Here is a 54,714-nt window from a genome sequence, read left to right on the forward strand (position 1 = left end):
GACGCCGTGATCGTCGGCGCGCTCGCCGTCGCCGCCGCGACCGTCGCCCGCGCGCTCCCGCTGCCGGGTCCCGCCTCGATCGTGGTCGCCCTCGCGGCCGGTGCGGGCGCCGGGATCCTGGCGGGCGGGCTCACCGACATCGGTGGCCAGGGCGCGCTGCTGGGCCTCGGGGCCGGGGTGTGCGCGCTGATCGGGCTGCGGGTGGCCAGCTACGACTACCCGTCGCGCTTCGTCCACATGACCGCCGGGGTCGCGCTGCCGCTCACGGTCGCCGTACCCGCGATCTACCTGCTGGGGCGGGCCCTGGCGTAACACGTCACACGTCACACCGACACCTGTCCGGGAACCGAACAGAGGGTCCCGGACGTCGACCAAATGCGGTACGTGCGGACACGCCGTACGGCCGCGATCCGAGATCGATCCGCGGGACCAGAGCGACAACGCTGCCATTAGGCTCACGGTCGTCATGGGGGCTGGTACCACCAGGGTGGGGGACACCGAGCAATGCGAGCACTGCGAATTCTGCTGATCGTCGTCGTGATCCTCGGCGGGCTGTTCGTGGCCGTCGACCGGGCCGCGGTGTACTTCGCCGAGAGCGAGGCGGCGAGCAAGATCAAGAGCAGCCAGGGTCTCACCGGCGAGCCCAGTGTCTCCATCAAGGGCTTCCCCTTCCTGACCCAGGTCGCCGGCTCCTCGCTGGACGAGATAGAGGTCAGTGTCGGCGGGATAACCGCCACCACCGAGGGCCGCGACGTCGAGGTCACCGAGGTGAAGGCCACGCTGCGGGACGTCGAGGTGAACAGCAGCTTCTCGTCGGCGGTCGCGCGCAGCGCGGACGGCTCGGCGCTGATCTCGTACGCGGATCTCACCAAGTCCGCGCCGAAGGGCGCGACGGTCGGCTACGCGGGTCCCGAGCGGGCGGCCAAGGGCCAGGTCAAGGTGTCGGGGCCGCTGAACGATCTGGTGGAGGGCGCGGGCATCGAGGTGCCGGACGCCTTCAAGGGGATGCTGACGGACGACTTCACGGCGTACAGCACCGTCTCGCTGGAGGCGGGCGACAAGGTCCGGCTGCGCGCCGAGGACCTGCCGGAGCTGCCGGTGCCGGGTGTCCAGGACAAGCTGAAAGAGGTCGTGGACTACGACCTGACGATCGACGGGATGCCGTCGACCATCAAGCTCGACAAGGTGACGGCGACGGAGGACGGTCTGCGGTTCTCGGGCACGGGCACGGACGTCGACCTGGCGAGCTGACGGGCCCAAGGGGACGGCGGGGGCGTGGGCGTCTCCGTATGGTGAGACGCGGATGTCCATCCCGTAGATGGAACGGGCGTCCGGGCGGCGCCGCGGCCGTCTCCTGACGGCGCCGAGCGCGGATCCGTCCCGCATTTCGGACGATCCCGTCTCGCCATTCGACACACCGGTGACATCGCACCGTATACGTCCCTACGATCGGACGCATGCAGTGCTTCATCAGCGGTCTCCAGCAGCGGGGACAGGCGAACCTCACGAAGCGGCGGGCAGTCGACCTGTGCCGCGTCGCCGCCATGCTCTGTCGCACCGCCTGAGCGGGATACGTCCTTCCCGCCACCTCTCCCCGGCCCTTCGAACGCATCAGGGCCACCCCGTGCCGTACGCAGCCCGCCGCGCCTCCGTGCCCGGAAGGCGCCGCCGCCCGCACCACCCGCCGCACACTGCCCCGGAGGAGAACACATGAGCCGCAGCGACGTCCTGGTAGACGCCGACTGGGTCGAGGCCCACATCGACGACCCGAAGGTCGTCATCGTCGAGGTCGACGAGGACACCTCGGCGTACGAGAAGAACCACATCCGTAACGCCGTACGCATCGACTGGAAGCAGGACCTCCAGGACCCGGTGCGCCGCGACTTCGTCGACCAGGAGGGCTTCGAGAAGCTCCTGTCCGCGAAGGGCATCGGCAACGACGACCTCGTGATCCTCTACGGCGGCAACAACAACTGGTTCGCCTCGTACGCGTACTGGTACTTCAAGCTCTACGGCCACGAGGGCGTCAAGCTCCTCGACGGTGGCCGCAAGAAGTGGGAGCTGGACTCGCGCGACCTGGTCGACGCGGTGCCGGAGCGCGCGGCCACGCAGTACAAGGCCAAGGCCCAGGACACGTCCATCCGCGCCTTCCGTGACGACGTCGTCGCCGCGATCGGCAGCCTGAACCTGGTCGACGTGCGCTCGCCCGACGAGTTCAGCGGCAAGCTGCTCGCCCCGGCGCACCTCCCGCAGGAGCAGTCGCAGCGCCCCGGCCACGTGCCGAGCGCGCGCAACATCCCGTGGTCGAAGAACGCCAACGACGACGGCACGTTCAAGTCGGACGACGAGCTCAAGGCCCTCTACGAGGAGGAGCAGGTCGACCTGGCGAAGGACACCATCGCCTACTGCCGCATCGGTGAGCGCTCGGCGCTCACCTGGTTCGTGCTGCACGAGCTGCTCGGCCAGGAGAACGTCAAGAACTACGACGGCTCGTGGACCGAGTACGGCTCCCTCGTCGGCGTGCCGATCGAGCTCGGCCCCGCCAAGTAACCCGACCGCCCGACCCGGAGGACAGATCCCATATGTGTGGAGCGAAGGCCGGCGGCCCGGACGCCTCGACGATCAAGCCCGGTGAGACCACCATCCAGGGTTCCGTGACCCGCGACGGCGAGCCCGTCACCGGTTACGTACGCCTGCTGGACTCGACCGGAGAATTCACCGCGGAGGTCCCGACCTCGGCGACCGGACAGTTCCGCTTCTACGCGGCCGAGGGCACGTGGACCGTACGCGCGCTGGTGCCGGGCGGCACGGCGGACCGTACGGTCGTCGCGCAGACCGGTGGTCTGGCCGAGGTGGCCATCGCGGTCTGAGCCGGGCGGCCGGCGGTGTCGGTGTAGGACATGATCGGCCGGAGGGCCGCACCCCAGGGGGTTGGACGCTTCCTGACACGGGGTGCGGCCCTTCGTGCCGTCGGTAAGCTCGATGTATGTATACGCGACGCCGTCGCCGCTACTTCGTGCTGATGGGCGGGTGCATCGCCCTGTTCGTCTCCGCGTGGGCGTTCGTGCGCCTGTGGTCGGTGCCGGTGGCGATCGGCATGTGCGTGGTCGCGATGGTCATCCCGCCGATCGCGGCGATGACGGCGAATACGCGGGGCCCGGACGACCGCTGGTGGGACGACCCGTCGGGCGACCCGAAGTCGGACGAGTGGTGGGACGAACTGGACGGCAAGAAGAAGCCCCCGAACCCGCCGCCACCGTCCCCGAGGCCGCGTAAGCCTCCGAAGCCGCCCAAGCCTCCGAAATGACGCCGGGGGCAGCATGCTCGAACCGTGAGCCGCTACGGTGAAGGCATGACCGCACTGCCGGACTGGATGCGCCCGCCGCGTGCGGAAGGCTGGTTCGCGGAGGACCTGGACCGCCTCCCCGAGGCGCCCCGCCACACCGAGCTGATCGACGGAGCGCTCGTATTCATGATGTCGCCACAGAGGTGGTGGCACGGCCACCTCGTCACCATGCTCACCGTCGCTCTCATGGAGCAGGCACCGGCCGACGTCAGAGTCGGTCGCGAGATGACCATCAAGCTTGACCAGCGCAATCGGCCCGAGCCGGATCTGCTCGTCACGACGGCCGACTACGACGGCGACCGCACCTGGTTCGCACCGGACGAGGTACGGCTCGCGGTCGAGGTGGTCTCTCCCGAGTCGGCCCACCGCGATCGCACGGTGAAGCTCCGCAAGTACGCGGAGGCCGGCATCCCGCACTTCTGGCGCATCGAGGAAGAGAACGGAGCGCCCGTCGTGCACGTCTACGAACTCGACGAGCCGACCGCCTCATACGTACCTGTCGGCATCTTCCGGGGCTCGCTCCACCGGCCGCTGCCCTTCGAGATCAACCTCGACCTGGACAAGCTCGCTCCGTCCGGCTAGGTCGTTCCGGCACGCCTCACCGGCAGACCGTCAGTACACGAGCGCCTGTGCGTCGTCCGACATCGCCTCGCTCACGAAGACCTGCGCGCCCGCGATGCGTACGCCCTCCAGAACGTCCTTCTCCTCGATGTTCCGGCGCGCCGCGCACTGCGTGCAGAGGGTGATACGGCCCGACGACTGGATCGACTCGATCAGGTCGGGCAGCGGGGCGGCGTGCGGGAGTTCGAAGGTGGCCGCCCGGCCCGGGAGGGCGAACCACGCCGACTCGCCGGTCAGCCAGAGGGAGACCTCCACCCCGCTCGCCACGGCGACCGCCGCCACGGTGAAGGCCTGCGAGCAGCGCTCTGGGGCGTCGGCGCCGGCGGTTACCTTGATCACGAGCTTCTTGGCCATGTTCCGAACTGTAATGCGCGCCTGTACAACCCCGTTGGCGCCCGACTGGTCTGTTGGATGCGCGGGATACGGAACCCGCGCCTCAGTCCTGTGGGGGGACCTCTTGGAATCGCCTGAAAGACCACGCCCGCCCCGGGGGCGGCGCACCACGGCTCTGATCGCGGGGGCGGCCGTCCTCGGCGTACTCGCCGGAGCCGTCACCGGGTACGCGGTGCAGTACCAGCGCGAGCCCACGCCGCTGCCGCCGCTGGCGCAGGCCGAGTTGCGGGCGCCGAAGCCCGTACCGGCCGACGGGAAGACCACCGCGCGCTCGCTGTCGGCGAACCGGTGGGACACGAGCGACGGTGATCTGCGCGACGTGCTGGTGAGGAAGCCCGCGGGCGCGCGGACCGAGAAGAAGACCGGCTGGCTCGATCTGCCGGACTACGCGGCCGAGTTCGAGCGGCCCGACGACATCTTCGAGGACCTGGCGGAGAGCCAGTTCCGGCGTGCCGCGAGCGTCCGCTGGTCCGAGGGAGGCGCGATCTACGTGACCGTCACCCTCATCCAGTTCCGTGACGAGGAGAGCCTGGAGGCCTTCGCGTTCGCGGGCAACCAGCAGCGGTACATGGGTGACGACGACTGGGCGGGCAACAAGGGCTCGGCCATCCCGGGCAGCAAGCGCGGCCGGACGTGGGTGTTCGACGAGCCGGACCGGGAGCCGGGCTACGAGCCGTACTACCAGGCGCGCGCCGTCGCGTACCACGGCGACATCGTCATGGACATCCGTTACGACAACAACCGGGGCCCGGTCCCGAAGAAGGCCTTCGAGGCCCTCGCCAAGCGGCAGTTGGAGCTCCTGTGACCGACGACCAGCGGCCGGAGACCCCCGGCGACGACGTCATCGGGTCGGACCCGCCGCCCCGCCGCGTCCCCCGGCGCGTCGTCGCCGGTGTCTCGGCCGTACTCGCGCTCGCCGTCGCCGTCGGCGGCGGGATCTGGGCCGTCGGCAAGGTCGGCGACGCCGACCGTACCGCCCCCACCCGTGCCTGGCCCGCGCCGGACGAGGCGAGCGCCGAGGAGGAGAAGCCCCTCGTGCCCGCCGGCGTCGGCGCCAAGCTGCTCGCCGTGCCGGACGGCTATCAGCCGGGCCCCGACATCGGGTCGCTCGGCAACGACAACGTGCTGGACGCCACGCGCACCGACAGGCACGCCGGGGACGCCGTACGCGGTCTCAAGGCGGGCGAGCGGGACCGGCTGGCCAAGGCCCTGAAGAAGCTGACGTTCACGGGCGGTGCCCAGCGCAGCTACACCGCGCCGGACAGCCTGTTCGTCGTGGAGCTGCACCTCGCGCAGGTCGAGGAGGCCGGGGCCGACCGCGCGCTCTCCCGGTTCCGGTCGGACACCGGGAACATCCTCGGCGCTCTCCGCGAGGGCCCGCCGGTCAAGGCGAACGGCGACGCCGACTGCTATCTGCTGCCGGACGCCGAGGGCCGGAAGCTGGACGCCATGCTGTGCGGCGCGTACGCGCACGACGTGCTGATCACGGCGTACGCGTACGGCGCCGAGAAGCTGGACACGGAAGAGGTCGCCCGCGTGCTCGCCAGTCAGATCAACCATGTCGCGTCCCCGGAGGCGTCCGCATGAGCGACCGGACCACAGCCTCCGGTGGCGCCGGCTCCACCGCCACCGCCATCTCGCCCGTCGAAGAGGTCACCACCCCAGCGGTCCCGGACGGCCCGGCGCCCGTGCCGGAGCCCGCACCCCGCCGCCGCCCCGCCGCGCTGTTCGCCGCCCTGCGCTGGACCGCCGCCGCGGTCGTCTTCGGCGCGCTCGGCACGACCGTCGCGTACGCCGTGACCGACCGTGACCGCACCGACATCCCCACCCTGGCCACCCAGGGCGACGGCCGCTGGACGTACCCGCCGCTCGCCAGACCGGCCCTGCCCGTGGGGGCGCAGGCCCCGTTCACCGCCGGCAACCGGGGCCAGATCCACTACGCCGACCTGGAGCAGCTCCTGCTGCCCGCGCCCGAGGGAAGCCGCCCGGACCCGGCACTCGCCGCCGGGAAGGGCGGGAAGAGCCGGGTGCCGGTCAGCCGCTTCCTCCAGGAGTACGCCGAGGACACCCGTGGCTCCATGGCCGCCGACCTCCGCGACAACGGCCTGCGCCATATCGCGGCACGCGGCTGGACCATGACCGACGACGGCACCTCCACCCGTGTCTACCTGCTGCGATTCAACTCCAGCGCCTCCCAGCTGTTCTTCTTCGGCACCTACCTCAGGGGCACCAAGGACGCTCCGCAGAGGCTGAAGGACGTCGAGAAGCTGTCCTCCGCCCAGGACCACGGGTACGAGGCGGCCGGTGTCACCGGCACCGACACGTACTTCTACGACGAGATCGCGCCGCGCGGCCCCGTTCATGTCCGGCACGCCTACATCACCGCCGGTGACACCGTCGCGCTGGTCGTCCAGTCCCGTAAGGGCTCCTTGCCCGCCGTCCCGTTCGACCAGACGGTGATCCTCCAGAACCAGCTGCTCGGCTGAGGGGCGCGGAGAGCGGCCGGTTCCCACCCATTAGGCTGGGGACCGGCCCTTCACCGCCCCGACGCACGACGCACACCGAGGAGCACCCCGTGCTTGAGAACTTCTTCTCCGCCCTGCTCGCCCTGATCGCGGTGGCGATCGCGGCTTTCGCGGTGCTGGCCGTGAAGAAGCTGTACCAGGGCCAGAACTGATCGCGTCCGGATCCGTTCGCCTTCTTTCTCCTCCTCCCGCATCTCACCGCCTCTCTACAGATCGCCTGAGCCGCTCATGATCGAGATCCCGTCCGACCTCAACCCGGACCTTGTCCCGCTCGCCTTCCTCCTCGGTGACTGGGAGGGCGTGGGTGTCTTCGACTTCCCCGGCGAGGAGAAGGCCAACTTCGGCCAGGAAGTCTCCTTCAGCCACGACGGCCGGGACTTCATCGAGTACGCCTCGCACACCTGGGCCCTCGACGCCGAAGGCAACAAGCTCCGCCCCATCGAGTCCGAGTCCGGCTATTGGCGCATCGACAAGAACCGCAAGGTCGAGGTCGTCATGGTGCGTGACCAGGGCATCGTGGAGATCTGGTACGGGGAGCTGGCCGACCAGAAGCCGCAGATCGACCTCGTCACGGACGCGGTCGCGCGGACGGCTTCCGCCGACCCGTACAGCGGTGGCAAGCGGCTCTACGGCTACGTCAACAGCGACCTGATGTGGGTCGGCGAGAAGTCCACCCCCGAGGTGCCGCTGCGCGCGTACATGTCGGCGCACCTGAAGAAGATCGTCACCCCGGAGCAGGTCGCGGCCTGGGCGAAGGACCTCGGTGACCTGCCGGACGACGGCATCGCCTTCTTCAAGTAGGCGACCAGTAGGCGGCAAGTAGCCGACCGGAAGCGCCGCGCTGCCTACACTGGGTGTGTGGTGAGCACCGACTGGAAGAGTGACCTGAGGCAGCGCGGCTACCGCCTGACCCCGCAGCGCCAGCTTGTCCTCGAAGCCGTCGACACCCTGGAACACGCGACGCCGGACGACATCCTCGTCGAAGTACGCAGGACGGCGTCCGGCGTGAACATCTCCACCGTCTACCGGACGCTGGAGCTGCTGGAGGAGCTGGGCCTGGTCTCGCACGCGCATCTGGGCCACGGCGCGCCGACATACCACCTCGCGGACCGGCACCACCACATCCACCTGGTCTGCCGCGACTGTACGAATGTCATCGAGGCGGATGTCTCGGTCGCCAAGGACTTCACGGACAAGCTGCGGGACACGTTCGGCTTCACCACGGACATGAAGCACTTCGCGATCTTCGGCAGGTGCGAGCAGTGCACCTCCCGCGCGGCGGGCGGCGAATCGTAGAGCAGTCGTACGCTTGTCGTCATGCAGCGACAGTCAACGACCAGCCCGCTCCTCTCCCTGCCCGGTGCCGTGGCCGCCGAAGGTCAGGACGAAGGTGTCGCCGCCCACTACGGCGATCTGTTCCCCGAGCAACGGGCGCTCGCCGACGGCAAGGGCCTGGTGGACCTCTCGCACCGCGGCGTCGTCACCGTCACCGGTGACGACCGGCTCAGCTGGCTCCATCTGCTGCTCACCCAGCACGTCAGCGCGCTCCCCGTCGGGCAGGCCACCGAGGCGCTGATCCTCTCCGCGAACGGCCACATCGAGCACGCGCTGTCCCTCGTGGACGACGGCGAGACGGTGTGGGCGCATGTCGAGCCGGGCACGCAGGAGGCGCTGATCGCCTACCTGGAGTCGATGAAGTTCTTCTACCGGGTGGACGTCGCCGACCGTACGGACGACTTCGCCGTCGTCCACGTCCCTGCCGGGTCCATCGCCGAGGCGCCGGAGGGTGCCGTCGTACGGGAGACGCCGTACGGCCGCGACATCTTCCTGCCGCGCGCCGACCTGGAGGCGTACGCCCGCGAGAACGGCCCGCCGGCCGGGATCCTCGCGTACGAGGCGCTGCGCGTGGAGGGCCACCGCCCCCGGCTGGGCTTCGAGACCGACCACCGGACCATTCCGCACGAGCTGGGCCTGATCGGCAGCGCCGTCCATCTGGAGAAGGGCTGCTACCGGGGCCAGGAGACGGTGGCGCGCGTGCAGAATCTCGGGAAGCCGCCGCGCCGGCTGGTCTTCCTGCACCTGGACGGCAGCGAGGTGGTGCTGCCGGGGCACGGTACGCCCGTACGTCTGGCGGCCGACGGCGACGAGGGCCGCCAGCTCGGCTTCATCACGACGTCGGCCCGCCATCACGAGCTGGGACCGATCGCGCTGGCCCTGGTCAAGCGCAACGTGCCGCTGGACGCGCCGCTGATGGTGGGGAACACGGCGGCGGCGCAGGAAGTGGTCGTGGAGGCCTGAGCCACGAGCCATCAGGCTCTGTGACGTCACATCTCCAACTGCACCGTGAACGGGCCGTGGTTCGTGAGCGAGACGCGCATGTCCGCTCCGAACCGGCCCGTCTCCACGGTCGCCCCCAGCTCCCGCAGCCGCGCCACGACCTCGTCGACCAGCGGTTCGGCCACCGCCCCCGGCGCCGCGGCGTTCCAGGTCGGGCGGCGGCCCTTGCGGGCGTCCCCGTAGAGAGTGAACTGCGAAATCACCAACAACGGGGCGTTCGTGTCGGAGCAGGACTTCTCGTCCGCCAGGATCCGCAGGGACCAGAGTTTGCGGGCCAGTTGGGCCGCCTTCTCCTCGGTGTCCTCGTGGGTGACTCCCACCAGCACACACAGCCCCTCGCCCACGATCTCGCCGACCGTCTCGGTCCCCGACTCCGTCACCACGGCGACGCTCGCGCCGTCGACTCTCTGCACCACAGCTCGCATACGGACCAACCTATCCAGGGCCCGTCCGGCAACCGACCTACGCCCATCCAGGGCCGAACGGGTGCAGATCGCCTGCAAGTGCACGTGCAGGAGTGGCACGATGCACGCAGGCGGAGCGAGGGGAAGTAAGCGCGCATGAGCACATCTGGTGCCGGGCAGTCGCCCGGTCCTGTACCGATCATCGGCAGTACGGCGTCCGGCAGGGGTGCCGGTGCCGGTGCGGCGACGGTCCGGCCCCCCGCGCAGCGGGCACCGGGCGGTGAGCACGCCCTGCGGCTGCCCGAGCTGCGCGCCCTGCGGCGGGACGCGACGCGCGACGAGGCCGACCTGAGCTATCTGCGCCGGCTGCTGCAGGGCCGTATCGACATCCTGCGGGCCGAGCTGGCACGCCGGGCGGCGCCCGAGACGCCCGTCGTGGACCGGCTGTCGGAGATCCTGGCGGACACCCCGTCCCTTCATCGGTCCTCGGCCCGGCATGTGACTCTTTCCACACCGCGGAGCGAGGAGTTCCGGCTGCTGGCCGCCGAGGCGCTCGCCGAGGTGGAGCTGTCGGACCTGGAAGCCCGTACGGATGCGGAGTTGCACGCCGCGATGGGCCGTCTGGTCAGCCATGAGCAGCAGGTTTCGCAGCGCAGGCACCTGCTCCAGCGGACGGCGGACGAGTGCAGCGCGGAGATCGCCCGCAGGTACCGTGAGGGCGAAGCCCAAGTAGACGACCTGCTTACCTGATGCCGTGACTGCCTTCCGGAGCGGTCCCCGCCCGGAAGGCCGATGATGACGACTCGCAGGACCACTGCCAGTGCCGGCGCCGGCGCCATGCCGCCGCCGCCCGCTCCCCTCCTCGCGGAGGTCGTGCGATCGGGCTTCGTGGAGGGCGGGCACCGTGGCTCGCTGGTACTGCTCGCGGCCGACGGCAGCGTGGAGTTCGCGCTCGGCGACGTGTCCGCCCCGGTCTTCCCGCGCTCCAGCAACAAGCCCCTCCAGGCGGCGGCCGTGCTGCGCGCCGGGGCCGAACTGTCCGGTGAGCGGCTCGCGTTGGCCGCGGCCAGCCATTCCGGCGAGGACTTCCACCTCGATCTCGTACAGAAGATGCTGTCCGAGTCGGGGCTGACCGCCGACGATCTGCTGAACCCCGCCGATCTGCCGCTGGACCCGGTCGAGGCCGAGGCGTATCTGGCGGCGGGGCGGGTCAGGGACCGGGTCACCATGAACTGCTCGGGCAAGCACGCGGCGATGCTGGCGGCCTGCGTACGCAACGACTGGCCGCTCGCCACGTATCTGGAGCCGTCCCATCCGCTCCAGCGGCTCGTCGCCGATGTGGTCGAGGAGGCGTCGGGGGAGCGGGTCGCGGCGGTCGGTACGGACGGCTGCGGTGCCCCGCTGATGGCGATCAGCCTGGGCGGCCTCGCCCGCGCCTTCCGCCACTTCGTACTCGCCGAACCGGGCTCGGCCGAGCGCCGGGTCGCGGACGCCATGCGCGCCCACCCGCGCTATGTCGCCGGTACGCGCAGGCACGACACCTGGCTGATGCGCGAGGTGCCGGGCGCGCTGTCGAAGATGGGCGCGGAGGCCGTGCAGGCGGTGGCGCTGGCGGACGGCCGGGCGCTGGCGTTCAAGGTGGCCGACGGCGGCCAGCGGGCGCTGGGGCCGGTGCTGGCGCGGGCGTTGGAGCTGCTGGGGGTCGAGGGACCGGTGGTGACCCGGATCGGTCGCGCGCCGCTGCTGGGCGGCGAGGCGGAGGTCGGCGAGGTACGCGCGGTGTTCTGACCGCGCGGCCCGGACGACCTGGCCCGGACGACTCGGCCCGGACGACTCGGCCCGGCCGGCGGAAATCGGGGGGACATCCCGGCCCGTCTGTGTTTAGCGTACGGAGCATGGCCATCGACGTCCGAGTGATCAGCGATTCCGAATTCCCCGACTGGCTCCGCGCCCTGAACACCGGCTTCCTCAGGTCGCCCTCGGTGAGCGAGGAGGATCTCGCGGACCGCCGGGCGTACATGGGCCCGACCCGGATGCGGGGCGCGTTCGACGAGGGCCGCTGCGTGGCGACGTACCGCACCTTCCCGCAGGAACTGACCGCCGTCGGCGGCGCCCGGCTGCCGGCCGGTGCGATCTCCAACGTCACGGTCTCGGCCACGCACCGCCGCCGGGGGCTGCTCAGCCGCATGATCGACGACGACCTGGCGGAGTCGAAGGAGCGCGGCGACGTCGTGTCCACGCTGATCGCCGCGGAGTATCCGATCTACGGGCGGTACGGCTTCGGCCCCGCCGCCTGGTTCACCGACTGGTCGATCGACGTGCCGCGCGCCGGCCTGGACCGGCGCAGGTCCGGACAGCCGGACGACGGCGGGCGGATCGATCTGGTCGACGGCGCGGAGGTGCGGAAGCTGGGCCCGGAACTCCACGACCGGCTGCGGGCGGTGGCCCACGGCGTCGTCAGCCGCAACGAGCGCTGGTGGCGGGTCCTCACGGGCACGGCACCCTCGCACGGCGCACCGTGGCGGGAACCGTTCCACGCGGTCTACCGCGCCGCGTCGGGCGAGGTCGAGGGGCTGCTGACGTACCAGGTGGACGAGGCGTGGGGCGATGCCAAGCAGCCGCTGAACACGGCGACGGTGCTCGACGCGATTGCCGTGACGACGGCGGCGGAGCGGGCGCTGTGGGGCTACGTCTGCTCGGTCGACTGGATCACCACGGTCCGCACGGGCCGCCGGGCCCCCGACGACCTGCTGCCGTTCTTCCTGCCGGACCCGCGCGCGGCGCGCATCGTCACGCAGGCGGACTTCCTGTGGGTGCGGATCCTGGACACCGTACGCGCGCTGGAGTCCCGTACGTACGCGGCCTCCGGCACCCTGGTCCTGGACGTCCACGACCGGGCGTCCCTGGCCTCGGGCCGCTACCGCCTGGACACCGCCCCGTCCGGCACGACGTGCGTGCCGACCTCCGCGTCGCCCGATCTGACGCTGGACGTAAGGGAGTTGGGGGCGCTGTACCTGGGTGACGAGTCGGCGGTGCGGCTGGCGGCGCTGGGCACGCTGACGGAGGCCACACCGGGCGCGGCGGCCCGCACGGACACGCTGTTCCGCACGTCCCGGCGGCCGTGGTGCCCGGACATGTTCTGACGAAGGCGAACCAACTCCCCAGCGCCTGACAGGAGATGGTCCCGGGCTGTAGCGTTTTTGTGTGAGCCCTGAGCGCGGTGAACTCGACGGCACGCGGCAGCCGACGCCGGAGGACGTGGCGAAGGCTCTGCGCGGCCGGATCGACTCCGGTGACCTCGCGGTGGGCGACGCCATGCCGAGACAGGCCGTCCTGGCCGAGGAGTTCGGGGTGATGCGCAGTGTGGTCCGGCAGGCCCTGAAGCTCCTCCAGCAGGAGGGCCTGCTCACCGAGGTCACCCGGGGCGCCCCGGCCCGCGTCGCCGACCGCTCCGCCCGTACGGAGGCGGCGGACGGCACCCCACGAGCGACGATGGCGGCGCTCGGCCCCCGGATCACCGCGGCCTTCGGCGCGACCGACGTCCGGATAGACGCCCTCTGCCTGACGGCGGAGTCGCTGAACGTGGCCCTCGGCGAGCAGGGCAGACTGGTCCACACCCGCGAGTCCATCCCGGCCACGGTCACGGTGCGGGTGCTGATGCCCAACCGGAGCATCGATCTCGCCTTCCCCCGGATGGTCGACAGCCCGGACGAGCCCGACCCCGTCCACCACCGCTGGCTCAAGATGCGCAACGCGCACGGCACGGTCCTCAGCCACCATCTGCGGGAACTGGGCGCGGCGCACGGCATCGACGTGGACGTGCAGTTCAAGGCCCTGCCCTTCACCCCGCCGGTGAAGCTGTACCTCCTCAACGGCGCGGAGGCACTGTTCGCGTACTACCGCGTCACGAAGCGCGAGGAGCAGATCAACCGGCAGCCGGTGACAATGTACGACGCGCTGGGCGGCCAGTCGCCGCTCTTCTCCTTCGGCGCCGACGCGTCCGGCGGCCCCGGCCAGGCGCACCGGGACCACGCGTTCGTGATGCAGTCGCAGGCGTGGTTCGACGCGCTGTGGACGACGATCGCGACGGACCTCAAACTGGACTGACGTCCTGTTGCCGGACCGATGCCCTTCTCGTCAGCCCATGCCCGGCTGCATGGCCAGCAGGGCCAGGACGATCGAGCCGGTCCCGGCGCAAGCGGCGTTCTTGATCTTCAATCCGACGACCAGCAGAAGCAACGCGAGTGCTCCGACCGTGCCGTACTTCCACTGGACGAACTGCTCGAACGCGAAGCCGATCAGAGGCAACATGGCCCCTCCTTCAGGGATGGGATGTGCGGGCCCAGGCCCGCGCGACAGGCCGCGGCCCTTGCGGAGCCGCCGGATAGGGTGCCGCTGTGACCGAGATTGGTGATCGGCTCTCCGGAGCGCGGTGTGTGCTCTTCGACTTCGACGGCCCGGTGTGCCGCCTCTTCGCCGGCCGTCCGGCAGGAGACATCGCCGCTCAGCTCGTGGAGCGCATCCTGCGGGACATTCCGGCCGAGGAGCTGGGAGAGGACCTGCTGTCCACAAGGGACCCCTTCCGGGTCCTGAGGCTGTTCGCGAGCGGGAGGCCCGGCCACCCGCTCACGCGGGTGCTGCACTCCGTGTTCACCGGGGAGGAGGTGCGGGCTGCCCGTTCCGCCAAACCGACCCTGGGCGCGGGGCCGTTGATCCGTACCCTGGAGCGTCTCGGCCACCGTCTCGCGGTGACGACCAACAACTCGGCCGATGCCGCTCGTCTGTACCTCGCGCACAGGCATCTCCTCCCGTCCTTCGGCGCCACTCATATCCATGGACGCACGGAGAACTTGGACCTGCTCAAGCCCCACCCCGACTCCCTGCTGCGAGCGTTGGACGGGCTCGGCCTGCCGGCGTCGGCGGCGCTGATGATCGGCGACGGAGCCTCGGACGTGGCAGCGGCGAGCGCGGCGGGAGTGTCGTTCGTGGGGTACGCCCGCAATGAGCGGAAGTACCTCGAACTGCGCGGCGCGGGTGTGCCCGAGCCTCTGATCGCGCGGAGCCTCAATGTGGTGCGGCGTGAGGCTGCGGAGCTGGTGGACCGGTGAATCAGACATGATGTCCCCGATGCCGGAGTTTACTTGCCTGGTAACTGGACTGCTTGTCTGCAAGTAAGGCAGGAAACTTCTTCGATTGGCAGTCCAGATTGGCAAGTTGGCCGAAAACTATCCGAGGTGGCTGGTCTGGTTGTAGAGTGCAGAGATGCCTACCGACCGGCCAAGCGACCCACTGCCAGTACAGATCGCCAACAAGTTGAGGGCGCGGATCGAGGACGGGAAGCTCCCGCAGGGGGGAAAGCTGCCCTCGCAGCGTGCGCTCGCCGAAGACTTCAAGGTCTCCAGAGAAACGATCAAGGGCGCCTTGGACCGGCTTGAGAGCGAAGGGTTCATCAAGACGCGGCAGGGTGCCAGGTCCGAGGTCACCCGGGCTGCGGAGGTGTCCGCCCCGGGTGAGGAGGCGGACGAGATCTCCGTCGTCCGTAGCCGACAGATCCACACGGACGCGCGCAGCGATGACGCCGCCGCGCGCAGCCTCGAATCCGTCATCGAGCGGGCGTTCCTGGCGAAGGATGTGACGCTGGACGCCTTCTCCTTGACCACCGAGTCACTGGGCCGCTACCTCGGCAAGCAGCTGGACGCGGTGGGGCGGGGTGATCTGCGTCCCGACAGCATTCGGCTGCGCCTCATGCTCCCCTCCGGCGATTCCCCGCTCGCCTACCCGGCTGCGGTGGACCAGGGCGACAGCCGCCCCTTCGAGCGCTGGGATTCGAGTGCGAAGGGGCACTTGACGACGCTGAAGAACACGATCTCGATGGTGAGCGACAGTCACAGGTCCACCACCGACATTCGGTTGGAGATCAAACGTCTTCATTCGGTGACCCCGCAAGTCAAGATCTACATCCTGAACAACGAAACGCTGCTCCACGGTGTCTATGCGCTGGTGGAGCGCAACATGATCTTGGATGACGATTCCGTTGTTCCGGCACTCGACGTTCTCGGGTTGCAGAGCAATCTCTTCCATTACTCGGCAACTGACAGCAATACTCAGGGGCCTCTTCACTTCACCGAATACCAGGCCATGTTCGAGGGACTCTGGCGGCATGCACACGGCACCCTGAGCGTGTATCCGTCCGCCGATGGGTGACGCCGGGCGGTGACCTCGTCGGGGCCGGTGGCTGAACCCCCTCAGGCCGTACGGTTCCTGAACAGCCGGCCCGACAGGGCCATCGCCGTCAGCAGGATTCCCGTGCACCAGGCCAGTGCGATCCACGGGGCCGAGCCCACCGGGTCGTTCAGGAGCAGGCCGCGGAGGGATTCGATGACCGGGGTGACCGGCTGGTGGTGGGCGAAGCCGTGGATCCAGCCCGGCATCGTGTCGATCGGGGCGAACGTGCTGCTCGGGTAGGTCAGGAACATCATGAAGAACGAGAACGCCCCCGCCGCCTCCGGGGACTTGGTGACCAGGCCCACCGTCGCCGCCAGCCACGAGATCGCCACGATGAAGGCGAGCAGCAGGCCCGCCGCCGCGAGAGCGCCCGGGAGGGTCGGGGACGGGCGGAAGCCGATCAGCAGGGCCACGCCCAGGACCAGGACCGTCGAGACGGTGTTGCGGACGGTGCTGGAGGCGACATGGCCCGCGAGGATCGACGCGCCGCCGACGTCGAGTGAGCGCAGCCGGTCGATGATGCCGCCCTTCATGTCCTCGTTGACGCCCACCGCCGTGCCGGACGAGCCGAATCCGGCGCAGAGCAGCAGGACGCCGGGCACGACGTAGGCGACGTACGGCTCGCCCGTACCGGTGCTGATCGCCCCGCCGAAGAGATAGACGAAGATCAGCATCAGCATGATCGGCAGCATCAGCGAGGTGAAGATCGCGTCGACGTTGCGGGTGTTGAGCCGGACCGAACGGGCCGTCATGACAAGGGAGTTGTTCAGCGCCCTGCCGACCGGGGAGATGATCGCGGTGTCAGACACGGGCGGGCTCCTCGGTGGTCCGTCCCCGGCCGGTCAGGGCCAGGAACACGTCGTCCAGCGTCGCGCTGTGCACGGTGAAGCTCGCGACGTCCCGGCGCCGCGGGTCGATCTCGTCCAGCAGTGCCCGTACCCGCGCCGCCGTGCCGTCCGTCGGCAGGCCGAGCGTGAGCGTGTCGGGTGACAGCTGTACGGCGAGCGGCGCGAGGCGCTCGTAGGCCGCCGCGTCGGTGGCCACCAGGTCGAGACGGTGCCCGGAGACCCGGCTCTTGAGCTCGGTCGCGGTGCCTTCGGCGACCAGCCGGCCGCCGTCGAGCACGGCGATCCGGTCCGACAACTGGTCGGCCTCCTCCAGGTACTGGGTGGTGAGGAAGACCGTGGAGCCCCCGGCCGACAGACCGCGCACCACCTGCCACAGCTCCTGCCGGCTGCGCAGGTCGAGACCGGTCGTCGGCTCGTCCAGGAAGATGACCCGCGGCTCGCCGACCAGCCCGGCCGCCAGGTCGAGCCGGCGCCGCATGCCGCCCGAGTACGTGCCGGCGAGCCGCCGCCCGGCGGCCGTGAGGTCGAAGCGCTCCAGCAGCTCCGCGGCCCGGCGGCGCGCCGCCGGGCGGGACAGGCCGCCGAGGCGGGCCACCATGCGCAGGTTCTCCTCGCCGGTCTGCTTCTCGTCCACCGAGGCGAACTGGCCGGTGAGGCTGACGGCCCGGCGCACCTGGCGCCGCTGGGTCCGTACGTCGTAGCCCGCCACGGTGGCCGTGCCGCCGTCGGCGTCGGCGAGCGTGGCGAGGATGCGTACGGCGGTCGTCTTGCCCGCGCCGTTCGGGCCCAACAGGGCGAAGACCGTGCCGCGTTCGACGGACAGGTCGATGCCGTCGAGCACCTTCACCCGCTCGTCGCCGCGTCCGTAGGACTTCTCCAGGCCGGTGGCTCGGATCATGACCGCCCTCCCTTATGCGTAACCCTTACGCTTGATGTGTAAGGGTTACGCATTACTAGGATGGCGTCAAGCGAGGGCGGGGCAAGGCGGAGGCGGAGAAGTGGCAGAGGACAAGGCCGGCGGCGGTACGGGGCTGCCGCCCAGCATCGAAGCCGCCTGGGGGCTGCGCGAACGCCCCACCAAGGGCCGGAAGCCCGGCCTCAGCCTCCAGCGGATCGTCGACACGGCCGTCACCGTCGGCGCGACGGAGGGGCTGCCCGCCGTCTCGATGGGCCGCGTCGCCAAGAAGCTCGGCGTCTCGCCGATGTCGCTCTACCGGTACGTCGCCGCCAAGGACGAGCTGTACGTGCTGATGCAGGAGGCGATCATCGGCGTCCCGCCCGCGCCGCCCGCGCCGGGCACCGACTGGCGTACGGCGATGGCACAGTGGGCGTGGTCGATGCGCCGGGTCTGTTACGAGAACCTGTGGGCGCTGCGTATCCCCGTCTCCAGCCCGCCCGCCACGCCCCGGATGGTGGCCTGGTGGGAGTGGGGGCTGGTGGCGCTGGAGGGGACGCGGCTCGACTGGGGCGAGAAGCTGTCGGTGATCCTGATGGTCAACGGCTATGTGCGGCACGAGGCGACGCTGATGGCCGACCTGGCCGCCGCCGCGTCCGCGAGCGGCCGGCCGGCGGCGGACGTGCTCGCCGGATACGGGCGCACGATACAGAAGCTGGCCGACCCCGAGCGCTTCCCGTCCGTCGCGGAGATGCTGGCGGCCGGGGTGATGGACGTACCCGACGAACCGGAGGACCCCGACCACGAGTTCGCGTTCGGGCTCGCGCGCATGCTGGACGGGATCGACCTGCTGGTGCGGGAGCGGGGCGGCGACCGGGGCGTGGGTGCCACGCGCGAGGACACCGAGAACGTGGACGCCACGGACACGGGCCGCGCGAATAAGGGCGCGCGGGGCTGAGGACGCTCGCATAGGGTCGGGCGCGTGGATCTCTTTCTGACGGCGAACGGGCAGGTACGGGGCCGTCGGACCGCCTCCGATGTCGTCGCGGTGCTCGGTGTCCCGTACGCCGCGCCGCCGTTCGGCCCCGACCGTTTCAAGGCACCCCGGCCCGCGCCCGCGTGGCACGGCGTACGGGAGTGCGTCGCCTTCGGGCCGATCGCGCCGCAGTCCGCCGACCTGCCGGGCGCGCCGTCCTGGTCGCCCGGCGACGAGGACGTGCTGAGCCTGAACGTGTGGACGGGCGGGGCCGACGGTGCGCGGCCCGTGCTCGTCTGGATCCACGGCGGCGCGTACACCTTCGGCTCCTCCGCCCAGCCCGACTTCGACGGTACGGCGCTGGTCCGCGCCGGGCTGGTCGTGGTCACCCTCAACTACCGGCTCGGCTTCGAGGGCTTCGGCCAGGTGCCGGGCGGTGACCACCCGGCGAACCGGGGGCTGCTCGACCAGATCGCCGCCCTGGAGTGGGTCCGCGACAACATCGCGGCCTTCGGCGGCGACCCCGCCGACGTCACCGTCGCCGGTCAGTCGGCGGGCGCGACGTCCGTCGCCTGTCTGACGGTGATGGAGCGGGCGCGCGGGCTGTTCCACCGCGCCGTCGCCCACAGCCTCGTCGGCCCGGTCTACTCGCGCCAACTCGCCGCCGACACCGCACGCCTGGTGGCGGAGGCCGCCGGAGTCCCGGTCACGGCCGAGGGGCTGACGGCGTCGTCCCCGGACGACCTGGTCCGGGCGAGCGACCGGGTCGCCGCGCGTCTGCGCGACGACCCGGCGGCGGGGGCGCGCTACTACGACCCGGTGCTGTACGGCCCGGTCGCCGACGGGGACGTCCTGCCTGCCGACCCGCTCGACGCCGATCCGGCGGACCGTGCCGACGTCGATCTGCTGGTCTGTCATACGACGGAGGAGTACTGGCTGCTGGACGCCGTCGGCAGCAGCAAGAAGATCACCACGGACGGTGAACTGGCCGCCTTCGCCCGGGACTTCGGGCTGCCCGACGATCTCGTACCGGCGTACCGGGCGCTGCGGCCCCACGCGCCGGTCCTCGACCTGTACCTGGCGATCTTCGGCGACATGTCCTTCGCCGAGTACAGCAGCCGCTTCGCCGACCGGCACGCCGAGGCGGGCCGCAGCACGTATCTCGCCCGCTTCGCCAGGAAGCGGGTCACGGAAGGCGGAGTCGTACGCCCCTGGCACTGCGCCGACGTCCCCTTCGCCTTCGGCGTTCTCGACGTTCCCGAGATGGCGTTCCTCATCGGCGGCCCGCCGACGCCCGAGGACCACGACCTGTCGCGCCGCATGGTGCGGGCGTGGGCCGACTTCGCCGCGACGGGCGAGCCGGGCTGGGGGACGGACACCGTACGGATCTGGGGCGCGGCGGACGAGGGGAACGCGTACGACGGCTTCCGGGCCGCGTGGCGTACGGCGGACTACGCGGACATCCACCCCTGACGGGCGGCCTGACAGGATGGGCGCATGACCGAGATCCGCACGCCCCGCCTCCTCCTCCGCCGCTGGACCGACGACGACCTCGCCGCGATGGCCGAGATCAACTCGGACCCGCAGGTCATGCGCTGGATCGGCGACGGCTCGGTCCGCGACCTCGACGAGACGGCCGAGGATATCGAGCGCTGGGAAGAGGAGTGGGACGAGGAGGGCTTCGGGCTCTTCGCGATCGAACTGCTCGCCTCCGGGGAGATGATCGGCTTCGCCGGCCTCTCCGTACCGGAGTATCTGCCCGAGGTGCTGCCCGACATCGAGATCAGCTGGCGGCTCGGCGCCCAGTTCTGGGGCCAGGGTTACGCCTCCGAGGCGGCGCACGCGGTACTGGAGTTCGCCCTTCAGGACCGGGGTCTGGAGCGGGTGGTGGCCGTCAACCGGATGGGCAACGACGAGTCCGAGAACGTGCTGCGCAAGCTCGACATGGTCCTCGACCGTGAGACGAAGCACCCGGAGTACGGCTTCGCGCTGAACATCCACTCCATCGACCTCACCGAGTACGACGCCTGAGCACCACGTACGCCACCACGAACGCGGTCACCAGGAGCCCGGCGCCGACGCCGAAGGCCAGGTGGTAGCCGCCGGTCAGCGCCTCGGCCCGGCCCGCGCCGCCCGCCAGCAGACGCTCGCTGCGCGAGGCGGCCAGCGTCGACAGGACCGCCACGCCGACAGCCATCCCGATCTGCTGCGTGGTGTTGAACAGCCCCGACGCCAGCCCCGCGTCCTCCTCGCCCGCGTCGGACATCCCGAGTGACGTCAGGGCGGGGAGCGCGAGCCCGAATCCGGCGGACAGGAACATCAGGGGCAGCACGTCGGTCGCGTAGTGGGCGTCGACGGGTATCCGGGTGAGCAGTACGAGGAGGGTGACCAGCAGCAGAAGGCCGGTCAGCAGGACGTTCCGCTCGCCGAACCGGCCGATGAGCCGGGCGGACACGCCGAGCGACACGGCGCCGATGACGAGCGCGGCGGGGAGCATCGCGAGGCCGGTCTCGGCGGCGCTGTAGCCGAGCACCCGCTGGAGATGCAGCGCCAGGACGATCTGGAACGAGAACAGCGCGGCGACCATCAGCATCTGGACGACGTTCGCGCCGACGACACCGCGCGAACGGAAGATCCGCAGCGGCATGAGCGGGGTCGGGGCGGTCGCCTGGCGGGCGATGAACGCGCCGGTCAGTGCGGCGGCGAGGGCGCCGAGGCCCAGGGTGTGCGCCGAGACCCAGCCGTACTGCTCGACCTTGACGACGGTGTAGATCCCGAGCATCAGGCCGGCGGTGATGAGCAGCGCGCCGACGACATCGGCGCGGGCCGCGAGACCGCGGGCCGGGGCCGCGTCCGTGCCTGTGCCCGTGCCTCTGTCGCCGGGCAGGACGCGGACGGCGAGCGCGAGGGCGGCGAGGCCGATCGGCAGGTTGATGAAGAAGATCCAGTGCCAGCTCAGGGCGTCGGTGAGGAGCCCGCCCACCACCTGTCCGATGGACGCCCCGGCCGCGCCGGTGAAGCTGAAGACGGCGATGGCCCTGGCCCGTTCGCCGGGTTCGGTGAAGAGCGTGACGAGGATGCCGAGACTGACCGCCGCCGCCATCGCGCTGCCGACGCCTTGCAGGAAGCGGGCCGCGATCAGTACGGCGGGGGAGGTGGCGGCGCCCGCGAGGAGCGAGGCGGCGGTGAAGACGCCGGTGCCCGCGAGGAACACGCGCCTGCGCCCCAGCAGATCGCCGAGCCGGCCCGCGAGGAGCAGCAGGCTGCCGAAGGCGATGAGGTAGGCGTTGACGACCCAGCTCAGTCCGGCGGGGGAGAAGCCGAGGTCGTCCTGGATGGCGGGCATCGCGACGGTGACGATGGAGCCGTCGAGGACGATCATCAGCATGCCGGAGGCGAGGACGCCGAGGGCGAGGGCGCGGTTGACCGCTGTGTTTCTGACTGTGCCTGTGTCTGTGCCTGTGTCCGTGGCGGACGTGGACATGGCTGTCTCCTGTCTCGGGTCGGTTGATCGCTCCGATGGGCCGGCAGGTGCGACTGTAGTAGATAGTCCCGTTGTGGACTATCTCTTTCGGTCCATCTATTCTGGATAATCTGTCACGGACCGAATTGTTACGCTGGTGGGCATGACCGCCATGACGCCCACCCGCTCGGAGCCGGACCTCTCCTACCTCCTCGACCACACCAGCCACGTCCTGCGCACCCGTATGTCGGCCGCCCTCGCCGAGATCGGGCTCACCGCGCGTATGCACTGCGTCCTCGTGCACGCCCTGGAGGAGGAGCGCACCCAGATCCAGCTCGCCGAGATCGGCGACATGGACAAGACGACGATGGTCGTCACCGTGGACGCCCTGGAGAAGGCCGGGCTCGCCGAGCGCAAGCCGTCCAGCACGGACCGGCGCGCGCGGATCATCGCGGTCACCGACGAGGGCGCGCGGCTCGCCGTACGGAGCCAGGAGATCGTCGACGGCGTGCACCGGCGGGCGCTGGCGGGGTTCTCCGACGCGGACCGCGAGACCTTCCTGCGGTTGATGAACGGCCTGGCCGAAGGGGAGTTGGCGACGCCGTCCGAGACTCCGGGAACGGCGCGGCGGGCGCGTCAGCGCGAGAAGTGAGCCGCTGCGTACGCTTCATGCCCATGAGCGAGACGGTGGCGGCGACGGGCGGCGGGGGCAGCGCGGACGCTGCGGGCGGTGCGGGCGGGCTGCGCGAGCGCAAGAAGCGGCAGACGTACGAGCGGCTGTCCGAGACGGCGATCGCGCTCTTCCTGGAGAAGGGCTTCGAGAAGGTGTCGGTCGCCGAGATCGCCGCCGCCGCCGAGGTCTCGAAGCCGACGCTCTTCCGCTACTTCCCCGCCAAGGAGGATCTGGTCCTGCACCGGTTCGCCGACCACGAGGACGAGGCGGCGCGGGTGGTCGCGGGTGCGGGCGGGCGGTCGCCGCTGGCGGCGCTGCACCGGCACTTCGCGGACGGGCTCGCCCGCCGGGACCCGGTGACCGGCCTCAGCGACGATCCGCGGGTGCTTGCCTTCCACGGCCTGCTGTACGGGACTCCGTCGCTGGTCGCGCGGGCGTACGCCTACCAGGGCCGGTCCGAGGCCGCGCTGGCGGCGGCGCTGGTGGGCGTGCCGGCGGTCACCGCGCGGCTCGCGGCCGGGCAGATCGTCGCCGTGCAGCGCGTACTCGCCGAGGAGAACTGGCGGCGGATCGCGGCCGGTGAGAGCGCCGACGGGGTGTACCCGGACGCGGTGGTGGCGGCGGAGCTGGGGTTCGGGCAGTTGGAGGGCGGGATCGGGATCCGGTCGGCCAACTGATTCGCGGTAACAAATGTAACCCGGTTACGTTATTCTCGATGGAATGACGTCACTCGACCATGAGCCGAGCCATGCCCTCGGCGAAGAGCGGACCTACCACGACCTCTGCCGTACGGCCCTGAAGGGCATGATCGACGGCGCCGGGGAACGGGTCGCCACCGGCGCCGACGTCTCCGCCTCCGGGGCGGACGCGGAAGTCCTCGGCTACCAGTTCCGCAGCCACGCCAAGGAGCTGGCCGAGCTGCCACCAGGCCCGCTGTTCTTCGGACGCCTGGACTTCGGGCGCCTGGACTCCGATCCCGGCCCCGGCCGGAGCGGCGCGGAGCACGCCGGGCAGAGCTACCACATCGGCCGCATCCGGATCAGCGAACACCCCGCGTCCCCGCCCCTCGTCATCGACTGGCGCGCCCCGGTCTCGCGGGCCTTCTACCAGGCCCGGCCGGCCGACCCGCGCGGCGTCGCCGTCCGCCGCCGGTTCGGCTGGGCGCCGTGGAGCACGGGGCTGTCCGCGGACCTGACGGGCCTGGAGGACGAAGTCCTCCAGCGGACAGGGCCCGCCGCCGCCGCGAACTCCGCCCCCGGCGCGATCCTCGCCGGTGAGATCGAGCGCCCCCGCGTCGGCCCGATGCGCGACATCGTCGCCACCATCCAGCCCGAGCAGGACGATCTCGTACGGGACGAACTCACCGTGTCCGTCTGCGTCCAGGGCGCCCCGGGCACCGGCAAGACCGCCGTCGGCCTGCACCGCGCCGCGTACCTCCTCTACACCCACCCCGACCGGATCAGACGCGGCGGGCTGCTCATCCTGGGGCCCAACCGCACGTTCCTCTCCTACATCGCCGAGGTGCTGCCCTCCCTCGGCGAGACGGGCGTCCGCCAGTCGACGGTCGAGGACGAGGTCGCGCGCCACCCGGTCCGGGCCGAGGACGACCCGGCCACCGCGCTCGTCAAACACGACGTGCGGATGGCGGCCGTGCTGCGCCGCGCGCTGTACGGGCGGGTGCGCGCACCCGCCAACTCCCTTGAGGTGCCCGACGGTTCGTACCGCTGGCGGGTGCCGGTCGCGGAGCTGGAGCGGATCGTCGCCGACGTACGGCAGGAGGCGCCGCCGTACGCGGTCGGCCGCGAGCGGGTCCGCACCCGCGCCGTGCGGCTGATCCAGCGGCAGGCCGAACGGCGCTCGGGCGTCACCGGCAACGCCTGGCTCCAGAAGATCTCGCGCGCCCGGCCGGTGTCCGCGTTCGTGGACGAGGTCTGGCCGAAGGTGACTCCGGAGGAGGTCGTGGCCGAGCTGCTGTCGGACCGGGCCGGGGCGGCGGACGCCACCGACGGCATCCTCGACGCGCGGGAGCGGCGCGCGCTGATGTGGGCCCGGCCCCGCTCCGCGCGTACGGCCCAGTGGTCGGCGGCCGATCTGCTGCTCCTGGACGAGGTGGCCGGGCTGCTCGAACGCCAGGACGGCTACGGCCACATCGTGGTGGACGAGGCCCAGGACCTCTCCCCGATGCAGTGCCGCGCCATCGCCCGCCGCGCGGGTTTCGGCTCGCTGACGGTGCTCGGCGACCTGGCGCAGGGCACCACCCCGTGGGCAGCGCGCAGCTGGCCCGAGCACCTGGCGCAATTGGGCGCGCCGGACGCGTCGATCGCTCGACTGACCGTCGGATTCCGGGTACCGGGCGCGATCGTCGCGCTGACGAACCGGCTGCTCGGCACGTTGGACGTGGATCTGCCGCCCGCCACGTCGCTGCGGGCGGACGGCGAACTGCGGATCGAGCGGGTGCCGGGGACGGGCGGGGGGATGGCGGCGGCCGTGGCCGGCGCGGTCCGCGCGGCGCTGCCGTACGAGGGGTCGATCGCCGTCATCGCCGCCGACACCGACATCGCCCGTCTGCGTGAGGCGCTGACCGGGGCGGGCCTGGCACCCGGGTTCCCCGGCGAACTGGGCGCCCGCGTCACGCTGTTGCCCGCCTCTCTCGCCAAGGGCCTCGAATACGACCACGTCGTGGCGGTCGAACCGGCCACGATCGCGGCATCGGAGGCCCGTGGCGCGTACCGGCTGTACGTGGTGCTGACGAGGGCGGTGTCCCGGCTGCACGTGCTGCACAGCGCGGAGTTGCCGTTCTAGGCGTCGGCCTGGGAGGTGGTGTCGTCGTCCGCCGGGGTCTCGTACGCGTACGGCAGCAACTCCCGTACCGGCACCGCCCGCAGGCCGTTCTCCGTGTCCACCACGGCCTCGATGTGCGGGAAGTAGTCCAGCAGCACCTGCCGGCAGCGCCCGCAGGGCGACCGCACACCCCGCCCCTCGTTCCCCACGGCCACGATGGTGACGAGGTCGTACGCGCCGACGGCCGCCGCCGCGCCGATCGTCACCAGCTCGGCACAGGGGCCGCCGGTGAAGTGGTACACGTTCAGCCCGGTGATGATCCGCCCGTCCCGGTCGCGGGCGGCGCACGCCATGGTGTGGTCGTCGTTCCTGGCGTGGGCCTCGGCGAGGCGGGTGGCCGCGTCGATCAGTTCATGATCGAGGCCGGGGCCGAGGTCTGCTGTCATGCGACGGAACGGTACTCGTCGGCGCCGTCCGGCTGCCACGCAGATAATCCGGTACAACCGCTGACCGGTGGCCGGTACCGTGCCCCGCATGCCCGAACTCCAGCTGCTCCGTCTCGACCACGCTCCGGCGGTTCTCGCCTTCGAGCGCGAGAACCGGGCCTACTTCGCCGCGTCGATCCCCGACCGGGGCGACGCGTACTTCACCGACTTCGCCGCGCTCCACGCCGAACGGCTGGCCGAGCAGGCGACCGGGCTGTGCTACTTCCACGTGCTGGTCACGGAGGAGGTGGTCGGGCGTGTCAACCTCGTCGATGTGGAGGACGGGGTCGCCGAGCTGGGGTACCGGATTGCCGAGAAGGCGGCCGGCAAGGGCCTGGCGACGGACGCCGTCCGGCAGATCTGTGTGCAGGCCGCCGAGACGTACGGGCTGACCGCGCTGCGCGCGAAGACCACCGACGACAACACCGCCTCGCACACCGTGCTGACCCGTACGGGATTCGTGACCACGGGCGCGATCGACCTCAACGGGCGCCCGGGAACGACCTACATCCGCACGCTGAGCTGAGCGCCCAGCTCCCGGAAGCCCAGGGCGGCGGCCACCCGCCGCGAGGGGTACGGGCGGGCCCGCCACTGCGGCAGCAGACCGGCGTCGAGCGCGTGCGACACCGCCGCCGACGCCACGACCCCGGCCAATCCCCGGCGCCGGTGGTGCGGAGCGACCAGGACGCACAGGTGGGCGACCGACCGGGGCCAGGAGAGATATCCGGCCGCCGCGACCGCCACGCCGCCTTCGACCAGCAGGAACGCCGGTGAGCCGATCTCGTCCAGGCCGCTCTCGTCGGCGTCGTCCTGCCCGACGCCGGCCAGCAGCGCCTTCAGCTCGCTCCGGTCGTCCGCCGCCACCTGCTCGACCGGGCCGGGCGCGGGCACGAACGCGTCCCGGCCCCCGTCCAGATAGCAGAGCGTGGCGGGCCCCAGCACGTCGAGCACCGGGGCCGTACCGCTCAGGGTCACGCCGAGCCGGACCGGGTCGGTCAGTTCCCCGTACGAGAGAATCCGTGCCGCCTCGCCCAGCGCCTCGGCGCTCCGCGCGTCAGGTGCCGTGACGACGGCGGCGTCGCCGACGCGTACGATCCCGGCCCAGCCCGGCGGACAGAGCAGCGAGCCGGGCGCGACCACGACGTCGGTGGGGGAGGTGAACTCGACCGGGACACCGGCGAGTTCGGTCCACAGGGCGCGCGCGTGGGTCACCGCCGACGCCGGGCCGTTCGTCATGTCCATACGGCGACGGTAGGACGGAACACCGGCGCCGCGCGAGCGAGTTCACTCGGCGTGGTGCCGCGCGCGGTGCTCCCCGTGGTGCCGCGCGTAGTGCTCCGCGATCTCGTCGCTCGTCGTCAGCCAGACGCCCGGGTGGTTCGCGATGTGCTCCAGCGCCTCGTCCAGATACCGGTGCCGGAACGGCTGGTTGATGACGAACGGGTGCAGCACCAGCGACATCACCCGCCCGCTGTCCGCCGCGTCCTCGTACAACTGCGCCAGCTGGTCCTTCACGATCCGCACGAAGTCCGGACCGCTGAGGCTCTTGCCGACGAACAGGCTGATGTCGTTGACCTCGATGGAGTACGGGACGCTCAGCAGGCCGGGCACATTCAGCCGGTACGGCTGGTCGTCGTTGGACCAGTCCAGCAGGTAGCTGAGCCCCAACTCGGCCAGCAGGGCGGGCGTTTGGAAGGTCTCGGTGAGCGCGGGGCCCAGCCAGCCGCGTGGGCGGTGCCCGGTGTCCCGTTCGATGGTGTCGACCACGTCGGTGAGATAGGCGCGCTCCTCGTCGAGCGTCATGTCGGCCTGGAAGACGGAGTTGTTCCTGCCGTGCGCGATCCACGCCCAGTCGCGGTCGCGGCCCGCGCGCACGATCTGCGGATAGCGGGTGCCGACATCGGAGTTGAGCATCACGCTGGCCCGGACGCGGTGCCGGTCGAGGCTGTCGATCAGGCGCCAGATACCGACCCGGGGGCCGTAGTCCCGCCAGCCGTAGTTCAACGGGTCGGGCGCCAGGCCGGCGGTGCCCGCGAAGATGCTCGTGGAGGGGCGGTCGACCTGGTAGTGCTCGACATTGAGCCCCACGTAGAAGGCGATGCGGGCGCCGTTCGGCCACCGGACGGGCGGGCGTTCCACGATCGGGCTGTAGTCGAAGAGCTGGTTGTCCATGATGCTCACCTCGTGTCGGTGTCGGTGTCATGGGCGCGGTGGGCGCCGTGGGACACAGCGTCGGACGTTGACACCGGTGTGAGGGTCAAGGCGCGAGCTCAAATAGCATGCGCGGCTATGAGCATCACCCCGTTCCGCATCGACATCCCGCAAGGTGACCTGGACGATCTCCATGACCGCCTCGACCGCACCCGCTGGCCCGACGAACTGCCGGGGGCGGGCTGGGCGTACGGCATCCCGCTCGGCCACCTGCGTGAGCTGGCGCACCACTGGCGCCACGCGTACGACTGGCGGGCCGCCGAGGCCGAGCTGAACCGGTGGCCGCAGTTCACCACCACCATCGACGGGGCGGACATCCACTTCGTCCATGTCCGGTCGCCGGAACCGGACGCGACGCCGCTCATCATGACCCACGGCTGGCCGGGCTCGATCGTCGAATTCCTGGACGTGGCGGGCCCGCTCACCGACCCCCGCGCGCACGGCGGCGACGCGGCCGACGCCTTCCACCTGGTGCTGCCGAGCATCCCCGGCTTCGGTCTCTCCGGGCCCACGCGGGACAAGGGCTGGGAGTTCCGGCGGGTGGCCCGCGCGTTCGCCGTACTGATGGAGCGGCTGGGCTACGAGCGGTACGGCACCCAGGGCGGCGACTGGGGCGCGGCCATCTCCCGCGAGCTGGGCCGCGTCCGGCCCGGCCAGGTCGTCGGCGTACACCTCAATCTGCTGCCGGGCGGCGGCCAGACGCATGAGCCGACCGGGGCGGAACTGGCCCCGCTGAGCCCGGAGGAGCGCCGGCGTACGCGGGCGTCCTGGGAGCGGGGGCGGGAGTTCGCCCGTGACCGCCAGGGGTACGCCGACATCCAGTCGACGCGCCCGCAGACCCTGGCGTACGGCCTGACGGACTCGCCGGTCGGCCAACTGGCCTGGATCGCCGAGAAGTTCCACGAGTGGGCCGACACGACGGACGGCCGCCCCTACGGCGCGATCGACCGCGACCGGTTGCTCACCAACGTGATGCTGTACTGGCTGACCGGCACCATCGGCTCGTCCGCCCGTATCTACTACGAGCGGGCGCACGCCGACTACTGGGGCACGCCGCCCGACCCGTCCCCGGTCCCGACCGCGCTGGCCGACTTCGCGCACGACAACTTCATCCCGCTGCGCCACATCGCGGACCTGACGAACAACATCACGCGCTGGACCTCGTACGACAAGGGCGGCCATTTCGCGGCGCTGGAGGTGCCGGAACTGCTGGTGGCGGACGTACGGGAGTTCTTTCGCACGCTCAGGCAGTGACGTCGCGGTCCGCCGATCGTGCGAGGGCGTCGACCGCCGCCCGCCGGGGGGCGGTCAGGCCCAGGAAGTCCGTGCTGTCCGCCCACTGATCGACGCCGCCGGTCAGCGGCAGACCGCGTAGCCCGGGATCGGTGACCGTCGCCGCCAGGGCCTGGGCGAAGCGTTCGGCGTGCAGCACCCGGAACGGTCTGTCGTGGTACGGCCGGCACGCCGGGTCCACCGGTTCCGCGAGCCCCGCCGCGTTCTGGAGCGCGGCCACGTACTCGTACGCGTCGCACAGGTGCCGCTCCCGCGCCGGGTACTCCGTCGCCGCCAGCGCGCCCGTCAGCGACGGCGTCAGCCCGTCGGCGACCGCGAGCCGCCCGAAGGCGCTGCCGAGCCACTTGCTGTACGGGGCGTACGTCCGCTCCAGCAGCAGACACAGCCGCATCAGATCCCGCACCAGCCGCCCCGCCACGACCGCCGACCCGAGACCGTCCCCGGCCTCGGCGCACCGGCCGACGAACGCCTCCTCCTGGGAGATCCGCTGCCACTGGCAGGCCAGCAGATGGCGCCACACCTGGTCCGGGTACCAGGCGAGGCGGGCGCGCGCCGCGCCGAGCGTGCCGAGCCCGTCGTGGAACACGGCGCCGCCGGTGATCTCCGCGAGCCGCTGCTGGGGCATGGCGAGCCAGTCGCGTACGGACGGCTCCGCCGTCACCGGGGTGCCGAGTTGGCTGCTCAGCCAGTCGCCGACCTCGTCGACCGAGACCCGGTGGTTGACCGATCCTTCCGTCAACTCCATCAGCCCGATGGGGACTTCGGGGTCGTGATGACGGAAGTGCGTGGGCCAGCCGCGTACGTGCTTCGGCAGCCGCTCGGCGAACAGCCGGTGCAGATCGGCCCCGTGCCCGGCCACGTCGTCCGCCGCCAGGAACAGATTCAGCCGCGGCCCCCACTCGTGGTCGGCGGAGCGTGCCGAGTCGAAGCCGAGCACCTCGGAGCCGGAGCCGACGCGCGCGGCGGTGTACCGCAGGCCCGGATACGCGCTGTCGAGAACGGGGCGTACCGCTTCCTCGTACAGGATCCGGGACAGTTCGAGACCGGGGAGGAAGTCGGGGGCGGCGTCGGTGTTCACGGGCCAACCCTGGCGCAGGGGGAGGCCGGTCCGCCACGCGATATACGCGCGCCCCGGGCGTCAGCCACGCGAGCCGGCCACCCGCTCGGCCACCCGCTCGGCCAGGAAGTCCTCCCAGGTCCGCGCCCCGACATCGGCCCCGTCGAGGGCCAGATTGTCCTCGGCCCGGTACGCGCGGCCGACCTTGCCCGGAATCCGCACCGGCACCGTCGGGCGGCGCGTCGGGCGGCCGTCGCCCCGTGCCTGGAGGTAGCCACGGGTCAGCTCGTCCAGCCGGTACAGCCTCGGTCCGGCGAGGTCCGCCACCCGGCCGGCCGGTTCGCCCATGGCCAGCTCCACCAGCCGCGCCGCCACGTCGCGGGCGTCCACCGGCTGCAGCCGCAGCCCGCCGGGCGCCAGAATCACCGGCAGCTTCGCCATCGGCCGCGTTACGGTCAGGATCAGATCGTGGAACTGCGCCGCCCGCAGCGTCGTCCACGGCAGCCCGGACTCCGCCACCACACGCTCCGCTCCGGACTTGGCTCTGAAGTAGCCGATCGGCATCCGGTCGGCGCCGATGACCGAGATGTGGACGAAGTGCCGTACGCCGACACGGGACGCGGCCCGCACCAGATTCCGGGTCGCCTCGTCGTCACCCTTGGGGCCGCCCGCCAGATGCAGGACGGTGTCGGCGCCGTCCAGCGCGGACTCGATCGCCTTGCCCGCCGCCGCTTCCTCCGCCTTGAGCAGGTCGGCGGCCACGTACTCGACGCCCTCCTCGGGCGCGCGGCTGTGCCTGCTGAGCACGCGTACGTCGTGGCCGGCGGCGCGCAGCAGGGGTGTGACGAAACGTCCGAGCGTGCCCGTGCCGCCCGTGACCAGGATTGATGACGTCATGGCTTCTCCAAACTCTCGTGGACCGGGTGTTTCCCGTTCCGTGTCGACGGGGCTGAGAGGGTCTACTTCACTGACACCCGGCGAGCGAGGAATGTGACCGATGGACGAGAGCAGTCGGCTGCTGGCGCGTTTCGAGGAGGACCGCACCCGCCTGCGCGCGGTCGCCTACCGGATGCTCGGCTCCGCGAGCGAGGCCGACGACGCCGTCCAGGAGACCTGGCTGCGCCTCGACCGCGCCGACACCGGCGAGATCGAGAATCCGAGCGGCTGGCTGACGACGGTGATCGCGCGGGTGTGCCTGAACATGCTGCGTACGCGCGCCTCCCGGCGCGAGGATCCGCTCGACACCGGGGTGCACGGCGATGGCGCCGCGCGGGTCGATCCCGAGGAGGAGGCGGTGCTCGCCGACTCCGTCGGGCTGGCCCTGCTGGTCGTGCTCGACACGCTGACCCCCGCCGAGCGGCTGGCCTTCGTCCTGCACGACATGTTCGCCGTGCCCTTCGAGGAGATCGCCCCGCTGCTGGAGCGCACCCCGGCGCCGGGTCGTCGAGGCGTTCCTCGCGGCATCCCGGGGCGGGAACTTCGAGGCGCTGGTCGCGCTGCTCGACTCGGACGTGATCCTCCGCGCCGACCGCGCGGCGGGCCCCAGCCGCGCGCCGATAACCCTGCGCGGCGCGCGGAACGTCGCGAAGGGCGCGTCCGTGGCCGCGGAGCGGGTCAGGTTCACCCAGCCCGCGCTGATCGACGGGTCGCCCGGACTGGTGATGGCGCCGGGCGGGCGGCTGTTCCTGGTCCTCGCGTTCACGATCGTGGACGACAAGGTCACCGGGATCGACATCATCGCGGACGCGGAACGGCTGGGCCGGGTGGAGGTGGCGGTGCTCGACGCGCCGTGACGGTGCGTGCGAGTGCGGCGATCCGACGGCGCGCGTGGTTCGACGCATGGTCCGGCCGACAGCGGAGAGAGTGTCTTGTATGAGGGAGCGCGACCTTCAGCCGAAAGGCCCGTCGTCGGCGGGCACCTGGTGCTGCCTGGGCGGGGGCCGGATCTACACGGAGGCGGACAAGGAGCTGGCCGACGCGATCGGGCTCAGCTTCCCCGTCGTACCGGCGGCGGCCCGCGCCTCACGGGCGTTCCTGGAACGGGTCGTGGACCACACCGCGCGGGCCGGTGTCGCCCAGTTCCTCGATCTGGGCACCGGGCTGCCGGTCGAGCCGAACACCCACCAGGTGGCCCAGGCCGTCGACGGGCGGGCGCGGATCGTGTACGTCGACAACGACCCGACCGTCCTCGAACTCGGCCGCGCGCTGCTGCCCCTCGGGTCCCCCGAGGGAGCCGTCGACTACCTGGACGCCGATGTCCGCGACGTACGGCACGTGCTCGACGCTGCGGGCGAGATCCTGGACCTGGACCGGCCGGTCGCGGTCCTGATGCTGTCCATGCTCGGACATGTCGAGGACCCGGCGGAGGCGTGCGCCGTCGCGCGGCGTTACATGAGCGCCATGGCGCCCGGCAGCTACCTCGCCACCTGCGACTCGGTCGACTCCCCGGACATGCGGGCGGCGGCAGCGGCGTACGCCGCGGGCGGCGGGCCGCCGATCCACCTGCGTACGGCAGCCCAGCTGGAGCCCGCGGGCGACGGCCTCGAATTCCTCGCCCCGGTCGGCCCCGTCAACCTCTGGCACCCGGCCGAACCGGCGCCCGAGCCGGTGGACCAGTGGGGATTCGTGGCACGTAAGCCCCTGGCAGCGGCAGACCTGTAGGGACGGCGCCGCAGTCGTATCGTTGGAGGTGAAACCTCGGTCCGGCGTCAGGGGTTGATCATGGGCGAGGCACTGGCAGTAGCAGTCATAGCGCTGATATGCGTATTCGGGATCTACGGGCTGGCGGCGGCACGCGTCGTCAAGCAGTACGAGCGAGGCGTGGTCTTCCGGTTCGGCCGGCTGCGCGAGGGCATCCGAGGGCCCGGATTCCAGCTGATCCTTCCGTTCGTGGACCGGCTCAGCAAGGTCAACATGCAGATCGTGACGATGCCCGTCCCCGCACAGGACGGCATCACGCGCGACAACGTCACCGTGCGCGTGGACGCGGTCATCTACTTCAAGGTCGTCGACGCGGCGGACGCGATGATCCGCGTCGAGGACTACCGGTTCGCGGTGTCGCAGATGGCGCAGACGTCGTTGCGGTCGATCATCGGTAAGAGCGATCTGGACGATCTGCTGTCGAACCGCGAGAAGCTGAACGAGGGCCTGGAGCTGATGATCGACAGCCCCGCCATCGGCTGGGGCGTACAGATCGACCGGGTCGAGATCAAGGACGTGTCGCTGCCGGAGACCATGAAGCGGTCCATGGCGCGCCAGGCCGAGGCGGACCGTGAGCGCAGGGCGCGTGTGATCAACGCGGACGCGGAGCTCCAGGCGTCGAAGAAGCTCTCCGAGGCTGCCAGGCAGATGGCCGGCCAGCCCGCCGCACTCCAACTGAGGCTGTTGCAGACGGTGGTGGCTGTCGCCGCCGAGAAGAACTCGACGCTCGTTCTGCCCTTCCCCGTCGAACTTCTCCGCTACCTGGAGCGCGCCACGCCCGCCGAGGCCGAGCAGGCTGTGCAGGCGGTGGCGGGCGCCGTGGAGTCGGCGCAGGAGCCCGAGACGAAGAAGGCGGAATCGGAGGAGAAGCGGGAACAGCCGACGAGGGGACGGGAGAAGCAGACCGTCTGAATCGGTCAGCGCTCAGCCGCGTCGGTCAGAATCGCCTGAAGTCGCGCCCGGCACTCGGCGACGAAGGCGGGATAGGTGTCCCAGTAGTACGAGATCCCGGCGACACCGACCGCGGTCGCCCAGGCACGGGCGCGATGCCAGGTCGCGTCGTCGAGTCCGAGGGCGTCCCAGTACGACTCCCGCGCCGGGCGCGGCAGATCCCAGACCGTGGAGTGCTCGGCGTCCGGCGAGCCGACCGACAGGCACCCGAAGTCGATGAGCGCGTGCAGCTTGCCGTCCCTGGCCAGGAGATTGGTCGGCTTGAGGTCCCCGTGCAGCCAGACGTGCGGCGCGGACGGCTCCGGCAGTACGAGCGCTGCCCGCCACAGCCGCTCCAGGGTGTCGACGTCCAGCTCCGTACCCAGGTTGGTCCGGCAGTCGGCGAGAGACCGGCCGATCCACTGGTCGCACTCCCGCAGGCTGCCACCCCGGTACCAGCTGAGGTCGCCCGTACGAGTGGCCCCCATCAGGTCGGTGCCGTGCAACTCCCGTACCGCGGCCGCCAGATCGGCACCGAAGGCGGCCCAGTCCCGGACGGTGTCCGGGCCGGTCCGGTCGCCGTCGATCCAGCGGTAGACCGACCAGATGAGCGGGAAGCCGTCGGTGGGTGTCCCGGCGTGGACGGGCGCGGGGACCGGGCGGGAGAGGAGTGGCGCCAGCCGGGGAAGCCACTCCAGCTCCTTGCGGATGGACTCTGCGGTGTCGGCGGTGCGTGGAAGCCGTACGAGGAGGTCGTCGCCGAGCCGGTACATGACGTTGTCCGTACCCGCGCCCGCCGGTGACAGGGGCAGTTCGGCCCAGTCCGGGCACTGCGCCTTCAGCAGCGTGCGGACCAGCGGCTCGTCGACCGGGATCTCGTTCTCGTGCAGCGTCACGCCGGAAGTCTCACGGCCGGGCGGTCCGGGAAGCCAGCGAATTACCGCCTCGCCGCCCACACGACGCGTTCCGTGCGCACCGTCAGGTCGGCGCGGCGCAGGATGCCGTGGGGGCTGTCGGCATCCAGCAACCGGTCGAACGCGGCGAGGTCTTCGGGGGGCAGCGTCTCGGCGACGACGCCGCGCATGCGGGTCAGGCTGCTGAGCGCGTAACGGCCGACGGCGTCGGGATGGGGCGGGCCCGTGTTGACGGTGACGGTGCGTTCGCCCTCGACGGTGAAGCCGGCGGCGGCCAGTTTGGTGCCCCAGTCGGCGCCTCGGTGGGGCACCTGCTGGGCGTGGTGGTGGTCGATGGCGGCGTGGCAGCGCTCTTCGAGTCCGGGGCGGTCCGCCGGGGCGTCCTCGGGCAGGAAGCGCGGGAAGCCGGCCAGTTCCACGACGGCGAACAGCCCGCCGGGGGCGAGCGTGCCGTGGACCTGGCGCAGGGTGCGGTCGGGGTCGGCCATGTGGTGCATGGAGGCCGACGCCCAGACGAGTTCGGGTGTGCCGAGGTCCGGCCAGTCCCCGTCGAGGTCGGCCTGCACGGTGCGTACGTGATCGGCGAGACCGGCCGCTTCGGCCTTCTCCCGCAGCCGGTTCAGATGGCCGGCCGAGGTGTCGACGGCCGTGACGTGGGCGTCGGGGAAACGCGTGAGTAGGGCGAGGGTGCCGGCTCCGGTGCCGCAGCCCAGATCCACGATGTGGCGGGGGTCGGCTTTGACGGGCAGCCACGCGGTGATGGAGGCGATGTGCTCGGCGAGGACTTCGGCGTCCAGGTCGAGGATGTCGACCTGGTCGTGCTGGGCGTCGGCGTCGGCGTCGGCGTTGTGAGCGGAGTGCGAGGAGTGCGAGGAGTGCGCGGCGTGGGCGGCATGGCCGGGATGTGTCATGGCGGCCACGCTATGGCGATCATGGGCGGGCCGACCGGCCGCTGTCCGGAACGGCAAGAAGGTGGCCGCCCGCCTGCGCGCCGCGCAACCGGTCGTCAGTCCGACGGGCCCTCGTCGCCGCGCTGATGCCCCCGGCGGGCGTCGCGGTCGAAGATGCCGAGCAGTTCGCACGGCCCGCCCTCGGCGCCGATCGCGTGCGGCAGCATCGTCGGGAATTCGGCGGCCTGGTTGGTCTCCACGCGAAAGCGCCGGTTGCCCAGGAGCAGCACGGCCGTGCCGGAGAGCACGACGAACCATTCGCGGCCCGGGTGGGCGCGCATGCGGGAGGGGCTGTCGGGCGGGGGGTCCGTCAGGCGCTGGCGTACGACGCTCATGCCGGGGTCAGCCCGCACGGCCCAGCGCATCTGCTGGTGGGCGGCGTCGATCGTGGGGTTGGAGATGACGTCGTCCGTCGCCGTCTCGACCAACTGGTCAAGGGTGGTGTCCAGGGCGCGGGCGAGGGTGACGAGCTGGTCGAGGGCGAGACGGCGCTGACCGTTCTCGATCCGGCTGAGTGTGGAGGGGCTGAGCCGGGCGCGGGTGGCCAGTTCGTCCAGGGACAAGCCCTGTGCCACGCGCAGCGCGCGGACCCGTTTGCGTACCAAGCTGTCCAGATCTCCATCATCTTGCGTCATAGGCAACATGCTATGCCTCATACGCAAGCAGTGCCTACGGTGGTCGTACCAGACCGGCCCGCCCCGGGCCGGGCCCGCGCGAGAAGAGGCACCCCATGCACGCAGCTACCGAAGCGACCATCGACGCCGTCGTGATCGGCGGCGGAGCCGCCGGCCTGAACGGCGCGCTGATGCTCGCCCGCTCCCGCCGCTCCGTCGTCGTCATCGACGGCGGCACCCCCCGTAACGCGCCCGCCGACGGCGTGCACGGCCTGCTCGGCCAGGAGGGTGTCCCGCCGGCGGAACTGCTGCGCCGGGGGCGCGAGGAGGTACGCGGCTACGGCGGCGAGGTGATCGAGGGCGAGGTGATCTCCGCCGTCCCGGCCGCCCCCTCCGCCGAGGGCGATCCGCGCTTCACGATCACGCTCGCGGACGGCGGCACCCTGCGGGCGCGCCGGCTGCTGGTCGCCACCGGCCTGCGCGACGTACTGCCCGAAGTCCCCGGACTGGCCCGGCACTGGGGCCACGGCGTGGTGCACTGCCCGTACTGCCACGGCTGGGAGGTACGCGACAAGCCCATCGGGATCCTGGCCGTCGGCCCGGCCTCCGTCCATCACGCGCTGCTGTTCCGGCAGTTGACCGACGACCTGGTCTACTTCACCCGCGACACCGTCCTGGACGAGGAGACCCGCGCACGCTTCGCCGCCCGCGCGATCCGGGTCGTGGACACCCCGGTGGCGGCGGTCGAGTCGACCGGCGACGGCCGTATCGAGGGGGTGCGGCTGACCGACGGCCAGCTCGTCGCGCGCCGCGTCATCGCGGTGGCGACCGGCATGTGGGCCCGTACGGAGGGCCTGGCCGGCCTGGAACTGCCGATGGAGGACCTGCCCGGCGGCATGGGCCGCCACTTCGCCACGGGCACGGCCGGAGCCACCCCGGTCCGTGGCGTATGGGTGGCGGGCAACGCCGCCGACCCGTCGGCACAGGTGGGCGCCTCCGCGGCGGCGGGCGCCTTGTCCGGCGCGCACATCAACGCCGACCTGACGACGGCCGACACGGACGCGGCGCTGGCTGCTGCCGTTGTCGGCTAGGCCGTGTTGGGGAAGTCCCGTCTGGCGGACGGTGCCTGGCGCGCTCGCCGCGTTGTCGGAGACGACCGAGACTCTCCGTACGAGGTCGGTGCTCCGCCTTGCGGGCGCACGCACCAGTGTGACGTCAGCCGCTCCGCGGCGGGCGTCGGCCCCGCCCTTCGGGCGGATGGCGTCGTACGCCCGCCAGGCGAGGTGCCGCACCAGGCGCCGCCCGCCGGACGGGACGTCCCCAACACCCCCTAGGTGGCCGGGGACTTCGGCGCCGCACGCACATGCGCGCGTTCGCCCTGCTTGCCGATCAGGCTCAGGAACTCGACCGGCCCCGCCTCGGTGGCCCCGAACCAGTGGGGCGTACGGGTGTCGAACTCGGCCGCCTCGCCCGGTTTGAGGAGCAGATCGTGCTCGCCGAGGAGCAGCCGGAGCGTGCCGTTGAGGACGTACACCCAGTCGTAACCCTCGTGCGTGCGCGGCACGGGCTCCACGACGCCGCCCGCAGCGGCGGGCAGGACGAACTTGTACGCCTGGATGCCGCCGGGCCTGCGGGTCAGGGGCAGCACGGTTGATCCGTCGCCGCAGGCGATCGGGCGCAGATTGACGCGCGGGTTGCCCGTACGCGGCGCGTCGACCAGCTCGTCGATGGTGGCGCCGTACACGCGGGCGAGCGGCAGAAGCTGTTCGAGTGTGGGGCGCCGCAGGCCCGCCTCAAGTCTCGACAGCGTGCTGACCGAGATGCCGGTCGCCTTCGCGAGGCCGGTCAGCGTCATGTCGCGGGCGAGGCGCAGGTGCTTCAGCCGGGGGCCGACGGCGTCGAGCGTGCGGTCCACTTCGTCGTCATCCATGCGCCCAGTCTGGGCCTGCGGTTTGCCGATCGGCAAACAACTTTGCCTATCCGCCACCACCCTGACCACGATCGTCCCCGTCCCCGTCCCCGGCCAATCCCCGGCCGCCCTCAGTGACGCGAAAGGTCCACCCCCAGTGAGCAGTTCAGCGAGCAGTTCAGTGACCAGTACGAACCCACCCGACCCCCGTCAGCGCCGCGCGATCCTGATCACGGTGTGCATCGCGCTGATGGCCGTCATCGCCTCCGTGTCCGGGCTCAACGTCGCCCAGCCCGACATGGCCGTCGCCTTCGACGCCTCGCAGCCCACGATCCTGTGGATCATCAACAGCTACACCCTCAGCCTGGCCGCGCTGCTCCTGCCGCTCGGCGCGGTCGGCGACCGCTGGGGCCGCAAGCCGGTCCTGCTCGCGGGTCTGGTCGTCTTCGGGGTCGCCGGGGCGGTCGCCGCCCTCGCCCCGTCGGCCGGGATCATGCTCGCCGCACGCGTCCTCAGCGGCGTGGGCGCGGCGATGATCATGCCCGTCACCCTCGCCGTCATCACCTCCACCTTCCCGGCGGAGGAACGCGGGCGGGCGATCGGGGTGTGGACCGGCGTGGCCGGCGGTGGCGGCATCCTGGGCATGTTCCTGTCGGCCGCCCTGGTCGACGTCGCGAACTGGCGGTGGCTCTTCCTGCTGCCCGTCGCGCTCGTGCTCGTCGCCCTCGTCATGACGGTGCGGACCGTGCCCGACTCGCGCGAGGACTCGAAGCACTCCTTCGACACGGTCGGCGCGCTGACGTCGGTCGTCGCCGTGGTCGGATTGATCTTCGTACTCCAGGAAGGACCCGAGCGGGGCTGGACCGCGCCCGTGACCCTGCTGAGTCTGCTGACCGGGGTCCTCGCGGCCGTCGCCTTCGTCGCGTGGGAACTGCGCAGTCCCGCTCCGCTCCTCGACGTCCGGCTCTTCCGCGAACGCGGCCTGGCCAGTGGTTCCGTCGCCCTGCTCGCGGTCTTCGGCGTCCAGGCCGGCATCTTCGTCGTCCTGTTCCCGTTCCTCCAGGCCGTACTCGGCTGGTCCGGGCTGTCGGCGACGCTGGCGCTCATGCCCATGGCCGTACTGATGATGCTGACCTCCGGCCTCGCGCCCCGCCTCGCCGAACGCGCCGGCAGCCGGGCCACCATGGCCCTCGGCATCCTCCTGGGCGGCACGGGCCTGGCGCTCATGGCCGGCCTCGTGTCCGTCGGCGACGGCTACTTCTCCGTCCTGCCCGGCATGCTCGCCATGGGCATCGGCATGGGCCTGACGATGACCCCGGCGACGGAGGCCATCACCGGCGCCCTGCCCCGCGAACGCCAGGGTGTCGCCTCCGCGCTCAACGACGTCACCAGGGAGTTCGGCACCGCGCTCGGTGTCGCCCTGCTCGGGGCGCTCCTGTCCGCCGGTTACCGGGGCGCCATCGACGGCCGACTCGCCGCTGTACCCGTCCCGGAGGGCGTCGCCGACACCGCCCGCGAGGGAATCGCCAACGCCGTCGAAGCGGCGGACAAGTCGGGCGGGCCGCACGCGCGGGCACTGATCCGGGCCGCCCAGGAGTCGTTCGTCGACGGCTGGCAGCAGGCCATGTGGGCGGGCGTCGCCGTCATGGCGCTGCTGCTCGTCTACGTCCTCGTACGAGGGCCCCGGCGCCCGGCGTCGGACAGGAGCGGCAGCGGGAGCAGAAGCAGGAGCGAGCCCGCGAAGGTCTCCCCGAAGGTCTCCGCGAAACAGTGACCCCCGCCCCCGGCCGCGTCGAGACTTCGGCGTATGCGCAGCTACCAAACCCTGTTCCGGACACCGGAGTTCACCCCGTTCCTGCTCTCCTTCGCCGCCTTCGCCGCGGCTCAGACGATCGGCGGTCTCGCCCTCGGCACGCTGGTCTTCCGGGCCACCGGCTCCCCGTTCCTCTCGGCGCTGAGCATGTTCGGCCCGCAGCTGGCGCAGTTGGCGGGGGCCATGTTCCTGCTGTCGGGCGCCGACCGGCTGCCCCCGCGGGCGATCCTCACCGGTCTCTCGCTGGCCTTCGCGGCCGGTACGGCGGTGCAGGCGCTGCCCGGTCTGCCGCTGTGGGCGGTCTTCGGCGTCCTGCTCGCGCAGGGCCTGGTCGCGTCGCTGGGCGGGGGAGTGCGCGGGGGGCTGCTGACCGAGATCCTGCCCAAGGACGGCTACGTCCTCGGGCGTTCGGTGTACAGCATGCTCTGGGGCCTGACCCAGATGGCCGGGTTCGCGACCGGCGGCGTACTGCTGGCGCTCCTGTCGCCACGGACCTGTCTGCTCCTCGCGGCGGCCCTGTACGCGCTGTCGGCGCTCGTCACCCGCCTGGGCCTCACGGCCCGCCCACCGCGCGCCTCCGGCCGCCCGTCCCTGGCGGCGACCTGGCGCACCAACGCGCTCCTGTGGTCCTCGCGGCCCCGCCGTCTGACGTACCTCGCCCTGTGGGTCCCCAACGGCCTGGTGATCGGCGGCGATTCGCTGTACGTCTCCTACGCCCCCGGCGCCGCCGGGACGCTGTACGCGTGCGGGGCGCTCGGCATGATCGCGGGCGACCTGCTGGTGGGCCGCCTCGTACCGCCCGCGTGGCGGCCCCGGCTCGCGACCCCGCTGCGCCTGCTGCTGGCCGTCCCGTACCTGTTCTTCGTCCTGCGGCCGGGAGTGGCGCTGTCGGCCGTGGCCGCCGCCGTCGCCTCCGTCGGCTTCGCCGCGACCCTGGTCCTCCAGGAACGGCTGCTCGCCCTCACCCCCGGCGACCTCGCCGGCCACGCCCTCGGCCTGCACGCCACGGGCACGGCCGCGCTCCAGGGCACCGCCGCCGCCCTCGCGGGCGCCCTGGCCCAACTGACGTCCCCGGCAACGGCGATGACACTGATGGCGGCCGGATCGATCACCGCGACCCTGATCCTCGCGGCGCTGACCACCCACGAGGCACGCCGGACGGCCGAGGGCTGTGGTGCGTAGGCACCAGGAAAGGCGCGCGGCTGGTCCGGTCGCACCAGGGGCGAACGGGGACTGGGGACGATGCCCGGCGGGGCCGCCTGGCGGAAGTGTGGGAGGCGTACGCGGGTCCCCGTATCCGCCCGTCACCCACGATGAAGAGGACATCCATGTCCCAAGCTGTGACCGCGCTTCCCCCGCCCCGTATCGGAAGGCTCTCGATCGCCGCCCTCGGCGTGCTGGCACTCGCCCTCGGCACCCTCCAGTCAGTGGTGGAGCCCGCGATCCCGCTGCTGCAAGGTGAGTTGGGGGTCACTCCCGACGAAGGGGCCCTGATCGGCAACACCTTGCTGATCACCGGCGCCGTCCTCACCCCTGTCGCGGGCAAACTCGGCGACCGCTACGGCGGGAAGCGGGTGCTGATCCGGCTGATGGCCGTGGTCGCGGCCGGCGGTCTGCTGGCGAGTGTGGCGCCGAATCTGCCGGTGCTGCTGCTCGGCCAGGTACTTCAGGGCGCCATGGTGGGCGCGCTGCCGCTCTCCTTCATCCTGGTGCGCAAGCATCTGTCGGCAGGCGAGTCGCAGGTGGCGATCGGGGTCGTCATCGCCCTGTTCACCGGCGGCGGCATGGTGGGCACCCTGATCGCCGGGCCGATCGCCGAACTGCTCTCCTGGCACTGGATGTTCGCGCTGCCGACGGCCGTCATCATCGCGACGACGATGGCCGTGGCCCGGCTGATGCCGCACGATCCGCCCGCCGAATCGGACAGCGGGATCGACTGGCCCGGCGTACTTCTGCTGAGCGCCACGTTGCTCACGTTCATGCTCGGGCTCGTGACCGTGACGAACGGCAGCCTTCCGCCACCAGCCGTCGGCGCCGTCGCGGTGGCCGTCGCCGCCCTCGGGACCGGCTGGGTCGCCGTCGAGCGCCGGGCGGTCGCTCCGATGGTCGATCTGCGCATGCTGGCGAAGCCCGCGATGTGGCACGCGTGCGTACTCACCTTCGTCATCACCGTCACCGCCGGGATGGTGATCTTCCTGCTCCCGCAGCTGTTCGCGATATCGGGCGACGGTTACGGCTTCGGAGCGAGCACCACCGACATCGGACTGTTCCTCCTTCCCGGCGCCGTCGCCGGGGCGTTGAGCGACTCGGTCGGCGGGGTCGCGGCGCGGCGGTTCGGCCCGCGCGCCGTGGTCGTCGTGGGCGCCGTCGTCACGGCGGCCACGCTGATCGCCCTGGCGGCGCAGCACACCGCGCCGTGGCACCTCGTCCTCGCGAAGGTGCTGACCGCGTTCGCGGCGGGCGTCGGTACGACGGCGCTGCTCGCCGGGACCGCGACCGCCGTCGAGACCAAGGACATCGGCATCGCCACCAGCCTGCTCGTGGTGACCCGGGTGATCGGCGTCGCGCTGGGCGCCCAGCTCGGCGGCGCCATCCTCGGCGCCGGGGGCGACCCGGTGACGGGCCTGCCGGCGGAGTCGGCCTTCGTGACCGGATTCGCCGTCGCCGGCCTTGTCGCCGCACTGTCACTGCTCGTTGTCCGCGTCACGAAACTCCACGCCACCAACAAAGGAGCAGGGGCATGACCCGTACCGGACGCCACGTACTGATCTCCGGGGCCAGCATCGCCGGACCCGCCCTGGCGTACTGGCTGCACCGGGCCGGATACGCGGTCACCGTGGTGGAGAAGGCGGGCGCGCTGCGCGGCGGTGGCTACCCCGTCGACATCCGAGGCACCGCGATCGAGGTGGTCCGGCGGATGGGGATACTGCCGGGGCTGCGGGACGCGCACATCGACTCGCGCCGTCTCACATTCCTCGACGCCGACGGCGGCAAGGTGGCGTCACTCACCCCGAGCGCCGTCTCCGGCGGTGTCGAGGGACAGGACCTTGAGATACGTCGCGGGGATCTGGCCGCGAGCCTCTACGCGGCCGTCCGCGACGACGTCGAGTTCCTGTTCGGCGATGCCATCGACGTCCTCGACGATCACGAGAACGGGGTCGACGTGACGTTCCGCAGCGGGCGACGGCGCACGTACGACCTCGTCGTGGGCGCCGACGGCATGCACTCACGCACCCGGGAGTCCCTGTTCGGCCCCGAGGAGCGGTTCCACCGCTACCTCGGCTACTGCTTCGCCATCTTCACCCTGCCGAACACCTTCGGGCTCTCCCGCGAGGTGATGATGTGGAACAGCCCCGGGAAGGCCGCGGCCCTCTACGCCGTCGGGGACGACGACGAACTGCACGGCTTCCTGAACTTCCACCGGCCGGGGCCGGCGCTCGACGTCCCCCGGAACCCGGGCGCCCAACGGGACCTGGTCGCCTCGGCCTTCGCGGGCGCGGGATGGGAGGGGGTGGCGGCGATGGTCGACGCCATGCGCGACGCGGACGATCTGTTCTTCGACACGGCCGGCCAGATCCGTATGCCCGCCTGGTCCCGCGGTCGCGTCGCGCTCGTCGGCGACGCCGCGTACGCCCCCTCGTTCCTCACCGGACAAGGCTCCAGCCTCGCACTGGCCGGCGCCTACATGCTCGCCAACTCCCTTGCCGCGTACGGAGATCACCGGGCGGCATTCGCCGCGTACGAACGGGACCTCCGTCCGTTCGTCGCCATGAACCAGGCCCTGGTCGACAACGGCGCGGCCACGCTCTTCCCCACCACGGAGCGGGCGCTGGAGCAACGCGACCGGGGGCTGCGTGACCTCCTCACCCTGCCCGCCGCGCCGCCGCGACCGGCCCATTCGGCCCTGACGCTGCCGGAGTTCGCCCTGCCGCGGTGACGCCGCACGTACGACGGGCGCGCTCAGTTTTCGACCAGGCCCGTCCGGTAGGCGATGACGACGAGCTGTGCCCGGTCACGCGCCTCCAGCTTCGTCATGGCGCGCTGCACATGGGCGCGGACGGTGAAGGGGCTGAGGAACATCCGCTCGGCGATCTCCTGGTTGGACAGGCCGGTCGCGACCAGGGCCACCATCTCCCGTTCGCGCGGGGTGAGTACGGCGAGCCGGTCGGGGTCGTGCGGCCGGGGGGCGTCCGGGGTGGCCAGGAAACGGGTGACCAGGGAGCGGGTCGCCGCGGGGGACAGCAGGGTGTCGCCGTCGGCGACCGTACGCACGGCGTTCAGCAGGTCCTCGGCGCCGATGCCCTTGCCGATGAAGCCGGCGGCCCCCGCGCGCAGCGCCTGGGCGACGTACTCGTCGGTCTCGTACGTGGTGAGGATCAGGATGCGGCTGGCCCGCAGCTCCGGGTCCGCGCAGATCTCCGAGGTGGCGGCGAGCCCGTCGACCTCGGGCATCCGGATGTCCATGATCACCACGTCCGGGCGCAGCTTCCGGGTGAGCCGCACCGCCTCGCGGCCGTCGGCGGCCTCGCCGACCACGGTGATGTCGTCGGCGGTGTCGAGCAGGATCCGGAACGCGTCGCGCAGCAGGGCCTGGTCGTCGGCGAGCAGCACCCGGAGCGTCATGGCGCACCCCCGGGCCTGGCGGGCGGGAGGGGCAGCTCGGCGGAGACGAGGAAGCCGCCCTCCGGGCGTCTGCCGGCGGAGAGCTGACCTCCGGCGGCGGTGGCACGTTCCCGCATCCCGATCAGTCCGTAGCCGGGCGGGCGGCCGTGCACGGCCACCGCGCCCTCTCCGTCGTCGGCGACGGTGACGGTCACGCGGTCGCGGCTCCAGGCGAGGTGCACGCGGGCGGTGCCGGTGGCGGCGTGTTTGGTCACGTTGGTCAGGGCCTCCTGGACTATGCGGTACGCGGTGAGGTCCACACCCGGTGCCAACGGCCGTGCTGTGCCTTCCTGTTCCACCGACACCTCCAGACCCGCGCCGCGGAACGACGCGAGGAGCGCGGGCAGCCGGGACAGACCGGGCGCCGGTTCGGCGGGCCCGGCGGTGTCCCCGGACTGACGCAACAGACCGACGGTGGACCGCAGTTCGTCCAGCGCGTGACCCGTTGTCTCGACCAGCTCGCGCAGGCTCTTACGGGTCTGCTCCGGGCGGATGTCGAAGAGATGGGCGGCGACCGTGGCCTGCGCGTTGGCCAGGGTGATCTGATGGGCCACGAGGTCGTGCAACTCCCGTGCGATACGTACCCGTTCCTCCGCCACCCGCCGCCGCGCCTCGCCGTCGCGGCTCTCCTCGGCCCGCCGGGCCCGCTCCTCCACGGCCGCCAGGTAGGCCCGTCGGTTCCGTACGGAGTGGCCGAGGACGCCGGCCATCAGCGGGAACGCCGCCACCGATCCCATCCTGCTCGCGTCCTGCCACGAGACGCCCCCGAACAAGGGCGTGGAGGCGACGAGCAGCACCAAGGAGGTGCCCAACACCGCGCCGGCCGCGCGCCGTTCGGTGCGGGCGGTGAGCGCGTAGGAGTAGGCGGTGATCAGGGCGGGGGCCACGATGAGCGGGCTCAGCAGCAGACCCAGGGGCGCCACCAGTACGCCGCTCGCGGTCGTGGCCGCCAGCACGGCCAGGGGCGCCCGGCGCCGTAGCGGCAGCACGGCGCAGGAGACCACGGCGATGACGTACGCGGCGGCGGGAGGCGCGGTCAGGGTGTCGTCGACCTGCACCACCCCGCCGAGCAGACAGAGCACGAACGCCGTCGCGGTGACCGCCCCTTCCCGCCACCACGTACCGCGCGGTCGCGGGCCACCCCCCGTTTTCGTCACGCGGTTCAGCGTACGGGGCGGCCGACACGCCCGGTGGGCAATCCGTTGCCGCTAAGAAGCCGTCAAGTACGACCCTCGCGGCGTATGGGTTTCGCAGTGCGTCGAACTCCGAATTCCCCCTGTCCGTCTGCACGATCAGTGAAGGGCGAAGCGAACAAGGAGCGATCGTGCCGAACAAGACCCTGACCCAGCGCCTCAAGCTGCCAGATTTCAAAATTCCAGATCTCACGCTGACATGGAAATTCACCATTGAGACCACCTGGCAGACCATCGGTGAGCTGCCATGGAAAACCATTGCCGAGATTCTTGGGAAGTCCGGTCTTGAGGGGGCCCCGCACGCGATTCAGGCGGGCGGAATTCTCGCCGAGAGCGATCTGGTCTACGCCGTCGGCGTCGGGGCGAACGGGGACGTGGGGGCGAAAGCGGCCCTGGAGGAGATCGTCCGCTGGCGCCAGGACCGGGGGGAACCGGAGCTGAATCTCTACAAGGTGGGCGCCGGACTGGTCAACATCGCCGGTCTGGCCGCGTACGCGGCCTCCGGCGTCGGCGCGGTGAGCCCCGCCGTGGGCGGAGCCGGCGCTCAGCTCGCGGGGATGGCGTATCTGGTGATCGAGGGCTCGTCGAAGGATCCGGCGAGAGCGAAGGTCTCGCTTGCCCGAAGGGCGATGGACGCCGGCCGTGAGGGATATTCCTATCTGGTGCAGGGCTACGGCACGGGAATCCTGAACAAGGACGTCTACGCGGCCGGACTCGGGCTGAACGGGCTGGTCGGTGCCCAGGCGTTCGCGGACGAGTTCGGGAATCTGGTGCGCACGTTCAAGGGCCCGGACGAGAATTCGCCGAAGCCGAACTACGGGAAGATGTTCGGCGGGTTTCTCAATATGGCGGGGGCGGTGGGCTACGCCGTGGGCAGCTCCCGGGTGATCCATGATGTGGTCCCGCACAAGTACGTCCAGCTCATGCGCGGGATATCCGCGGCGGTCGAGGCGCTTTCCTACGGCGTGATCATCGGCTCGGAGGTCTCGGCACGCGTGATCGCGGAACGCGCGTCGGCGGCACGTGCGACGCCGGAACGCCGCGCGGGAGTCCCGCTGCTGCCCACACATCGGCCCGCCTCCGTCCGGCCGGCGAAGCCCTGCCCCTCATCGTCGCCGCCGCGCAACGCGCACAAGCGCTGACGGTGTGGCCGGCCCCGGTCTGGGACAATTCGGTCAGCCTGTTGCGTGGAACACTTTTGCAAGCGGGTGCTTGCAAAAGTTAGCAAGAGTGGGCACCCTGGAGTCATGGCATCACTCAACGTCGGCAATCTCGGTGAGTACCTGCGCGAGCAGCGGCGCAACGCGCAGCTGTCGTTGCGGCAGCTCTCCGAGGCCGCCGGGGTGTCCAATCCGTATCTCAGCCAGATCGAACGCGGTCTGCGCAAGCCGAGCGCGGACATCCTCCAGCAGCTCGCCAAGGCGCTGCGGATCTCCGCCGAGACGCTGTACGTGCAGGCCGGGATGCTCGACGAGCGGGAGCGCGAGGAGCTGGAGACGCGTGGCGTCATCCTCGCGGACCCGTCGATCAACGAGCGGCAGAAGCAGGTGCTCCTGCAGATCTACGAGTCCTTCCGTAAGGAGAACGGGCTCGGCACCGAGGACGACGCGTCCGGTACGGCCGGCGGAAGTGCTGTCACCCCACCCTCACACTGATACCGGAGGACCACAGACATGGCCATCGCCGATGACCTGCGCAAGACGTTCAGCGACCCGACCCCCCTCTACTTCGCGGCCGGTACGGCGGATCTCGCCGTCGAGCAGGCCAAGAAGGTTCCCGGGCTGATCGAGCAGCTCCGCGCGGAGGCCCCGGGCCGTATCGACGCGGTGCGCAACGCCGACCCCAAGCTCGTCCAGGACAAGGTCACCTCGCAGGCGAAGGAAGCGCAGACGACCGTTCAGTCCAAGGTCACCGAGGTGCTCGGGTCGCTCGACACCGACCTGAAGAAGCTGGGCGAGACCGCCCAGGACCTCGCGCTGCGGGGCGTGGGCGTGGCCGCCGAGTACGCGGTCAGGGCCCGTGAGACGTACGAGAAGGTCGCCGAGCGCGGCGAGCAGTCCGTACGCACCTGGCGGGGCGAGGCCGCCGACGAGATGACGGAGATCGCCGTCGCCGTCGAGCCCGGGACGAAGCAGAGCACCAAGCCGGCGGCCAGGCCCGCCGCGGCGAAGCCGGCCCCGGTGAAGCCCGCCCAGGCGAAGCCCGCGTCGGCCAAGGCCAAGCCGGAGGCCAAGGCCACCGGCACGAAGCCCGCCGCGCGCAAGACGACGGCCACGCGTAAGCCGGCCGCCGCCAAGAAGGCCACACCGCCCGCGAGCAAGTAGCGGGCAGCGGGTAGCGGCGAGCAGCAGTGGCGAACAGTCGGATACCGAAAACAACGGTCCGGGCACCACAGCGGTGTCCGGACCGTTGTACGGGTACCTTGTCGGCACACGATCCGGCAGATGATTCGGACAGAAACAGGCGGTGGGCAACGTGTTGATGGCTGGCTTCGACGGGCTTGTGGCTCTGTTGAGCATCCCGCTGACCGTGTTCGGCGCCTTCGCGCTGGTCGACGCGTTCATCCGGCGTGAGGACGCCTTCCGCGCCGCCGACAAGCAGACCAAGCCGTTCTGGCTGATCATCCTCGGCATCGCGCTCGTGGTGAGCCTGATCTTCCCGCTGCTGTCGTTCCTGCCGATCATCGGGCTGATCGCGATCATCGTGTACTTCGTCGATGTGCGCCCCGCGATCAAGCAGGTCGGCGGCAGTGGCGGCGGACGCCGCAGCGGCGGCTCCAGCAGCGACGGACCGTACGGGCCGTACAACGGCGGTCGCTGAGCCGGGGCAGGACCCCTGCTCGGAGCGCTCAGGCGGTGACCAGCGCCGTGCCACGGTCCAGCAGCAGCACGGCCACGTCGTCCGTCAGCTCGCCGCCGTTCAGCTCCCGTACCTGAGCCACCGCGGTCTCCAGCAGCTCCTCGCCGCTCAGACCCCGCGCCAGCAGACCGGTGATCATCTCGACCATGCCGTCCTGGCCGAGCCGCTGCTTCGTGCCCGCCCCGACGCGGCCCTCGATCAGCCCGTCCGTGTACATCATCAGGCTCCACGCCTCGCCCAGCTGGACCTCCCGGCGCGGCCAGCGGGCGCGCGGCAGCAGTCCGAGCGCGGGGCCGCCCTCGTCGTACGGCAGCAGACGCGGCGCCCCGCCCGCCCGGACGATCAGCGGCGACGGGTGTCCCGCCAGGCAGAGCCCGGCCCGCCGGCCGTCCGGCGCGATGTCGATCGTGCACAACGTCGCGAAGATCTCCTCGCTCTCCCGCTCGTGCTCCAGGACCTTCTGGAGCGTCGAGAGCAGCGTGTCCCCGCAGAGCCCGGCGAAGGTCAGCGCCCGCCAGGCGATCCGCAACTCCACCCCCAGCGCGGCCTCGTCCGGGCCGTGCCCGCAGACGTCGCCGATCATCACGTGGACCGTGCCGTCGGGCGTGCGGACCGTGTCGTAGAAGTCGCCGCCGAGCAGGGCGCGGGAGCGGCCGGGCCGGTAGCGGGACGCGAAGCGCAGGTTGGAGCCCTGGAGGAGCGGTGTGGGCAGCAGACCGCGTTCCAGCCGGGCGTTCTCCTGCGCCCGCAGCCGGGACTCGGTGAGCTGGCGCTGCGCGACGTCCGCGCGCTTGCGCTCGACGGCGTAGCGGATCGCGCGGCTCAGCAGCCTGCTGTCCAGTTCGTCACGGAAGAGATAGTCCTGCGCGCCCACCCGCACGGCCGCCGCCGCTCGCTCGCTGTCGCCCTCGGCGGCCAGCGCGAGAACGGCGTGCCGGGGCGCGAGCCGCAGCACGTGCTTCAGCGGCGCGAGGCCGTCGTGGTCGCTGTCGTAGCGGCCCGGCAGCGCCAGGTCCACGAGGATGCACTGGATGTCGTCGGTGAGCAGCCGCTCGGCCTCGGTGAGGTTGCGCGCGGTGCGGATACGGACCCGGGTGCCCGCCGCGTCGGGAAGTTCCGGTGCGCTGAAGGTGCCCGCGGGATCGTCCTCGATGACGAGGAGCGTGAGGTCGCCGCCTCCGCCGGAGGTCTCCGGGGCGGGCGCACTCTCGACTGGCGAGCCGGTGCGCTGTCGCGGCATCGGTACAGGTACGGCCATCGGTCTGTGAGTCCTTCCCTCCCCCCGAGGGCACGATGAGACGCCGATCGACGCCCCACCGACCGGGACCCTAGCGTTAGCCGGTGCCCGAAAGGAATGGCGTACGGAACGCCGTACGGAGAAGATCCCGCGCCATATGCCGCTTCCCGCCACGCATCCGGCACGATCGGCCCCTCCTGAGGAGCCGAAACGGCCATGACAAACATCACGTGGAACAGAGAAGTGGAGCGGGGCGGCCTACTTGTCCGGCCTGACGACGCCGAGAATCACCATCGAGCCCGCCCCGGTCAGCGTCACCTGCCGGCCGGGCCGGGGCGCGTGGACGATGGAGCCGTTGCCCACGTACATCCCGACATGGCTGGCGTCCTGGTGGTAGATGATCAGGTCGCCGGGGCGCATCTGCGAGACCGGGACACGGGGGAGCAGCCGCCACTGTTCCTGTGAGGTGCGCGGGATGACCTTCCCGGCCGCCCGCCACGCCTCGGACGTCAGCCCCGAGCAGTCGAACGACGCCGGGCCCTCGGCGCCCCACACGTACGGCTTGCCGATCTGCGCCGTGGCGTACTCGATGGCCGCCTTGCCCTGGGCGCTCGCCTCGCCGTTGATGTCCTTGAGCTCGCCCGAACCCAGCCAGGCCTCCTGCGCCTTGGCCGCGTCCTGCTGCTCCAGCATCAGCAGCCGGTCGCGCTCCTCCTTCTCCAGCCCCGCCTCGATCTTCTTGGCGGCCTTGATCTGCTGGGTGATCTCCTTCTTCGCCTTCGCCTGCTTGACCCGGCTCGCTTCGAGCTTGGTCCACTCGGCGCCGGCCTTTTTCGTGTACGCCGTCAAGTCGTCCTGCGCCTTGGTCATTTGACCGAGCAGGTCCTTGGTCGCCTTCTGGCCGCGCTGGACGCGGCCCGCGCCGTCGAGGAAGAGCTGCGGGTCGTCGGTGAGCAGCAACTGCGCCTCGGGTGGCAGCCCTCCCGCGCGGTACTGCGCGCGGGCCGCGGCGCCGGCCTGGCGCTTGAGCCGGTCGATCCGGACCTGGCCGTTGACGATCTCGCTGGAGAGCCTGACCAGTTCGGCCGACTGGTTGTCGGCGCGCTCCTCGGCGAGGTTGTACGCGTCGGTGGCCGAGGTGGCCTTGCCGTACAGCCCGTCGATCTTCCTGCGTACCGCTTCGAGCTTCGAGTCGTCCGCGCCGGCCGTCCTGCCGTCCGCCCCCGGCGGCAGGCTCCGGTCGAACGGCCGGGGCGCCACGGGCGGGTCGCTCGGCGCGGCGGGGGACGACGGTGAAGTGGGCGACGCGGGAGCCGCGTACGCCTGGTTCAGCAACGCCGGTGACGACAGCACCGACAGCGCGCAGACGACCGTGATCGCGGCTGTGACCCAGCGGCGTCTGTTCACGAGCTTCCCCTCCGGACTTCGGACCGACACGTCTGCCCCACCCAACTGACTTACTGTCAGTAACTGTTCTGCGCCGTCGTGATCGTGCCATGCCCGCCCCCGGAACGACAGGGGGCAGTACCGGCCACCGGTCACGTCCACCAACCGTCAGAGACGAACGGCCCGTCGCTCATGTTCCCCTGAACGCATCCGTTTCGTCAGAGTTCGGCGCCAGCGCCCGCCACTCCACCGTGACTTCACCCTGTCGCCATCTGCTCCGCCCGCCGCCCGCAGCCGGGCCGGCCAGCGGCCAGTCCGCCGCGAGACTCCCCACCGCCCTGATCCACCGCTGCCGGGCGCCGAGTGAGGCGTACGGGGCCGCCGCCGCCCACGCCCGGTCGAAGTCCCGCAGGAAGGCGTGCACCGGCTCGCCCGGCACATTGCGGTGGATCAGTGCCTTCGGCAGCCGCTCCGCCAGGTCCGACGGGCGGTCCAGCGAGCCGAGCCGGGTCGCGAAGGTGACCGTGCGCGGACCCTCCTTACCGAGGGCGATCCACACATGGCGCCGCCCGATCTCGTCGCACGTCCCGTCGATGAGCAGGCCGTCGGGCGCGAGCCGGGCGCGGAGCCGGGTCCAGACCGCCGCGACCTCGCTCTCGTCGTACTGGCGCAGGACGTTCGCCGCCCTGATCAGCAGCGGCCGGCGGCCGTCCGCGGGGCCCGGCAGCGGGATCTCGAAGCCGCCGTGGACGAAGCTGAGCCCGTCCTCCTCGTACGGAAGCGCCGCCGCGACCCGCGCGGGCTCGATCTCCACGCCCACCACCTCGGTACGCGGCTCGGCCGCCCGCAGCCGCCGCAGCAGCTCGACGGCGGTCCAGGGCGCGGCGCCGTATCCGAGGTCGACGGCGACGGGGTCGGCCGAGCGGCGCAGCACCGGGCCCTGTACGGCGGCGATCCAGCGGTCCATGCGGCGCAGCCGGTTCGGGTTGGTCGTGCCGCGCGTGACCGTGCCCACGGGGCGACGGGGCGAGGAGGAAGGGCGCGCGGGCATGCGGCTGAGCCTAACGACGGCCGGACCTCCTACGCGCAGGCGGGCGACCGCCGGGCGACCGGCACCCGTGCCAATGGTTGAGCGGCCAACGGTAATGATTCGGCAAAGTGGGAAATGAAAGAGCCCGTTCCGGCGTTGCCGCGCGCAGAGGGTCCCCAGCCCTCTCCAAGTCGTGCTCCGAGCGAGAGGTTCGTCGACGTGAGCCAGTACGTGTCCAGGCTTGCCGGCACCCTGGTGTCACCGCCCCGGCTCCGCATCCCCGGCCACCCGCGCAAACCGCGGCGCGTCGCCATGCTCAGCGTCCACACCTCCCCGCTGCACCAGCCGGGGACGGGCGACGCGGGCGGCATGAACGTCTACATCGTCGAGCTGGCCAGACGCCTGGCCGCCATCGACATCGAGGTCGAGATCTTCACGCGCTCGACCACCGGCGGGCTGCCCCCCAGCGTGGAGCTGGCACCGGGCGTGCTCGTACGGCACGTGGACGCCGGTCCGTACGAGGGCCTGGCCAAGGAGGAGCTGCCCGCGCAGCTCTGCGCCTTCACGCACGGCGTGATGCAGGCGTGGGCCGGCCAGCGCCCCGGCTACTACGACCTCGTCCACTCCCACTACTGGCTCTCCGGCCATGTCGGCTGGCTCGCCGCCGAGCGGTGGGGCGCGCCCCTCGTCCACGCCATGCACACCATGGCCAAGGTCAAGAACGCCGCGCTCGCCGAAGGCGACGCCCCCGAGCCCGCGGCCCGTGTCATCGGCGAGACGCAGATCGTGCGCGCCGCCGACCGGCTGATCGCCAACACCTCCGAGGAGGCCGACGAACTCGTCCGCTTCTACGAGGCGGATCCCGGGAAGGTCGCCGTCGTCCACCCCGGCGTGAACCTGGACGTCTTCCGCCCCGCCGACGGCCGCGCGGCGGCGCGCGCCCGTCTGGGGCTGCCGCAGGACGCGTTCGTGCCGCTCTTCGCCGGCCGTATCCAGCCGCTCAAGGCCCCCGACGTCCTGCTGCGCGCCGTGGCCGTCCTGGTGGACCGCGAGCCCGCCCTCCGTAGGAGGCTGGTCGTTCCGGTCGTGGGCGGCCCGAGCGGCAGCGGTCTGGCCAAGCCGGAAGGGCTGCACAAGCTGGCGGCCAGGCTCGGTATCGCCGATGTCGTACGGTTCTGTCCGCCGGTCGGCCAGCAGGCGCTCGCCGACTGGTTCCGCGCGGCGTCCGTGCTGGTCATGCCCTCCTACAGCGAGTCCTTCGGCCTCGTCGCCATAGAGGCGCAGGCGAGCGGGACCCCGGTGGTCGCGGCAGCGGTGGGCGGTCTCCCGGTGGCGGTACGCAACGGCCAGACCGGCTTCCTGATCCCCGGCCACGAGCCGGAGGCGTACGCCCAGGCGCTCGCCCGCTTCATCGACCGGCCCGAGCTGGTGGACCGGATGGGGCAGGCGGCCTCGCGGCACGCGCAGTCCTTCGGCTGGGACACGGCGGCGTCGGCGACGGCGGACGTCTACACGGCCGCCGTGCATGATCACCGAGGTCGCGTACGCTCGCACCATGGCTGACGACACGCGAGCCCGAGGCGGGGCCGGCGGCCCCGCGCACGCCGTCCACCTCGTCGAACAGAGCCTCAAGTCCGCCGCGCTCGACTCCGGTCTGGAGTGGGAGAGCCCCGATCCCGGCTCCTTCGTCGTCACGCTCCCCGGCACCCGCAAGCTCTCCACGACCTGCTCCCTGCGCGTCGGGCGGCACTCCCTCTCCGTGAACGCCTTCGTCGTCCGGCACCCGGACGAGAACGAGGGCGCCGTCCACCGCTGGCTGCTGGAGCGCAACCTCAAGCTGTACGGGGTGGCGTACGCGGTCGACCGGCTCGGCGACATCTACCTCTCCGGCAAACTGCCGCTGTCCGCCGTCGGCGAGGACGAGCTGGACCGGCTGCTCGGGACCGTACTGGAAGAGGCGGACGGTTCCTTCAACACGCTGCTG

The 54,714-nt window shown here is 71.5% G+C and carries 59 protein-coding genes and 2 pseudogenes (1 of these 61 only partly in view); 41 read left to right on the forward strand and 20 right to left on the reverse strand.

Annotation, left to right across the window (positions count from 1 at the left end; all coding sequences use genetic code 11):
- From BHU15_RS03295 to BHU15_RS03320, 7 genes and pseudogenes are all read left to right on the forward strand, one after another.
- Positions 1-312 (forward strand): annotated as a pseudogene (locus BHU15_RS03295) (hypothetical protein); the annotation flags it as partial.
- Positions 313-504: 192 nt separating this feature from the next.
- The gene (locus tag BHU15_RS03300) at positions 505-1,251 is read left to right on the forward strand and encodes an LmeA family phospholipid-binding protein (protein WP_171908304.1); all 747 of its coding nucleotides are present in this window, start codon (positions 505-507) and stop codon (positions 1,249-1,251) included.
- 206 nt (positions 1,252-1,457) lie between these two features.
- Positions 1,458-1,565 carry a putative leader peptide gene (locus tag BHU15_RS42080; protein WP_023540667.1) on the forward strand — a complete coding sequence of 36 codons (108 nt, stop codon included), beginning with the start codon at positions 1,458-1,460 and terminating at the stop codon, positions 1,563-1,565.
- 145 nt (positions 1,566-1,710) lie between these two features.
- Positions 1,711-2,550 carry a sulfurtransferase gene (locus BHU15_RS03305; protein WP_023540668.1) on the forward strand — a complete coding sequence of 280 codons (840 nt, stop codon included), beginning with the start codon at positions 1,711-1,713 and terminating at the stop codon, positions 2,548-2,550.
- A 32-nt stretch (positions 2,551-2,582) separates the two neighbouring features.
- Positions 2,583-2,870 (forward strand): DUF1416 domain-containing protein, encoded by a 288-nt coding sequence (locus BHU15_RS03310; RefSeq protein ID WP_018101653.1) that lies wholly within the window; start codon positions 2,583-2,585, stop codon positions 2,868-2,870.
- 116 nt (positions 2,871-2,986) lie between these two features.
- Complete coding sequence (locus tag BHU15_RS03315; RefSeq protein WP_051433695.1) at positions 2,987-3,307, forward strand: DUF3099 domain-containing protein; 321 nt, start codon at positions 2,987-2,989, stop codon at positions 3,305-3,307.
- A 45-nt stretch (positions 3,308-3,352) separates the two neighbouring features.
- Positions 3,353-3,928, forward strand: a complete 576-nt coding sequence (locus BHU15_RS03320) for a Uma2 family endonuclease (RefSeq protein ID WP_069625775.1) — start codon at positions 3,353-3,355, stop codon at positions 3,926-3,928.
- A gap of 30 nt (positions 3,929-3,958) precedes the next feature.
- Here BHU15_RS03320 and BHU15_RS03325 read toward each other — a convergent pair whose 3' ends face one another.
- On the reverse strand, positions 3,959-4,321 hold the full coding sequence (locus tag BHU15_RS03325; protein WP_069625776.1) for a DsrE family protein: 363 nt from the start codon (positions 4,319-4,321) through the stop codon (positions 3,959-3,961).
- Between the two features lie 103 nt (positions 4,322-4,424).
- Between BHU15_RS03325 and BHU15_RS03330 the strand changes: the two genes are divergently transcribed.
- The 6 genes from BHU15_RS03330 to ygfZ all read left to right on the forward strand — a co-directional run bounded on the left by BHU15_RS03330 (position 4,425) and on the right by ygfZ (position 9,183).
- Positions 4,425-5,165: a hypothetical protein gene (locus tag BHU15_RS03330; RefSeq protein ID WP_069625777.1), complete on the forward strand. Its 741-nt coding sequence runs from the start codon at positions 4,425-4,427 to the stop codon at positions 5,163-5,165.
- Positions 5,162-5,947 carry a hypothetical protein gene (locus BHU15_RS03335; RefSeq protein ID WP_069625778.1) on the forward strand — a complete coding sequence of 262 codons (786 nt, stop codon included), beginning with the start codon at positions 5,162-5,164 and terminating at the stop codon, positions 5,945-5,947. Before BHU15_RS03330 ends, BHU15_RS03335 begins: the two co-directional genes overlap by 4 nt.
- Positions 5,944-6,846, forward strand: a complete 903-nt coding sequence (locus BHU15_RS03340; protein ID WP_247748525.1) for a hypothetical protein — start codon at positions 5,944-5,946, stop codon at positions 6,844-6,846. Before BHU15_RS03335 ends, BHU15_RS03340 begins: the two co-directional genes overlap by 4 nt.
- A gap of 267 nt (positions 6,847-7,113) precedes the next feature.
- Entirely contained in the window at positions 7,114-7,686 is a 573-nt protein-coding gene (locus tag BHU15_RS03345) for a heme-binding beta-barrel domain-containing protein (RefSeq protein ID WP_023540676.1), read from the forward strand.
- A gap of 57 nt (positions 7,687-7,743) precedes the next feature.
- Positions 7,744-8,181, forward strand: a complete 438-nt coding sequence (locus BHU15_RS03350; RefSeq protein WP_069625779.1) for a Fur family transcriptional regulator — start codon at positions 7,744-7,746, stop codon at positions 8,179-8,181.
- Between the two features lie 21 nt (positions 8,182-8,202).
- The gene (gene ygfZ, locus BHU15_RS03355) at positions 8,203-9,183 is read left to right on the forward strand and encodes a CAF17-like 4Fe-4S cluster assembly/insertion protein YgfZ (RefSeq protein WP_069625780.1); all 981 of its coding nucleotides are present in this window, start codon (positions 8,203-8,205) and stop codon (positions 9,181-9,183) included.
- 26 nt (positions 9,184-9,209) lie between these two features.
- Here the strand turns inward: ygfZ and dtd are convergent, their stop codons facing one another.
- Positions 9,210-9,647: a D-aminoacyl-tRNA deacylase gene (gene dtd / locus BHU15_RS03360; RefSeq protein WP_031230923.1), complete on the reverse strand. Its 438-nt coding sequence runs from the start codon at positions 9,645-9,647 to the stop codon at positions 9,210-9,212.
- 135 nt (positions 9,648-9,782) lie between these two features.
- Between dtd and BHU15_RS03365 the strand changes: the two genes are divergently transcribed.
- From BHU15_RS03365 to BHU15_RS03380, 4 genes are all read left to right on the forward strand, one after another.
- Positions 9,783-10,376: an RsiG family protein gene (locus tag BHU15_RS03365; RefSeq protein WP_023540680.1), complete on the forward strand. Its 594-nt coding sequence runs from the start codon at positions 9,783-9,785 to the stop codon at positions 10,374-10,376.
- Positions 10,377-10,421: 45 nt separating this feature from the next.
- The gene (locus BHU15_RS03370; protein WP_069625831.1) at positions 10,422-11,414 is read left to right on the forward strand and encodes an asparaginase; all 993 of its coding nucleotides are present in this window, start codon (positions 10,422-10,424) and stop codon (positions 11,412-11,414) included.
- Between the two features lie 107 nt (positions 11,415-11,521).
- Positions 11,522-12,769 (forward strand): GNAT family N-acetyltransferase, encoded by a 1,248-nt coding sequence (locus tag BHU15_RS03375; protein WP_069625781.1) that lies wholly within the window; start codon positions 11,522-11,524, stop codon positions 12,767-12,769.
- A gap of 61 nt (positions 12,770-12,830) precedes the next feature.
- The gene (locus BHU15_RS03380) at positions 12,831-13,733 is read left to right on the forward strand and encodes a FadR/GntR family transcriptional regulator (RefSeq protein ID WP_069625782.1); all 903 of its coding nucleotides are present in this window, start codon (positions 12,831-12,833) and stop codon (positions 13,731-13,733) included.
- A gap of 30 nt (positions 13,734-13,763) precedes the next feature.
- On the opposite strand, the gene BHU15_RS39970 is transcribed toward BHU15_RS03380, so the two are convergent.
- Positions 13,764-13,937 (reverse strand): hypothetical protein, encoded by a 174-nt coding sequence (locus tag BHU15_RS39970; protein WP_167756136.1) that lies wholly within the window; start codon positions 13,935-13,937, stop codon positions 13,764-13,766.
- 86 nt (positions 13,938-14,023) lie between these two features.
- Between BHU15_RS39970 and BHU15_RS03385 the strand changes: the two genes are divergently transcribed.
- Both BHU15_RS03385 and BHU15_RS03390 read left to right on the forward strand, forming a co-directional pair.
- A complete protein-coding gene (locus tag BHU15_RS03385; protein WP_069625783.1) occupies positions 14,024-14,734 on the forward strand; it encodes an HAD family hydrolase in 711 nt (236 codons plus the stop codon).
- A 154-nt stretch (positions 14,735-14,888) separates the two neighbouring features.
- Entirely contained in the window at positions 14,889-15,830 is a 942-nt protein-coding gene (locus BHU15_RS03390) for a winged helix-turn-helix domain-containing protein (RefSeq protein ID WP_069625784.1), read from the forward strand.
- A gap of 41 nt (positions 15,831-15,871) precedes the next feature.
- Here the strand turns inward: BHU15_RS03390 and BHU15_RS03395 are convergent, their stop codons facing one another.
- Complete coding sequence (locus tag BHU15_RS03395) at positions 15,872-16,603, reverse strand: ABC transporter permease (protein ID WP_069625832.1); 732 nt, start codon at positions 16,601-16,603, stop codon at positions 15,872-15,874.
- Positions 16,604-16,652: 49 nt separating this feature from the next.
- Positions 16,653-17,597 carry an ATP-binding cassette domain-containing protein gene (locus BHU15_RS03400; protein WP_069625785.1) on the reverse strand — a complete coding sequence of 315 codons (945 nt, stop codon included), beginning with the start codon at positions 17,595-17,597 and terminating at the stop codon, positions 16,653-16,655.
- A gap of 100 nt (positions 17,598-17,697) precedes the next feature.
- Between BHU15_RS03400 and BHU15_RS03405 the strand changes: the two genes are divergently transcribed.
- The 3 genes from BHU15_RS03405 to BHU15_RS03415 are packed head-to-tail and all read left to right on the forward strand — an operon-like array spanning position 17,698 to position 20,601.
- A complete protein-coding gene (locus BHU15_RS03405; RefSeq protein ID WP_069625786.1) occupies positions 17,698-18,552 on the forward strand; it encodes a TetR/AcrR family transcriptional regulator in 855 nt (284 codons plus the stop codon).
- Positions 18,553-18,576: 24 nt separating this feature from the next.
- Complete coding sequence (locus tag BHU15_RS03410) at positions 18,577-20,043, forward strand: carboxylesterase/lipase family protein (protein ID WP_069625787.1); 1,467 nt, start codon at positions 18,577-18,579, stop codon at positions 20,041-20,043.
- Positions 20,044-20,067: 24 nt separating this feature from the next.
- Positions 20,068-20,601, forward strand: coding sequence for a GNAT family N-acetyltransferase (locus BHU15_RS03415; RefSeq protein WP_023540692.1), 534 nt, complete (start codon positions 20,068-20,070; stop codon positions 20,599-20,601).
- On the opposite strand, the gene BHU15_RS03420 is transcribed toward BHU15_RS03415, so the two are convergent.
- Positions 20,582-22,054, reverse strand: a complete 1,473-nt coding sequence (locus tag BHU15_RS03420; protein ID WP_069625788.1) for an MFS transporter — start codon at positions 22,052-22,054, stop codon at positions 20,582-20,584. The genes BHU15_RS03415 and BHU15_RS03420 overlap by 20 nt on opposite strands.
- Positions 22,055-22,196: 142 nt before the next feature.
- Here BHU15_RS03420 and BHU15_RS03425 point away from each other — a divergent pair, with 142 nt between their 5' ends.
- The 3 genes from BHU15_RS03425 to BHU15_RS03435 are packed head-to-tail and all read left to right on the forward strand — an operon-like array spanning position 22,197 to position 25,508.
- Positions 22,197-22,685, forward strand: a complete 489-nt coding sequence (locus BHU15_RS03425) for a MarR family winged helix-turn-helix transcriptional regulator (RefSeq protein ID WP_069625789.1) — start codon at positions 22,197-22,199, stop codon at positions 22,683-22,685.
- A gap of 23 nt (positions 22,686-22,708) precedes the next feature.
- A complete protein-coding gene (locus BHU15_RS03430; RefSeq protein WP_069625833.1) occupies positions 22,709-23,383 on the forward strand; it encodes a TetR/AcrR family transcriptional regulator in 675 nt (224 codons plus the stop codon).
- A gap of 43 nt (positions 23,384-23,426) precedes the next feature.
- The gene (locus tag BHU15_RS03435) at positions 23,427-25,508 is read left to right on the forward strand and encodes a HelD family protein (protein ID WP_023540696.1); all 2,082 of its coding nucleotides are present in this window, start codon (positions 23,427-23,429) and stop codon (positions 25,506-25,508) included.
- On the opposite strand, the gene BHU15_RS03440 is transcribed toward BHU15_RS03435, so the two are convergent.
- Entirely contained in the window at positions 25,505-25,933 is a 429-nt protein-coding gene (locus BHU15_RS03440; RefSeq protein ID WP_069625790.1) for a cytidine deaminase family protein, read from the reverse strand. The genes BHU15_RS03435 and BHU15_RS03440 overlap by 4 nt on opposite strands.
- Before the next feature lie 88 nt (positions 25,934-26,021).
- Between BHU15_RS03440 and BHU15_RS03445 the strand changes: the two genes are divergently transcribed.
- Positions 26,022-26,498 (forward strand): GNAT family N-acetyltransferase, encoded by a 477-nt coding sequence (locus BHU15_RS03445; protein ID WP_069625834.1) that lies wholly within the window; start codon positions 26,022-26,024, stop codon positions 26,496-26,498.
- Here the strand turns inward: BHU15_RS03445 and BHU15_RS03450 are convergent.
- Both BHU15_RS03450 and BHU15_RS03455 read right to left on the reverse strand, forming a co-directional pair.
- Positions 26,477-27,214: a GNAT family N-acetyltransferase gene (locus BHU15_RS03450; protein WP_368483185.1), complete on the reverse strand. Its 738-nt coding sequence runs from the start codon at positions 27,212-27,214 to the stop codon at positions 26,477-26,479. The genes BHU15_RS03445 and BHU15_RS03450 overlap by 22 nt on opposite strands.
- A 42-nt stretch (positions 27,215-27,256) precedes the next feature.
- Complete coding sequence (locus tag BHU15_RS03455) at positions 27,257-28,144, reverse strand: polysaccharide deacetylase family protein (protein WP_069625791.1); 888 nt, start codon at positions 28,142-28,144, stop codon at positions 27,257-27,259.
- Positions 28,145-28,261: 117 nt separating this feature from the next.
- Here BHU15_RS03455 and BHU15_RS03460 point away from each other — a divergent pair, with 117 nt between their 5' ends.
- Positions 28,262-29,437 carry an epoxide hydrolase family protein gene (locus BHU15_RS03460; protein WP_069625792.1) on the forward strand — a complete coding sequence of 392 codons (1,176 nt, stop codon included), beginning with the start codon at positions 28,262-28,264 and terminating at the stop codon, positions 29,435-29,437.
- On the opposite strand, the gene BHU15_RS03465 is transcribed toward BHU15_RS03460, so the two are convergent.
- Both BHU15_RS03465 and BHU15_RS03470 read right to left on the reverse strand, forming a co-directional pair.
- Positions 29,427-30,554: a DUF4037 domain-containing protein gene (locus tag BHU15_RS03465; RefSeq protein ID WP_069625793.1), complete on the reverse strand. Its 1,128-nt coding sequence runs from the start codon at positions 30,552-30,554 to the stop codon at positions 29,427-29,429. The genes BHU15_RS03460 and BHU15_RS03465 overlap by 11 nt on opposite strands.
- A 60-nt stretch (positions 30,555-30,614) precedes the next feature.
- A complete protein-coding gene (locus tag BHU15_RS03470) occupies positions 30,615-31,430 on the reverse strand; it encodes an SDR family oxidoreductase (RefSeq protein ID WP_069625794.1) in 816 nt (271 codons plus the stop codon).
- A 100-nt stretch (positions 31,431-31,530) separates the two neighbouring features.
- Between BHU15_RS03470 and BHU15_RS03475 the strand changes: the two are divergent.
- From BHU15_RS03475 to BHU15_RS03485, 3 genes and pseudogenes are all read left to right on the forward strand, one after another.
- Positions 31,531-32,326 (forward strand): annotated as a pseudogene (locus BHU15_RS03475) (sigma-70 family RNA polymerase sigma factor).
- Positions 32,327-32,405: 79 nt separating this feature from the next.
- On the forward strand, positions 32,406-33,194 hold the full coding sequence (locus BHU15_RS03480) for an SAM-dependent methyltransferase (RefSeq protein ID WP_069625795.1): 789 nt from the start codon (positions 32,406-32,408) through the stop codon (positions 33,192-33,194).
- A gap of 60 nt (positions 33,195-33,254) precedes the next feature.
- Positions 33,255-34,145 (forward strand): slipin family protein, encoded by an 891-nt coding sequence (locus tag BHU15_RS03485; RefSeq protein ID WP_079127860.1) that lies wholly within the window; start codon positions 33,255-33,257, stop codon positions 34,143-34,145.
- A gap of 5 nt (positions 34,146-34,150) precedes the next feature.
- On the opposite strand, the gene BHU15_RS03490 is transcribed toward BHU15_RS03485, so the two are convergent.
- The 3 genes from BHU15_RS03490 to BHU15_RS03500 form a co-directional block, all read right to left on the reverse strand.
- Entirely contained in the window at positions 34,151-35,059 is a 909-nt protein-coding gene (locus BHU15_RS03490) for an aminoglycoside phosphotransferase family protein (protein ID WP_069625836.1), read from the reverse strand.
- A gap of 41 nt (positions 35,060-35,100) precedes the next feature.
- On the reverse strand, positions 35,101-35,988 hold the full coding sequence (locus BHU15_RS03495) for a class I SAM-dependent methyltransferase (RefSeq protein ID WP_069625837.1): 888 nt from the start codon (positions 35,986-35,988) through the stop codon (positions 35,101-35,103).
- A gap of 95 nt (positions 35,989-36,083) precedes the next feature.
- Entirely contained in the window at positions 36,084-36,662 is a 579-nt protein-coding gene (locus tag BHU15_RS03500; RefSeq protein WP_069625796.1) for a helix-turn-helix transcriptional regulator, read from the reverse strand.
- Positions 36,663-36,757: 95 nt separating this feature from the next.
- On the opposite strand from BHU15_RS03500, the gene BHU15_RS03505 reads away from it, so the two are divergent.
- Complete coding sequence (locus tag BHU15_RS03505) at positions 36,758-37,732, forward strand: NAD(P)/FAD-dependent oxidoreductase (protein WP_069625797.1); 975 nt, start codon at positions 36,758-36,760, stop codon at positions 37,730-37,732.
- Between the two features lie 239 nt (positions 37,733-37,971).
- Here the strand turns inward: BHU15_RS03505 and BHU15_RS03510 are convergent, their stop codons facing one another.
- Positions 37,972-38,571, reverse strand: coding sequence for a helix-turn-helix domain-containing protein (locus BHU15_RS03510; RefSeq protein WP_069625798.1), 600 nt, complete (start codon positions 38,569-38,571; stop codon positions 37,972-37,974).
- Positions 38,572-38,800: 229 nt separating this feature from the next.
- Here BHU15_RS03510 and BHU15_RS03515 point away from each other — a divergent pair, with 229 nt between their 5' ends.
- The 4 genes from BHU15_RS03515 to BHU15_RS03530 all read left to right on the forward strand — a co-directional run bounded on the left by BHU15_RS03515 (position 38,801) and on the right by BHU15_RS03530 (position 44,300).
- A complete protein-coding gene (locus tag BHU15_RS03515; protein WP_247748542.1) occupies positions 38,801-40,324 on the forward strand; it encodes a DHA2 family efflux MFS transporter permease subunit in 1,524 nt (507 codons plus the stop codon).
- A gap of 33 nt (positions 40,325-40,357) precedes the next feature.
- Positions 40,358-41,545, forward strand: coding sequence for an MFS transporter (locus BHU15_RS03520; RefSeq protein ID WP_069625800.1), 1,188 nt, complete (start codon positions 40,358-40,360; stop codon positions 41,543-41,545).
- Between the two features lie 146 nt (positions 41,546-41,691).
- The gene (locus BHU15_RS03525) at positions 41,692-43,107 is read left to right on the forward strand and encodes an MFS transporter (RefSeq protein WP_069625801.1); all 1,416 of its coding nucleotides are present in this window, start codon (positions 41,692-41,694) and stop codon (positions 43,105-43,107) included.
- The gene (locus BHU15_RS03530) at positions 43,104-44,300 is read left to right on the forward strand and encodes an FAD-dependent monooxygenase (RefSeq protein ID WP_069625802.1); all 1,197 of its coding nucleotides are present in this window, start codon (positions 43,104-43,106) and stop codon (positions 44,298-44,300) included. The genes BHU15_RS03525 and BHU15_RS03530 overlap by 4 nt, the downstream gene beginning before the upstream one ends.
- 23 nt (positions 44,301-44,323) lie before the next feature.
- Here the strand turns inward: BHU15_RS03530 and BHU15_RS03535 are convergent, their stop codons facing one another.
- Complete coding sequence (locus tag BHU15_RS03535; RefSeq protein WP_069625803.1) at positions 44,324-44,986, reverse strand: response regulator transcription factor; 663 nt, start codon at positions 44,984-44,986, stop codon at positions 44,324-44,326.
- Positions 44,983-46,182, reverse strand: a complete 1,200-nt coding sequence (locus tag BHU15_RS03540) for a sensor histidine kinase (RefSeq protein ID WP_069625804.1) — start codon at positions 46,180-46,182, stop codon at positions 44,983-44,985. The genes BHU15_RS03535 and BHU15_RS03540 overlap by 4 nt, the downstream gene beginning before the upstream one ends.
- Positions 46,183-46,349: 167 nt before the next feature.
- On the opposite strand from BHU15_RS03540, the gene BHU15_RS03545 reads away from it, so the two are divergent.
- From BHU15_RS03545 to BHU15_RS03560, 4 genes are all read left to right on the forward strand, one after another.
- On the forward strand, positions 46,350-47,360 hold the full coding sequence (locus tag BHU15_RS03545) for a hypothetical protein (protein WP_069625805.1): 1,011 nt from the start codon (positions 46,350-46,352) through the stop codon (positions 47,358-47,360).
- A gap of 105 nt (positions 47,361-47,465) precedes the next feature.
- Complete coding sequence (locus BHU15_RS03550) at positions 47,466-47,873, forward strand: helix-turn-helix domain-containing protein (RefSeq protein ID WP_069625806.1); 408 nt, start codon at positions 47,466-47,468, stop codon at positions 47,871-47,873.
- Positions 47,874-47,891: 18 nt separating this feature from the next.
- Positions 47,892-48,542: a hypothetical protein gene (locus BHU15_RS03555; RefSeq protein WP_069625807.1), complete on the forward strand. Its 651-nt coding sequence runs from the start codon at positions 47,892-47,894 to the stop codon at positions 48,540-48,542.
- A 151-nt stretch (positions 48,543-48,693) separates the two neighbouring features.
- A complete protein-coding gene (locus tag BHU15_RS03560; RefSeq protein ID WP_069625838.1) occupies positions 48,694-49,038 on the forward strand; it encodes a DUF2516 family protein in 345 nt (114 codons plus the stop codon).
- A 28-nt stretch (positions 49,039-49,066) separates the two neighbouring features.
- On the opposite strand, the gene BHU15_RS03565 is transcribed toward BHU15_RS03560, so the two are convergent.
- From BHU15_RS03565 to BHU15_RS03575, 3 genes are all read right to left on the reverse strand, one after another.
- Entirely contained in the window at positions 49,067-50,335 is a 1,269-nt protein-coding gene (locus BHU15_RS03565) for a PP2C family protein-serine/threonine phosphatase (RefSeq protein WP_069625808.1), read from the reverse strand.
- Between the two features lie 237 nt (positions 50,336-50,572).
- Positions 50,573-51,721, reverse strand: coding sequence for a C40 family peptidase (locus BHU15_RS03570; RefSeq protein ID WP_069625809.1), 1,149 nt, complete (start codon positions 51,719-51,721; stop codon positions 50,573-50,575).
- A 169-nt stretch (positions 51,722-51,890) separates the two neighbouring features.
- Complete coding sequence (locus tag BHU15_RS03575) at positions 51,891-52,751, reverse strand: class I SAM-dependent methyltransferase (RefSeq protein WP_069625810.1); 861 nt, start codon at positions 52,749-52,751, stop codon at positions 51,891-51,893.
- A gap of 198 nt (positions 52,752-52,949) precedes the next feature.
- Between BHU15_RS03575 and mshA the strand changes: the two genes are divergently transcribed.
- Entirely contained in the window at positions 52,950-54,293 is a 1,344-nt protein-coding gene (mshA, locus tag BHU15_RS03580) for a D-inositol-3-phosphate glycosyltransferase (RefSeq protein ID WP_069625811.1), read from the forward strand.
- On the forward strand, positions 54,286-54,714 hold the 5' portion of the coding sequence (locus tag BHU15_RS03585) for a type III secretion system chaperone family protein (RefSeq protein ID WP_069625839.1). Its footprint extends 126 nt past the window's final position; only the first 429 of its 555 coding nucleotides appear in the window; its start codon is at positions 54,286-54,288; its stop codon lies beyond the right edge, outside the window. Before mshA ends, BHU15_RS03585 begins: the two co-directional genes overlap by 8 nt.

It is taken from the genome of Streptomyces niveus, assembly GCF_001723055.1.
Taxonomy (GTDB): Bacteria; Actinomycetota; Actinomycetes; order Streptomycetales; family Streptomycetaceae; genus Streptomyces; species Streptomyces niveus.

Coding starts and splice junctions, on each gene's coding strand:
- BHU15_RS03390 (WP_069625784.1), top strand. CDS start 14,889: ATGCCTACCGACCGGCCAAGCGACCCACTGCCAGTACAGATCGCCAAC.
- BHU15_RS03315 (WP_051433695.1), top strand. CDS start 2,987: ATGTATACGCGACGCCGTCGCCGCTACTTCGTGCTGATGGGCGGGTGC.
- BHU15_RS03365 (WP_023540680.1), top strand. CDS start 9,783: ATGAGCACATCTGGTGCCGGGCAGTCGCCCGGTCCTGTACCGATCATC.
- BHU15_RS03505 (WP_069625797.1), top strand. CDS start 36,758: ATGCACGCAGCTACCGAAGCGACCATCGACGCCGTCGTGATCGGCGGC.
- BHU15_RS03395 (WP_069625832.1), bottom strand. CDS start 16,603: ATGACGGCCCGTTCGGTCCGGCTCAACACCCGCAACGTCGACGCGATC.
- BHU15_RS03575 (WP_069625810.1), bottom strand. CDS start 52,751: ATGCCCGCGCGCCCTTCCTCCTCGCCCCGTCGCCCCGTGGGCACGGTC.
- BHU15_RS03450 (WP_368483185.1), bottom strand. CDS start 27,214: ATGGACATGACGAACGGCCCGGCGTCGGCGGTGACCCACGCGCGCGCC.
- BHU15_RS03320 (WP_069625775.1), top strand. CDS start 3,353: ATGACCGCACTGCCGGACTGGATGCGCCCGCCGCGTGCGGAAGGCTGG.
- BHU15_RS03400 (WP_069625785.1), bottom strand. CDS start 17,597: ATGATCCGAGCCACCGGCCTGGAGAAGTCCTACGGACGCGGCGACGAG.
- BHU15_RS03375 (WP_069625781.1), top strand. CDS start 11,522: ATGGCCATCGACGTCCGAGTGATCAGCGATTCCGAATTCCCCGACTGG.
- BHU15_RS03345 (WP_023540676.1), top strand. CDS start 7,114: ATGATCGAGATCCCGTCCGACCTCAACCCGGACCTTGTCCCGCTCGCC.
- BHU15_RS03515 (WP_247748542.1), top strand. CDS start 38,801: ATGGCCGTCATCGCCTCCGTGTCCGGGCTCAACGTCGCCCAGCCCGAC.
- dtd (WP_031230923.1), bottom strand. CDS start 9,647: ATGCGAGCTGTGGTGCAGAGAGTCGACGGCGCGAGCGTCGCCGTGGTG.
- BHU15_RS03500 (WP_069625796.1), bottom strand. CDS start 36,662: ATGACGCAAGATGATGGAGATCTGGACAGCTTGGTACGCAAACGGGTC.
- BHU15_RS03325 (WP_069625776.1), bottom strand. CDS start 4,321: ATGGCCAAGAAGCTCGTGATCAAGGTAACCGCCGGCGCCGACGCCCCA.
- BHU15_RS03430 (WP_069625833.1), top strand. CDS start 22,709: ATGAGCGAGACGGTGGCGGCGACGGGCGGCGGGGGCAGCGCGGACGCT.
- BHU15_RS03550 (WP_069625806.1), top strand. CDS start 47,466: ATGGCATCACTCAACGTCGGCAATCTCGGTGAGTACCTGCGCGAGCAG.
- BHU15_RS03555 (WP_069625807.1), top strand. CDS start 47,892: ATGGCCATCGCCGATGACCTGCGCAAGACGTTCAGCGACCCGACCCCC.
- BHU15_RS39970 (WP_167756136.1), bottom strand. CDS start 13,937: ATGTTGCCTCTGATCGGCTTCGCGTTCGAGCAGTTCGTCCAGTGGAAG.
- BHU15_RS03470 (WP_069625794.1), bottom strand. CDS start 31,430: ATGACGTCATCAATCCTGGTCACGGGCGGCACGGGCACGCTCGGACGT.
- BHU15_RS03455 (WP_069625791.1), bottom strand. CDS start 28,144: ATGGACAACCAGCTCTTCGACTACAGCCCGATCGTGGAACGCCCGCCC.
- BHU15_RS03425 (WP_069625789.1), top strand. CDS start 22,197: ATGACCGCCATGACGCCCACCCGCTCGGAGCCGGACCTCTCCTACCTC.
- BHU15_RS03520 (WP_069625800.1), top strand. CDS start 40,358: ATGCGCAGCTACCAAACCCTGTTCCGGACACCGGAGTTCACCCCGTTC.
- BHU15_RS03435 (WP_023540696.1), top strand. CDS start 23,427: ATGACGTCACTCGACCATGAGCCGAGCCATGCCCTCGGCGAAGAGCGG.
- BHU15_RS03525 (WP_069625801.1), top strand. CDS start 41,692: ATGTCCCAAGCTGTGACCGCGCTTCCCCCGCCCCGTATCGGAAGGCTC.
- BHU15_RS03485 (WP_079127860.1), top strand. CDS start 33,255: ATGGGCGAGGCACTGGCAGTAGCAGTCATAGCGCTGATATGCGTATTC.
- BHU15_RS03415 (WP_023540692.1), top strand. CDS start 20,068: ATGACCGAGATCCGCACGCCCCGCCTCCTCCTCCGCCGCTGGACCGAC.
- BHU15_RS03340 (WP_247748525.1), top strand. CDS start 5,944: ATGAGCGACCGGACCACAGCCTCCGGTGGCGCCGGCTCCACCGCCACC.
- BHU15_RS03510 (WP_069625798.1), bottom strand. CDS start 38,571: ATGGATGACGACGAAGTGGACCGCACGCTCGACGCCGTCGGCCCCCGG.
- BHU15_RS03535 (WP_069625803.1), bottom strand. CDS start 44,986: ATGACGCTCCGGGTGCTGCTCGCCGACGACCAGGCCCTGCTGCGCGAC.
- BHU15_RS03530 (WP_069625802.1), top strand. CDS start 43,104: ATGACCCGTACCGGACGCCACGTACTGATCTCCGGGGCCAGCATCGCC.
- BHU15_RS42080 (WP_023540667.1), top strand. CDS start 1,458: ATGCAGTGCTTCATCAGCGGTCTCCAGCAGCGGGGACAGGCGAACCTC.
- ygfZ (WP_069625780.1), top strand. CDS start 8,203: ATGCAGCGACAGTCAACGACCAGCCCGCTCCTCTCCCTGCCCGGTGCC.
- BHU15_RS03460 (WP_069625792.1), top strand. CDS start 28,262: ATGAGCATCACCCCGTTCCGCATCGACATCCCGCAAGGTGACCTGGAC.
- BHU15_RS03445 (WP_069625834.1), top strand. CDS start 26,022: ATGCCCGAACTCCAGCTGCTCCGTCTCGACCACGCTCCGGCGGTTCTC.
- BHU15_RS03300 (WP_171908304.1), top strand. CDS start 505: ATGCGAGCACTGCGAATTCTGCTGATCGTCGTCGTGATCCTCGGCGGG.
- BHU15_RS03370 (WP_069625831.1), top strand. CDS start 10,422: ATGACGACTCGCAGGACCACTGCCAGTGCCGGCGCCGGCGCCATGCCG.
- BHU15_RS03305 (WP_023540668.1), top strand. CDS start 1,711: ATGAGCCGCAGCGACGTCCTGGTAGACGCCGACTGGGTCGAGGCCCAC.
- BHU15_RS03310 (WP_018101653.1), top strand. CDS start 2,583: ATGTGTGGAGCGAAGGCCGGCGGCCCGGACGCCTCGACGATCAAGCCC.
- BHU15_RS03565 (WP_069625808.1), bottom strand. CDS start 50,335: ATGGCCGTACCTGTACCGATGCCGCGACAGCGCACCGGCTCGCCAGTC.
- BHU15_RS03440 (WP_069625790.1), bottom strand. CDS start 25,933: ATGACAGCAGACCTCGGCCCCGGCCTCGATCATGAACTGATCGACGCG.
- BHU15_RS03480 (WP_069625795.1), top strand. CDS start 32,406: ATGAGGGAGCGCGACCTTCAGCCGAAAGGCCCGTCGTCGGCGGGCACC.
- BHU15_RS03495 (WP_069625837.1), bottom strand. CDS start 35,988: ATGACACATCCCGGCCATGCCGCCCACGCCGCGCACTCCTCGCACTCC.
- BHU15_RS03420 (WP_069625788.1), bottom strand. CDS start 22,054: ATGTCCACGTCCGCCACGGACACAGGCACAGACACAGGCACAGTCAGA.